Source organism: Amylibacter sp. SFDW26 (assembly GCF_009184395.1).
Taxonomy (GTDB): domain Bacteria; phylum Pseudomonadota; class Alphaproteobacteria; order Rhodobacterales; family Rhodobacteraceae; genus Amylibacter.
The window spans coordinates 226,616-284,286 of sequence record NZ_WEIC01000005.1 but is presented as its reverse complement, the minus strand read 5'-3'; the positions used below and the strand labels follow the sequence as shown (position 1 = coordinate 284,286).

The 57,671-nt window shown below is 44.5% G+C and carries 53 protein-coding genes (2 of these 53 running past the window's edge); 33 read left to right on the top strand and 20 right to left on the bottom strand.

Features of this window, described 5'->3' with window-relative positions; genetic code table 11:
* Nucleotides 1-470 carry the 3' end of a porin gene (locus F9L33_RS14530; RefSeq protein WP_193222062.1) on the top strand. The gene continues 700 nt to the left of window position 1, outside the view, so 470 of the gene's 1,170 nt are visible here — the last part of the coding sequence; the start codon falls outside the window, past its left edge; its stop codon occupies nt 468-470.
* Between the two features lie 53 nt (nt 471-523).
* Here F9L33_RS14530 and F9L33_RS14525 read toward each other — a convergent pair whose 3' ends face one another.
* Nucleotides 524-1,900: a sensor histidine kinase gene (locus tag F9L33_RS14525; protein ID WP_152143523.1), complete on the bottom strand. Its 1,377-nt coding sequence runs from the start codon at nt 1,898-1,900 to the stop codon at nt 524-526.
* Nucleotides 1,897-2,565, bottom strand: coding sequence for a response regulator transcription factor (locus tag F9L33_RS14520; RefSeq protein WP_152143522.1), 669 nt, complete (start codon nt 2,563-2,565; stop codon nt 1,897-1,899). Before F9L33_RS14520 ends, F9L33_RS14525 begins: the two co-directional genes overlap by 4 nt.
* Nucleotides 2,566-2,688: 123 nt before the next feature.
* Here F9L33_RS14520 and F9L33_RS14515 point away from each other — a divergent pair, with 123 nt between their 5' ends.
* The 4 genes from F9L33_RS14515 (at nt 2,689) to F9L33_RS14500 (ending at nt 8,023) form a co-directional block, all read left to right on the top strand.
* On the top strand, nt 2,689-3,771 hold the full coding sequence (locus F9L33_RS14515) for a tricarboxylate transporter (protein ID WP_152143521.1): 1,083 nt from the start codon (nt 2,689-2,691) through the stop codon (nt 3,769-3,771).
* A gap of 67 nt (nt 3,772-3,838) precedes the next feature.
* Complete coding sequence (locus F9L33_RS14510) at nt 3,839-5,869, top strand: tripartite tricarboxylate transporter permease (protein ID WP_152143520.1); 2,031 nt, start codon at nt 3,839-3,841, stop codon at nt 5,867-5,869.
* 10 nt (nt 5,870-5,879) lie between these two features.
* Complete coding sequence (locus F9L33_RS14505; protein WP_152143519.1) at nt 5,880-6,941, top strand: isocitrate/isopropylmalate dehydrogenase family protein; 1,062 nt, start codon at nt 5,880-5,882, stop codon at nt 6,939-6,941.
* Nucleotides 6,911-8,023, top strand: coding sequence for a PrpF domain-containing protein (locus tag F9L33_RS14500; protein ID WP_370452139.1), 1,113 nt, complete (start codon nt 6,911-6,913; stop codon nt 8,021-8,023). The genes F9L33_RS14505 and F9L33_RS14500 overlap by 31 nt, the downstream gene beginning before the upstream one ends.
* A 50-nt stretch (nt 8,024-8,073) precedes the next feature.
* On the opposite strand, the gene F9L33_RS14495 is transcribed toward F9L33_RS14500, so the two are convergent.
* Together F9L33_RS14495 and F9L33_RS14490 are read right to left on the bottom strand one after the other, a co-directional pair.
* Nucleotides 8,074-9,108 carry an AbrB family transcriptional regulator gene (locus F9L33_RS14495; RefSeq protein ID WP_152143517.1) on the bottom strand — a complete coding sequence of 345 codons (1,035 nt, stop codon included), beginning with the start codon at nt 9,106-9,108 and terminating at the stop codon, nt 8,074-8,076.
* Nucleotides 9,105-9,737, bottom strand: a complete 633-nt coding sequence (locus F9L33_RS14490; RefSeq protein WP_152143516.1) for a GntR family transcriptional regulator — start codon at nt 9,735-9,737, stop codon at nt 9,105-9,107. The genes F9L33_RS14495 and F9L33_RS14490 overlap by 4 nt, the downstream gene beginning before the upstream one ends.
* 73 nt (nt 9,738-9,810) lie before the next feature.
* Between F9L33_RS14490 and tcuA the strand changes: the two genes are divergently transcribed.
* The 14 genes from tcuA to F9L33_RS14420 all read left to right on the top strand — a co-directional run bounded on the left by tcuA (nt 9,811) and on the right by F9L33_RS14420 (nt 27,903).
* Nucleotides 9,811-11,298, top strand: coding sequence for an FAD-dependent tricarballylate dehydrogenase TcuA (gene tcuA / locus F9L33_RS14485; protein ID WP_152143515.1), 1,488 nt, complete (start codon nt 9,811-9,813; stop codon nt 11,296-11,298).
* A 144-nt stretch (nt 11,299-11,442) separates the two neighbouring features.
* On the top strand, nt 11,443-12,390 hold the full coding sequence (locus F9L33_RS14480) for a helix-turn-helix transcriptional regulator (protein WP_152143514.1): 948 nt from the start codon (nt 11,443-11,445) through the stop codon (nt 12,388-12,390).
* Between the two features lie 358 nt (nt 12,391-12,748).
* Nucleotides 12,749-13,222, top strand: coding sequence for a hypothetical protein (locus tag F9L33_RS14475; RefSeq protein WP_152143513.1), 474 nt, complete (start codon nt 12,749-12,751; stop codon nt 13,220-13,222).
* A gap of 17 nt (nt 13,223-13,239) precedes the next feature.
* Nucleotides 13,240-13,935, top strand: coding sequence for an OmpA family protein (locus F9L33_RS14470; protein WP_193222061.1), 696 nt, complete (start codon nt 13,240-13,242; stop codon nt 13,933-13,935).
* 12 nt (nt 13,936-13,947) lie between these two features.
* Nucleotides 13,948-14,784 carry a hypothetical protein gene (locus tag F9L33_RS14465; protein ID WP_226804147.1) on the top strand — a complete coding sequence of 279 codons (837 nt, stop codon included), beginning with the start codon at nt 13,948-13,950 and terminating at the stop codon, nt 14,782-14,784.
* A gap of 19 nt (nt 14,785-14,803) precedes the next feature.
* Nucleotides 14,804-15,250: a hypothetical protein gene (locus F9L33_RS14460; protein WP_152143510.1), complete on the top strand. Its 447-nt coding sequence runs from the start codon at nt 14,804-14,806 to the stop codon at nt 15,248-15,250.
* A 3-nt stretch (nt 15,251-15,253) separates the two neighbouring features.
* Nucleotides 15,254-15,910 (top strand): OmpA family protein, encoded by a 657-nt coding sequence (locus tag F9L33_RS14455; protein ID WP_152143509.1) that lies wholly within the window; start codon nt 15,254-15,256, stop codon nt 15,908-15,910.
* Between the two features lie 74 nt (nt 15,911-15,984).
* The gene (locus F9L33_RS14450) at nt 15,985-16,710 is read left to right on the top strand and encodes a hypothetical protein (RefSeq protein WP_152143508.1); all 726 of its coding nucleotides are present in this window, start codon (nt 15,985-15,987) and stop codon (nt 16,708-16,710) included.
* A gap of 514 nt (nt 16,711-17,224) precedes the next feature.
* Complete coding sequence (locus F9L33_RS14445) at nt 17,225-18,160, top strand: LysR family transcriptional regulator (RefSeq protein ID WP_152143507.1); 936 nt, start codon at nt 17,225-17,227, stop codon at nt 18,158-18,160.
* Between the two features lie 313 nt (nt 18,161-18,473).
* Nucleotides 18,474-22,187, top strand: coding sequence for an S-layer family protein (locus tag F9L33_RS14440; RefSeq protein WP_152143506.1), 3,714 nt, complete (start codon nt 18,474-18,476; stop codon nt 22,185-22,187).
* Nucleotides 22,188-22,248: 61 nt separating this feature from the next.
* Nucleotides 22,249-23,997: a type I secretion system permease/ATPase gene (locus tag F9L33_RS14435; RefSeq protein ID WP_193222060.1), complete on the top strand. Its 1,749-nt coding sequence runs from the start codon at nt 22,249-22,251 to the stop codon at nt 23,995-23,997.
* Nucleotides 23,994-25,364, top strand: coding sequence for an HlyD family type I secretion periplasmic adaptor subunit (locus tag F9L33_RS14430; RefSeq protein ID WP_152143504.1), 1,371 nt, complete (start codon nt 23,994-23,996; stop codon nt 25,362-25,364). Before F9L33_RS14435 ends, F9L33_RS14430 begins: the two co-directional genes overlap by 4 nt.
* A gap of 476 nt (nt 25,365-25,840) precedes the next feature.
* The gene (locus F9L33_RS14425) at nt 25,841-26,506 is read left to right on the top strand and encodes a hypothetical protein (RefSeq protein ID WP_152143503.1); all 666 of its coding nucleotides are present in this window, start codon (nt 25,841-25,843) and stop codon (nt 26,504-26,506) included.
* A 41-nt stretch (nt 26,507-26,547) separates the two neighbouring features.
* Nucleotides 26,548-27,903: an MATE family efflux transporter gene (locus F9L33_RS14420; RefSeq protein ID WP_152143502.1), complete on the top strand. Its 1,356-nt coding sequence runs from the start codon at nt 26,548-26,550 to the stop codon at nt 27,901-27,903.
* Between the two features lie 14 nt (nt 27,904-27,917).
* On the opposite strand, the gene F9L33_RS14415 is transcribed toward F9L33_RS14420, so the two are convergent.
* The 4 genes from F9L33_RS14415 to truA all read right to left on the bottom strand — a co-directional run bounded on the left by F9L33_RS14415 (nt 27,918) and on the right by truA (nt 31,325).
* On the bottom strand, nt 27,918-28,793 hold the full coding sequence (locus tag F9L33_RS14415) for an MBL fold metallo-hydrolase (RefSeq protein ID WP_152143501.1): 876 nt from the start codon (nt 28,791-28,793) through the stop codon (nt 27,918-27,920).
* 86 nt (nt 28,794-28,879) lie between these two features.
* Nucleotides 28,880-29,590 (bottom strand): HAD family hydrolase, encoded by a 711-nt coding sequence (locus F9L33_RS14410; protein WP_152143500.1) that lies wholly within the window; start codon nt 29,588-29,590, stop codon nt 28,880-28,882.
* Entirely contained in the window at nt 29,587-30,498 is a 912-nt protein-coding gene (locus F9L33_RS14405) for an aminotransferase class IV (RefSeq protein WP_152143499.1), read from the bottom strand. The genes F9L33_RS14410 and F9L33_RS14405 overlap by 4 nt, the downstream gene beginning before the upstream one ends.
* Nucleotides 30,499-30,557: 59 nt before the next feature.
* Nucleotides 30,558-31,325: a tRNA pseudouridine(38-40) synthase TruA gene (truA, locus tag F9L33_RS14400; RefSeq protein WP_152143498.1), complete on the bottom strand. Its 768-nt coding sequence runs from the start codon at nt 31,323-31,325 to the stop codon at nt 30,558-30,560.
* A gap of 98 nt (nt 31,326-31,423) precedes the next feature.
* Here truA and F9L33_RS14395 point away from each other — a divergent pair, with 98 nt between their 5' ends.
* Both F9L33_RS14395 and F9L33_RS14390 read left to right on the top strand, forming a co-directional pair.
* Nucleotides 31,424-32,842 carry a YcjX family protein gene (locus F9L33_RS14395; RefSeq protein WP_152143497.1) on the top strand — a complete coding sequence of 473 codons (1,419 nt, stop codon included), beginning with the start codon at nt 31,424-31,426 and terminating at the stop codon, nt 32,840-32,842.
* Nucleotides 32,839-33,837: a YcjF family protein gene (locus F9L33_RS14390; RefSeq protein ID WP_152143496.1), complete on the top strand. Its 999-nt coding sequence runs from the start codon at nt 32,839-32,841 to the stop codon at nt 33,835-33,837. The genes F9L33_RS14395 and F9L33_RS14390 overlap by 4 nt, the downstream gene beginning before the upstream one ends.
* On the opposite strand, the gene F9L33_RS14385 is transcribed toward F9L33_RS14390, so the two are convergent.
* Nucleotides 33,834-34,256, bottom strand: a complete 423-nt coding sequence (locus tag F9L33_RS14385) for a group III truncated hemoglobin (protein WP_152143495.1) — start codon at nt 34,254-34,256, stop codon at nt 33,834-33,836. The two genes, F9L33_RS14390 and F9L33_RS14385, sit on opposite strands and share 4 nt — an antisense overlap.
* A complete protein-coding gene (locus F9L33_RS15840; RefSeq protein WP_193222059.1) occupies nt 34,249-34,407 on the bottom strand; it encodes a hypothetical protein in 159 nt (52 codons plus the stop codon). The genes F9L33_RS14385 and F9L33_RS15840 overlap by 8 nt, the downstream gene beginning before the upstream one ends.
* A gap of 78 nt (nt 34,408-34,485) precedes the next feature.
* Between F9L33_RS15840 and F9L33_RS14380 the strand changes: the two genes are divergently transcribed.
* Nucleotides 34,486-34,926: an Rrf2 family transcriptional regulator gene (locus F9L33_RS14380; protein WP_152143494.1), complete on the top strand. Its 441-nt coding sequence runs from the start codon at nt 34,486-34,488 to the stop codon at nt 34,924-34,926.
* Here F9L33_RS14380 and F9L33_RS14375 read toward each other — a convergent pair.
* Complete coding sequence (locus tag F9L33_RS14375) at nt 34,923-36,101, bottom strand: NAD(P)/FAD-dependent oxidoreductase (protein ID WP_152143493.1); 1,179 nt, start codon at nt 36,099-36,101, stop codon at nt 34,923-34,925. The genes F9L33_RS14380 and F9L33_RS14375 overlap by 4 nt on opposite strands.
* Before the next feature lie 252 nt (nt 36,102-36,353).
* Here F9L33_RS14375 and ileS point away from each other — a divergent pair, with 252 nt between their 5' ends.
* From ileS to F9L33_RS14360, 3 genes are all read left to right on the top strand, one after another.
* Nucleotides 36,354-39,275 (top strand): isoleucine--tRNA ligase, encoded by a 2,922-nt coding sequence (gene ileS / locus F9L33_RS14370; protein ID WP_152143492.1) that lies wholly within the window; start codon nt 36,354-36,356, stop codon nt 39,273-39,275.
* Nucleotides 39,276-39,377: 102 nt separating this feature from the next.
* Nucleotides 39,378-39,863 carry a methylated-DNA--[protein]-cysteine S-methyltransferase gene (locus F9L33_RS14365; protein WP_152143491.1) on the top strand — a complete coding sequence of 162 codons (486 nt, stop codon included), beginning with the start codon at nt 39,378-39,380 and terminating at the stop codon, nt 39,861-39,863.
* Nucleotides 39,860-40,285: a hypothetical protein gene (locus F9L33_RS14360; protein ID WP_152143490.1), complete on the top strand. Its 426-nt coding sequence runs from the start codon at nt 39,860-39,862 to the stop codon at nt 40,283-40,285. The genes F9L33_RS14365 and F9L33_RS14360 overlap by 4 nt, the downstream gene beginning before the upstream one ends.
* On the opposite strand, the gene F9L33_RS14355 is transcribed toward F9L33_RS14360, so the two are convergent.
* The 4 genes from F9L33_RS14355 to fsa are packed head-to-tail and all read right to left on the bottom strand — an operon-like array spanning nt 40,286 to nt 43,322.
* Nucleotides 40,286-40,981: a phosphatidylcholine/phosphatidylserine synthase gene (locus F9L33_RS14355; RefSeq protein WP_152143489.1), complete on the bottom strand. Its 696-nt coding sequence runs from the start codon at nt 40,979-40,981 to the stop codon at nt 40,286-40,288.
* 38 nt (nt 40,982-41,019) lie between these two features.
* The gene (locus tag F9L33_RS14350) at nt 41,020-41,940 is read right to left on the bottom strand and encodes a tyrosine recombinase XerC (protein ID WP_152143488.1); all 921 of its coding nucleotides are present in this window, start codon (nt 41,938-41,940) and stop codon (nt 41,020-41,022) included.
* Nucleotides 41,941-42,657: a DUF484 family protein gene (locus F9L33_RS14345; protein ID WP_152143487.1), complete on the bottom strand. Its 717-nt coding sequence runs from the start codon at nt 42,655-42,657 to the stop codon at nt 41,941-41,943.
* An 11-nt stretch (nt 42,658-42,668) separates the two neighbouring features.
* Nucleotides 42,669-43,322, bottom strand: coding sequence for a fructose-6-phosphate aldolase (gene fsa, locus F9L33_RS14340; protein ID WP_152143486.1), 654 nt, complete (start codon nt 43,320-43,322; stop codon nt 42,669-42,671).
* Between the two features lie 103 nt (nt 43,323-43,425).
* Here fsa and F9L33_RS14335 point away from each other — a divergent pair, with 103 nt between their 5' ends.
* The 5 genes from F9L33_RS14335 (at nt 43,426) to F9L33_RS14315 (ending at nt 49,950) form a co-directional block, all read left to right on the top strand.
* Nucleotides 43,426-45,630, top strand: coding sequence for a primosomal protein N' (locus F9L33_RS14335; RefSeq protein WP_152143485.1), 2,205 nt, complete (start codon nt 43,426-43,428; stop codon nt 45,628-45,630).
* Nucleotides 45,631-45,974: 344 nt separating this feature from the next.
* Nucleotides 45,975-46,592 (top strand): LysE family translocator, encoded by a 618-nt coding sequence (locus tag F9L33_RS14330; RefSeq protein ID WP_152143484.1) that lies wholly within the window; start codon nt 45,975-45,977, stop codon nt 46,590-46,592.
* Nucleotides 46,593-46,970: 378 nt separating this feature from the next.
* Nucleotides 46,971-48,053 (top strand): histidinol-phosphate transaminase, encoded by a 1,083-nt coding sequence (gene hisC / locus F9L33_RS14325; protein ID WP_152143483.1) that lies wholly within the window; start codon nt 46,971-46,973, stop codon nt 48,051-48,053.
* Nucleotides 48,053-48,976, top strand: a complete 924-nt coding sequence (locus F9L33_RS14320) for a prephenate/arogenate dehydrogenase family protein (protein WP_152143482.1) — start codon at nt 48,053-48,055, stop codon at nt 48,974-48,976. Before hisC ends, F9L33_RS14320 begins: the two co-directional genes overlap by 1 nt.
* Before the next feature lie 5 nt (nt 48,977-48,981).
* Nucleotides 48,982-49,950, top strand: coding sequence for an extensin family protein (locus F9L33_RS14315; RefSeq protein WP_152143481.1), 969 nt, complete (start codon nt 48,982-48,984; stop codon nt 49,948-49,950).
* Here F9L33_RS14315 and F9L33_RS14310 read toward each other — a convergent pair.
* A complete protein-coding gene (locus tag F9L33_RS14310) occupies nt 49,947-50,948 on the bottom strand; it encodes a DUF2125 domain-containing protein (RefSeq protein ID WP_152143480.1) in 1,002 nt (333 codons plus the stop codon). The two genes, F9L33_RS14315 and F9L33_RS14310, sit on opposite strands and share 4 nt — an antisense overlap.
* A 64-nt stretch (nt 50,949-51,012) precedes the next feature.
* Here F9L33_RS14310 and F9L33_RS14305 point away from each other — a divergent pair, with 64 nt between their 5' ends.
* Complete coding sequence (locus F9L33_RS14305) at nt 51,013-51,552, top strand: gamma-glutamylcyclotransferase (protein ID WP_152143479.1); 540 nt, start codon at nt 51,013-51,015, stop codon at nt 51,550-51,552.
* Nucleotides 51,553-51,579: 27 nt separating this feature from the next.
* Here F9L33_RS14305 and F9L33_RS14300 read toward each other — a convergent pair whose 3' ends face one another.
* Both F9L33_RS14300 and F9L33_RS14295 read right to left on the bottom strand, forming a co-directional pair.
* Nucleotides 51,580-52,047: an NfeD family protein gene (locus F9L33_RS14300; protein WP_152143478.1), complete on the bottom strand. Its 468-nt coding sequence runs from the start codon at nt 52,045-52,047 to the stop codon at nt 51,580-51,582.
* A gap of 14 nt (nt 52,048-52,061) precedes the next feature.
* Nucleotides 52,062-53,006: an SPFH domain-containing protein gene (locus tag F9L33_RS14295; RefSeq protein ID WP_152143477.1), complete on the bottom strand. Its 945-nt coding sequence runs from the start codon at nt 53,004-53,006 to the stop codon at nt 52,062-52,064.
* Nucleotides 53,007-53,168: 162 nt separating this feature from the next.
* On the opposite strand from F9L33_RS14295, the gene F9L33_RS14290 reads away from it, so the two are divergent.
* A complete protein-coding gene (locus F9L33_RS14290; RefSeq protein WP_152143476.1) occupies nt 53,169-54,335 on the top strand; it encodes a biopolymer transporter ExbB in 1,167 nt (388 codons plus the stop codon).
* A 3-nt stretch (nt 54,336-54,338) separates the two neighbouring features.
* Nucleotides 54,339-55,961 (top strand): peptidoglycan -binding protein, encoded by a 1,623-nt coding sequence (locus F9L33_RS14285; RefSeq protein ID WP_152143475.1) that lies wholly within the window; start codon nt 54,339-54,341, stop codon nt 55,959-55,961.
* A 3-nt stretch (nt 55,962-55,964) separates the two neighbouring features.
* Here the strand turns inward: F9L33_RS14285 and F9L33_RS14280 are convergent, their stop codons facing one another.
* Nucleotides 55,965-57,230, bottom strand: a complete 1,266-nt coding sequence (locus F9L33_RS14280; RefSeq protein WP_152143474.1) for an adenylate/guanylate cyclase domain-containing protein — start codon at nt 57,228-57,230, stop codon at nt 55,965-55,967.
* 77 nt (nt 57,231-57,307) lie between these two features.
* A protein-coding gene (gene clpA, locus F9L33_RS14275) for an ATP-dependent Clp protease ATP-binding subunit ClpA (protein ID WP_152143473.1) crosses the window boundary here: on the bottom strand, nt 57,308-57,671 show its 3' end. The gene runs 1,958 nt beyond the window's last position; only the last 364 of its 2,322 coding nucleotides appear in the window; the start codon falls outside the window, past its right edge — the gene reads right to left on this strand; it ends in the stop codon at nt 57,308-57,310.

Below are 57,671 nucleotides of genomic sequence, written 5' to 3'. Positions count from 1 at the left end.
CTTGGGATGTAGCACTTCGTTATAAAGAGACGTTAGGGGATTTTAAGGTTCAAGGGGCAGTTTTTTACGCGGACCGTGAAGCCGCAGTTGGCGCAACGAACCAAAGAACACGCGTTGGTTTTTCGGCTGCAACTTTACATAAGCCAACGGGTTATAATTTTAGGATTGCCGCGGGGCAGGAAGATAATGAATCAAGAACTGAAAAGGGTGATTTCGTTCATGTGAAAGCAGGTGTGATTAAGAACTTCTTTAAATCAGGTCCCACAGCGATCGCTGTTGATTACTATACGAGCAATGCATTAGCTGATGAAGGTTCGCAAGGCAATTCATGGGGGTTATCGGTTGTACATAACTTCAAAAAACCAAAAATTGAATTATATGCGGCATTGCGAAATTACTCTCTTGATGAACCAGGCAATGATTTCGAAGATGTTAGTGCTCTTCTGACGGGTATTCGTTGGAAATTTTAATAATGAGTTCACTTATTGAACGATTTAAGGGCCATCCATTGTGATGGCCCTTTTTAGAGAACACTTGGAGCTTTGGGTAAGCTAATTTTGAAACATGTATTGGAGGTGCTCGTTAGGCTGACTTCACCTGAGTGTATTTTAGTGATCTCGGATACAATTGATAAGCCTAAGCCTGTTCCAGTTTTACCAGTAATTTGAGCAAAGCGTTCGAAGATTTTTACAGACATATTCTTTGGGATTTCTTCCCCGTCATTACAAACGGAAATGATAGCATTGTTTTTCTGAATACCTACTGACACGCAAATATTCGTTAATTCATTGCCACCGTGCATGACTGCATTATCGATCAAGTTTTCGATTGCTTCGGATAATAGGAGGTCATTTGCGTCTATATAAATTTCACACTTTGAAGCCTCAAATATAAAATCTATTTCCTCTGATAATGCGCGGGCTGCATTTTTTCTACAAACTTTTTCTACGAGTGTGTTTAATTCGATCTTTCTAAATTCAACTTCAGTATTTGTATCTTTTAGTCGCTCATAAGATAAGAGTTGCTTGGTTAATCTACTTGCATATCTCGTGGCCTCAACAAGTTCGCCAGCACGTTTTTTACTTTCTGAAAATGTTTTCACATCCATCACAGCCTGCGCCATCGAGTGTATACTTGCGATTGGGTTGCGCAATTGATGAGCTGCATTAGATATAAAACGATCTTTGATTTCTAAACTTTCTGAGAGTTGATCAAAAAGGTTGTTCAATGTTGTTACAATTCCTACGGCTTCATCTGGAATTGCTCGTTGGATCTTTCTTAAATCATTTGGGGATCTTTTAGCGATAGCACCTTCTAAATCTGTTAAAGGTTTAAGACCTAAGCTAATGCCAAACCAAACTAGCCCTGCAACAGTGATAGATAAGAAAGCTGTAATCAGTGCAGCTTGTGTCGCTAAAGCTTTTGTAAAGGCATTACGTGTCTTGTTCGTCTGCCAAATGGTAATCGTTGATTTTCCTTTTACACCATCAATTGAAACTTCTTCATATAACTGTGCTGCTCTTACAGGTGTGTTTCTTATCGAAGACGAAAATAACGTTGGGCGGTTCTCAACGATTAACACATCCTTGGGGCGTTGAGGGGGATATGCATACCCTGTGATGAAAGAGCCATCTGGGCCGTTCACGTGGTAAAAGACTTCTCCACCAATGGTTTGTCGCATCATATCTGATGTTGCGGGGGACAGGCTGTCTCCATCTGAAATAACAATATCTCGAAACACGGCAAGGGTTAGTGCCGAAAGCGTTCGGTCAAAAATCTCTTCGGTGGTTTGTTTCGCAGTATTATAGCGCCAGGCAACAGCAATGGTGGATGCAACAAGCAGGGGGAGCATTATTAAGACAAGGAGACGAAGCCTTAACGAAGCATTATAGGTTTTCACGAGGTAGCTTTCATCATATATCCCAAGCCGCGAGCAGCTTTGATTTCAATACCAGACGAGATTAATTTTTTACGCAATCGCGAAACATACACTTCTATGACTTTCTCCTCTATCTCGGAACCGACGCCATAAAGATGGTTGGCCAATGTGGCTTTGGAAACCAGTTGTTCCTTCCTGTCTAAAAGACATTCGAACACGGCGACTTCTCTACGGGGTAAATCAATAGGATTGCCATCAAGAGAAATACTTCTGGCGCCACGATCGAAAGTTACGTTTGAGATTTTTTCTAAAACTGGAGTGTCAGCTAGTTTGCGGCGCAACAAAGCACGGATGCGTGCGCTTAATTCATCCATTTCAAATGGCTTGACCAGATAATCATCTGCTCCTGCATCTAACCCGCCTACACGATCTTTGGTTTCAGAATTGGCCGTTAACAAAAGAACAGGGGTATTATCCTTCGATAAACGTAATGATTTCAACACCTCAATACCTGACATTGAAGGTAAGTTTATATCTAAAATAATTAAGTCACTGCTTTCAGATTGTAGATATTCCAACGCTTGTGTCCCGTCGTGGATAAGGTCAACAGCATGCCCTTCATCCCGCATTTTATGCGCAATGCCTTTGGCTAGTGTGACATTATCCTCAATAATTGTGATTAACATTTTTTGTCCCAATGAAAGCTTCATGCAAGTTTGATGTAACATTTTTATTAAATCAACAGGGAATCATTTACCTGTTAAATTGATTTAACCAACACGGGAGGTGTTGGTTTTGGGAGGATTAGAATGAATACTTACATACGCCGTGTTGCTGCGATTATTGCTGCATCTGCATCATTTACTTTGCCTGCTTTTGCGGATGTTGACATGTCAGGTAAAACAATTGAATGGACTATTCCATTTTCAGAAAAAGGTGGCTCAGCAAAATGGGCAAACTTTTTTGCGCCCTTGTTGTCAGAAGCCTTGCCTGGAAATCCAACTGTCGTAGTAAAGTTTATGCCTGGTGCGGGATCCACCAAAGGTGCGAACTGGTTTCAAAAACAAAAGAATGGTGATGGTACTGTTCTATTTGGCACATCAGGTTCGACACAATTTCCGTATTTGTTAGACGACCCGCGTGTACGCTATGAGTATAAAGATTGGGAGCCAGTTATGGCATCTGGAACAGGCGGCGTTGCATATCTAAATGCCGATGCAGGTGCAAAGTTTGATGGTTCTGCCAATGGGCTGAAAGACATCAACTTCATTTATGGATCGCAAGGCGCGACGCGTCTTGACTTGGTGCCATTGCTTGCGTGGCAGATGTTGGGCATGAACGTTGAACCTGTGTTTGGTATTAAAGGCCGTGGTGATGGTCGACTGATGTTTGAACGTGGTGAGGCAACGATTGATTTTCAAACATCCTCTGGTTATCTGAAAGGATCCGCTGAGTTGGTGGCGGAAGGTAGAGCTGTGCCAATGATGACATGGGGATCTTTGAATGCCGAGGGTGATATTGTGCGCGATCCAACATTCCCAGATATGCCAACATTCAAGGAAGTATGTGAAGCAACAGATGGTTGTGAAACATCGGGTGAGACGTGGGATGCTTGGAAGGCATTTTTTGTAGCAGGTTTCCCATCTCAGAAAATCGCTTTTTTACCGGCTGGAACATCGCAAGAGATCATTGATACTTTCGCAAATGCATTTAAAAAAGTCAAAGCGCGCCCTGATTTTGCAGATATTTCTAAGAAACGCATCGGCAAATACCCAATGTATACTGGTGCAGATGCACAAGCTGCATTGGGACAGGCGACAACAGTTTCCACAAAAGCAAAAGATTTTGTGGTGAGCTGGTTGAAAGACGCATACGGCGTTGAATTGAAGTGATTTACTTTTGGAGCGCCCCGATTGTTGGGGCGTTTTACTAAGTAAATACTTCTAAGGTCTCTTCTTCATGGACATATTATTGCAAGCGCTACCTGCGCTGTTTGATGCATTTGAGCTTATCCTTCAACCAGTGGTTTTGGGTTATTTAATTATGGGCGTGATTATGGGATTAGCTGTCGGCGTATTCCCTGGTCTTGGCGGTATCGCTGGATTATCGCTACTTTTGCCTTTTATGTTTGGAATGGACCCTGTCTTGGGGCTTGCCCTTATGGTCGGTATGGTTGCTGTTGTCCCAACCTCTGATACGTTTGCGTCCGTTTTAATGGGGATACCCGGTTCTTCTGCCTCACAAGCGACTGTGCTTGATGGGTTTCCATTAGCTAAAAAAGGCGAAGCGGCCCGTGCATTATCAGCGGCTTTTGCATCTTCTTTATTTGGTGGTTTGGTCGGTGCAGTATTCCTGACATTTTTCATCTTAATTGCGCGTCCGATTGTTTTGAAATTTGGCACACCAGAAATGCTTATGATTACAATCTTTGGATTGTCTATGGTGGCGATTTTGGCAGGTCGTGTTGCAATTAAGGGCGTGGTTGCTGCTGGCCTTGGTATGTTGGTTGGTACGATTGGTGAAGGAGATTCTGCAGGTGCTTTACGAATGGCATCTTATGATTTCCCGTACCTTACCGATGGTTTGAAGTTGGTGATTGTTGGTTTGGGCATTTTTGCGATCCCAGAGATTATTGCGTTGCTGCGCCAAGATCGTTCTATTTCGGAAAACGCAAAGCTTGGTGGTGGCTGGTTTGATGGCGTAAGGGATTGGTGGACGAATAAGTGGTTATCTATTCGGTGTTCTATTATCGGGGTTATTGTCGGTGTTATTCCTGGGCTTGGCGGATCAGTCGTGGATTGGATTGCATATGGTCACGCCGTTCAAACCACCCAAGACAAGTCGCAATTTGGTAAAGGAGAAATTCGGGGTATCGTAGGCCCAGAAAGTTCCAACAACGCTAAAGAGGGCGGCGGCCTAGTTCCCACATTGTTATTTGGTATCCCTGGCTCTGGGTCCATGGCCATTTTTATCGGTGCAATCGCTTTATTAGGGTCCGGCGATATTGAGGTCGGGCCTTCGATGCTAAAGAGCAATTTAGATATTACATATTCAATCGTCTGGATGTTGGCATTTGCAAATGTGGTAGGTACGCTGCTGTGTATTGCTGCTTCTGGTGGTATTGCGAGACTGACGACAATTCGGTTTACATTAATCGCACCATTCCTGTTCATGCTCATTTCATTTGCGGCTTTTCAATCGGGACAAAATTTGATGGACTTGGTCGCTTTATTTGCACTGGGTTTACTTGGCATTATGTTGCGTCGCTTTGATTGGTCACGTCCTGCATTTTTGATTGGGTTCGTGCTGTCTGACCCTGCCGAAACATTTGCAAACCAAGCGGTTCAAATCGCCAACTTTAGGTTTCGTGAAAGTATGGAAGCAGGCTTACAGTATATCTTTAGCCCAATTGTAATTGTTCTTGTGATTGTCACGATCTTGTCGATTGTTCTTGGAATACGGCAAGCCAAAAACATTATGGCTGAAGGGAATGTAAAGTCGGGTTCAAAGCGTGCACCCCTTATATTTCTTATTGTTATCTTTGCATATATAATTGCGGCTTATTGGAATGCGGCTTTAATACCAGACCATTCCTCTGCTGATAGAATTTTCCCCCTATTCGTAGGAGGAGTATCTATCCTTGGTTGTATCATTTTGATTATTCAAATGATCCGCGTTGATGAAACCAATACAATTTTTGCAGATCGTGAAGCAAACGGTGATGATGAAAATGCTACTTACGGCTTATGGCCAACACTTGCTTGGTTCGGCTTCTTATTGGTTTTATGTGCGGTTATAGGGTTTATATTAGCCTTGGCCATATTTTTGGTAAGCTTTTTGCGAGTGCGTGCTGGGTTAAGCTGGACGCATTCTATTCTCTATATGATCGCTGGTATTACTTTTATGTGCTTTATGGCTTGGGTTCTTGGACGTGACTTCCCTCCTGGCATATTACAGGCAACTTTCAATTTACCTTGGCCATTAAAATAGGAGCATGGGCATGTCTTTTTCAATTTTATTTTTACCTGGTGACGGCATAGGTCCAGAGATCGTAGAGGCCACGCGTAAAGTTGCATCTTCAGCCGCGCAGAAATACAATTTGCATATCGATTGGTCCTCTGCGGATATAGGCTTTGCGTCTCTTGCGACTGTGGGCACCACTATTGATCAAACGGTGATTGCTTCTGCCAAATCTGCAGATGGTGTGGTATTAGGTCCTGTATCCCATAATGAATATCCACCTGCGGATCAGGGGGGAGTGAATCCATCAGGAATATTGCGTAAAGAGCTGGATCTTTATGCAAATATCCGTCCTGCTGTCAGTTATACTGACTTGGAAGCTCCTATACAGAAACCTGTAGATATGGTTTTCTTTAGAGAAAATCTCGAGGGGTTTTATGCGGATCGCAACATGCACGAAGGCGGCGGAGAGTTTATGCCTGTGCCTGGTGTCGCGCTTGCTATGCGCAAGATAACGGCCTTTGCTAGTGAACGCATTGCACGCGCAGCTTTTGCCCATGCCCAGACGCGCCCCGCTAAACGTGTGGCATCAGTACACAAAGCAAATGTGATGCGCACATCAGATGGTTTGTTTTTGGGTGAAGTGCGTAAAGTTGCCAAAGAATATCCTGAGATTGAATATGAAGAGGTCTTGGTGGATGCCGCTGCCGCATTGTTGGTGCGTGACCCCAGCCGTTTTGATGTCATTGTGACGACAAACATGTTTGGCGATATTTTATCTGACCTTGCCTCTGAATTGTCTGGGGGACTTGGCTTGGCCCCTTCATTAAATCTTGGCCCAGATTTTGCTGTGGCTCAAGCACAGCATGGATCAGCGCCTGATATTGCTGGACAGGATAAAGCCAACCCTACATCACTCATTGCATCTTGTGCGATGCTTTTGGAACATTTGGGTGCAGGCGATGCTGCAAACTCTATCTTTCGTGCCTTGAAAACGTCTTTGGCTTCCAAAGAGACACGTACGAAAGATATTGGAGGTGTGCTTGGTACGGCTGCTTTTACAGATCATCTGTGTCATCTGATAGAAATGGAGGGCATTTGACGCAAACGGCCATCCCTTTCTTTTTAATGCGCGGAGGCACCTCGCGGGGTGTTTTTATGAACATTGTAGATGTTCCAAAAGATTTGAAGCTTTTGGAACGTGTTTTGATTGCAGCCATAGGGTCAGGGGATCCGTTGAATATTGATGGTATCGGGGGCGGTGCTGCGGTCACGACAAAGGTAGCTATACTGTCAAAGTCTGAGGACGAATGGGCTGATATCGATTATTTTTTTGCACAAGTTGGCGTTGAAGAACAGAGCGTTGATTTTAAGCCAACTTGTGGAAATATAATGTCCGCTGTTGGTCCTGCCGCAATTGAAATGGGGCTCTATTCAATTACACAGGGTGTGAACAAGATCAAAATACGTGCTGTTAATACAGGGGCGCGTGTTATCGCCAAAGTTAAAACGGATGGCACAGATGTTGTTTATGAAGGTAAGACCAAAATTGATGGTGTCCTTGGTACCTCTGCACGCATAGAGTTGCATTTTGCCGATGTAACTGGATCGTATACTGGTGCTTTTCTACCCACAGGGCATTTGCGCGATACGATTGATGGCGTTGACGTGACATGTATGGATGTTGCTGTGCCAATGGTCATTGCACGTGCGAGAGATGTAGGGATAACGGGCTATGAAACGCGCAAGCAGTTAGATGCCAATGATGCATTATTCGAAAGGCTTGAATCTATACGCATGAAAGCTGGGTTCGCGATGGGAATGGGAGATTGTTCAAAATCAGTCACACCCAAAGTTGGGTTGCTTGCAGTCCCCCAAAAGGACGGCAACATTGCCGTGCGATACTTTATGCCATGGGCAGCACATCCAAGTGTTGCTGTTACAGGTTCACAATGCTTAGCAGCTTGTGCTTTGACGCCTGGAACGGTTTCGGACGGCTTGCTTCAGCGCCCAGATGGCAATTCTGTACAAGTAATTTTGGAGCATCCAATGGGTGTTATGGATGTCTTTGTTGATTGCGATCAGAGTGATGGGTTTTCATTGAATTCAGCAGGCATTATACGCACCGCACGAAAGCTTGCATGTGGCACTTTTTTCATTCCCAAAGCGGTTTGGGAAGGGTGAGGTTTTAAGCTACACATCCCTTGGGTTTGTATTATAGGTTGCTTTCAGGGTTATCTTTGGCCTTCTTTGTTGAATATTTTATCAAAAATTGGCGCACCCAAAATGACGATAGACATTCGTAAAACGTGATGTGCTACAACAAAGGCCATGTCTGCCCCGACGATAAGAGCAAGAACTGTTAATTCTGCTTGGCCGCCTGGTGCAAAGGATAAGATTGTTTCCAGCGGTGGAGCAAGTTCTAGGACGTAGATGAATTCAGAAAATATTAACGTAAAGAGTATTAAGATCACGCAAAACCCTAATCCAGCTGTGATATCCTTTCGAATTTCTTGCACAGTAATGCCTGCATATTTAACGCCCACAGTCATCCCAATGAAAAATTGCGCTAACCAAACAGCTTCAGCAGGAGGGCGCTGATGCAGAAATCCTGCTAGGCTGACGCTGGCGGTTAAAATGAGTGGCCCAAGAATAGATGCGCCAAGCATGTTGAAATGTTTGGCAACGCGCCATCCTATAATGGCACAGACTAGCATTAAAATGATTTGGTCTATGGGTAGGCTTGATGCAGGAACTCCTGGCGGGTTGTTCAACGCGGCCCCCCAATACCCTTGCAAGATAAAAGGTAGGGTAACAACAATCACCAATACGCGGGTTGCGTGAATAAGAGATAAAGTACGTATGTTGCCGCCAGCTTCTTCTCCAAAAACCAGTATGTCTTGTAGGCCACCTGGCATGGCGCAATAATAACTTGTAACCCAATCATAGCCGCATACTTTTTGAAAATAAGGCACGCCGATAAACCCAATGCACAGCACCATTATGGGAATGAGCAGTAATGTTTGCCACATTCCACCCATGCTGAATAACAGAGCAGGGGTGAAAGTGGCACCAACGGCAACACCTAATATCGTGCGCATCCCTTCGTTTACTACGGTTACGCCTTTCATTGGAATGCCAATCAATGCAGCGCTTAGACAGGCTGTGATTGGCCCTAGTAGCCAAGGTAGGGGAATGCCAAGTGTTAAAAAGATAAGAGCGCCCGATAAACCGATTGAAAATGCAAATATTATGGGCCGTACTATCATTGTCGCATGGCTTTCAATCTGTGGCGTAGGGATGTTTCAATATGTATCGCTGCCGCATCACCAGCCTCTGCCGCATCGCCTGCAGAAAGGGCATCTGTAATAGCCTTATGCTGTTCACAAACGGATTTCACACGCGCTGGACTATCTAATGTTGTTGGGCCTAAGACTAATAAAGCGTTCGAAAGTGTTTGGGCGGAAGACCATAAAAAACGATTGCGTGCTGACATGAAAATACATTTGTGAAACTGGATGTTGATGTTTGCAACAATGATTGGATCATTGGCATTTTCGGCCATTTCACTGGTGAGCTCGCGCATTTCATCAATTTCTGCATCTGATGCATGTTTTGCTGCCATCTCTGCGGCTGTTCGTTCTAAGACAACGCGCATCTCGTAAAGTTCTACTAGCTCCTGATGGCTCAAGGATTTCACAACAGCACCGACACGGGGTCTGTGTTCAATGATTCCATCTGATTCTAACTTTCTGATTGCCTCTCTAACAGGTGTACGACTTGCACCTACAAGTTCCGCAACCTCTGCCTCTCTTATGCGAGCGGAAGGTTTTAAATCACCAGAACGTATTAAATCTAATAGCTTTTCATATGCAATTTGTGCGTTTGAAATACTCATATTTTTTCCAGTCTTGATATTGTATTTTAATATTGTATACACTTGGATACAATTTAATCGGAAAGTGTTTATTATGCAAGAGAAATGGGATGTTTTAATAGTTGGCTCTGGAAATGCGGCTTTGTGTGCTGGTATTTCTGCTTGTGAAAACGGTGCTAAAACATTGGTCATAGAAAAAGCAGATCAGGACATGTCTGGCGGTAATACAAAATACACTGCTGGCGCTATGCGGTTTGTTTATAATGGGAATGAAGACTTGTACCCTTTATTGGAAAACCCAAATGACCCTCGCATTAAGGATACTGAGTTTGGCCGTTACACAGCCGATAAATTTAGGACCGACTTGTTAAACTTTAATGATGGGCGTGCATTGAGTAGTGAACAGAATGCTTTGATTGATGAAAGCTATGCTGCAATGAAGTGGCTTGCAGGGCATGGTGTAAAATATGATCCTATTTATGAGCGCCAAAGCTTTATGAAAGATGGTAAATATGTCTTTTGGGGTGGCTTAACGCTTGCTGCTTGTAACGAGGGTGTTGGCTTGTTTGATATGGAACTTGCTGCATATCAGCGTCTTGGCGGTACTATTATATATAATACCGCTATGACCTCTCTTATTGTCGAAGATGGCTGTGTTTGTGGGGTGAATGCAATTAATGAGAAAGGCGAGAGCATTGCTATAAAAGCAAGTTCTGTAATACTTGCCTGTGGTGGTTTTGAAGCAAATTCCATGATGCGACAGAAGTATATTGGCCCTGATTGGGATGTCGCAAAAGTTCGCGGAACGCCACATAACACAGGCGACGGTTTATCTGCGGCATTTGAGTTGGACGCTAAAGAATACGGGTTAATGTCTGGCTGCCACGCTACGCCGATGGATTTACATATGGCAGACTATGGGAACTTAAATATTCCTCATAACGATCGTAAGAACTACCGCAAAATTTGTTACTTTTTAGGTGTTATGCTGAATGCAAATGGGGAAAGATTTGTGGATGAAGGTAAAGATTTCAGAAATTACACCTATGCGCAATTTGGCAAAGCCGTTTTAGAACAACCTGGGCATTTCGCATGGCAAATCTTTGACAGTAAAATCTTTGACCTATTTTATGGGGAGTATCGTTTCCATGATGCGCATTATATAGAAGCAAAAACTTTAGAAGAATTGATCAAACAACTTGATGGTGTGGATCAAGCCCAAGCAGAAAAGACGCTTATAGCGTATAACCAAGCAATTGGTGATGGTGATTTCGATCCAACTATTAAGGATGGTAAATCTACAATTGGTCTTGAATTGCCGAAATCAAACTGGGCACAGAAAATAGATAAAGGCCCATTTCGCGCCTATCCTGTAACAGGAGGTATTACCTTTACGTATGGTGGCTTGAAGGTTTCTGAGACAGGGTGTGTTCAGAATACGAAAGATCAAGATATTCAGGGTTTATATGCTTGTGGTGAACTGGTTGGCGGTGTGTTTTATAATGGTTACCCAGGTGGTTCAGGGTTGACATCAGGTCTCGTTTTTGGGCGACGAGCTGGTCATCATGCGAGTGCAAACTAGCTGATCTAAAACGTTTGAAGTGGCAATTGTATTGCCACTATATACACTTGCCTTAGGGTAAAGTACCTCATAGAGAGTAATCTATGCATGATCTGAAATATTTAAAACAATGGGTTGGTTCGATATCGGATCGTAGAAAGAAAAATGTTGGACGAAAATAAGGGTTCTGTTTCCGTTGATGATTTTTGTGCGGCTACCGCAACATTTGGTTTAAAAAGTTCGATGCTACAATGTGGCGAACAGCAGGCCAAAATGCAAAAGCCCAGCTTTTCAGGTTCGGTTGGTGTGCGGCAATTAGAAAGCGGTATTCAATTCAGCCAAACAGATTTGTTAAGTCATGGTAATGTCAATTACGATATCATCATGCCGCGTTCTATATGCCTGCTTATCTCTATTGATGGCCAAACTTCTGAAATTAATCAAACTCGTAATCAACAATTCTCGTTAAAGACAGGTCAAGCTGCCTTCTTAAATTTTTCGGACGAAGCGGAGGTTATAGGGGCATTACGGGATAGACAGCATACAAAGTCTGTTTTGATACAGCTGCGTGAAGATGTTGTGCGTGATAAAGAGTTGCAAGAACTCATTCATAAAGAAACCCATTCAAGTTGTATTCGTAATTTAGGATTACAACCACAAATTTTACAGCTTGGGAAATCGCTTATTGCACCAAATAGCTGTGGTGTCGTTGGTAAGATGATGTCGGAAAGTCACGCACATGAAGCTATCGCACGCTCACTTAAACTTGTAGAAGATAGGCCTAAAGAGAACTGTTCTCGATCAGATATTTTAAAGATGAACATCATTAAAGAAAAGTTACATGCACATCCTGAAATGGATTATTCGCTCGCAGATTTAGCACATGAAGCTGGGCTTAGTATTACAAGTCTAAAGACAAAATTTCGCGCAATTTATGGTAAACCTGTATTTGAATATTTACGTGACATTCGGATGGAACGCGCAAGACAAGGTATTGTTGATCATGGATGGTCTGTTAAGCATGCTGCCTTTTTTACGGGGTATAAGTATGCTTCGAATTTTTCTGCGGCGTTTCAAAAAAAGTTTGGATACCGTCCAAGCCGATATCGTTAAATTAATGAGCAGATAGTATTCCTGAAGTGCGTTTTTAATGAAATGTACAACACAGCAAAACTCGCGGTAGTTGCGGGCCATAAAACTGAATGGCCTATTCACGTAACTTCAAGATTACATTCCTATCGTCGGATAAAGCTGTAAATGTAGTGTTATTGCCCTTTGCAATTGAGGATAGGTAGCCCGCCAAAACGTGAGTGCCTGTTTTATAATTTGTCTTTTTGAATGGATTTTTTGCCCTTTGCAATACTCTCATTGCATTTAGTTATGTGTATTTTTCTATAATTATAGTTATGAATTCTTGAGCTAATCTAGAGCTAATTAAACATGGTGATTTTAATTAACCTAAGGAAAATAAATGAAAAATATTATTCTTGCTGCTGCAATTACACTTGCTAGCCCAGCCTTCTCTGCAGATTATCTGGACACACAATATGGCCCAGACGGGCTTGAAGCACATCTTTTGAAAACGAGTGTATCAAATGACATTTTGACAGTTGCGTTCATGATCGAAAACAGTACTGCAGAAAAAGTAAAATTTGTGTCAATGGCGGTAGACAATGTATTATACACGACAAAAGATAAAAAGTACCCAGTTTTAAAAGATGCCGAAAACAAATATCTTGCCTCAACAATTGTTTACGGAAATATATCACAAAGGGGTTTTTTATTCGCAACCGTACCTGATGCGAGTTACAGAAGTATCACTATGGAGGCCGGCTCTAAAAAAGTTGGTTGGGTTAAATTTGAAGCACCAGCAGGTTCTGATTGGCCAATCGAGGTTTCCTTACCTGGGATCACTCCTTTCACAATAGACAAGCCAGAGTCATAAGGCCAATGGCAAACCTTATGAAATTTGCATCTCTATTACCATTCTGTTTAACGGCTTTTGCAGGGAATTCCTCTCTTGCACAAACCGTATCCGCCGACCCACTTGCTAGCATATTATATGAAAACCCTGACCCGTTTTTGAGACAAGATTTATCAAAGGTTGTATCCAATTACGGTACCAATGGCAGTGGCGTAAAATTGGCTTTGGGAGGTATCTCTCTTATAATAACAGAGAACTCCCTTGTTAGCGGAGCCTCGACTATAGACGGTGCCACAAACATTTTTAGTGATCCAAATGGCTTTGGCTTTACAGTCGGATTATCTGGGGACTATTTGTTTGATTTTGATAAAGCTGCGCTAAAACCAGAGGCTGAAACGGCCTTGCAAAAAGTCATGGCTTTGTATGCAGAATACGGTGGTGAAAATATCACTATCGAAGGTCACACTGATTCAAAAGGATCAGATGCATATAACCAGAAGCTATCAGTAAAGCGTGCTCAAAGTGTTGAGAAATGGTTGGCAAAAAATGGTATCGAAACCTCAAGTTTAACCTCTGTCGGTTTAGGGGAAACAAAACCTGTTGCTCCTAACAGTATTGGGGGGCGAGACAACCCAGATGGACGTGCGTTAAATCGACGTGTCGATATTAAAGTTACGACAACAAAAAAAGTTAACCACCTTCCAACAATATCAAACAGTTCTGGTTACAATTAGGAAGAATATTTCATGCACCCTTTATCGTCTTCATTCTTTACGGTTTTATGCATTTGCGGTACTTCCGCATTCTCGGCTGAATTCGGGCAAGCACGTTTAAAATCCCTGACAATAACATCGGAATTAATGGACAGCCCAGTCATCAATAGCATCAGTTATAATGAGCAAGGACTTCCTTCACGCTATGATATTGCTCCAGTCGATCCAGATGTAGATTATGCCAAAACTACATTTGAATTTGAATACCGAGATGATGGTCAACTCATACGCAGGATTTCATACGCGCAAGTGCCCAATGGTTCCCCTAAATGGACACATGAATTTGCATATAATTCACAAACTCCCCCCTTACTTATACGTGTTGATGGAACGAGTTCATTCGGTGAAAAAGATCAGCGCACATATACATATGATGCACAAAACCGCCCAATGAGTGTAGCGCAAATACATACCACACATACTGGGGAGAACATAAAATCCAGCACTTCTTTCACCTATGGCTCAGATGGCAATATTTTGAGCGGCACCATTACAAACAGTACGAGTGCAGACACTGGGAAATTCCAAATTCAATATGATGAAAACGGTCTTGAGGTTGGGTCAGTGCACACAGTGCCAAATGAAGGCAGCATTGAGGCCAAGATTACAAGATCTGATAACAATAAGACTGAAGTCCAAACGTTTACAGGTCCAAACAATACAGTAAGCGCACAAAAAATCGTTTCGCAATACGAGGTCAGTTCATGTCGGATTCCAAAATTGACAGATGGCTTTGTCGTTATGGCGTTATTTGATCATCCAACTGGATTTAATCCAAGTGACGCCTGCAAAAAAGTAGTCACCAATTAATATAAAAAGGAAGATAACTATGAAAAAACTACTACTGGCATTAACAATGCTTTCAACGCCAGCGTTTGCAGCAGATTATATCGATAGCCAAACTGGTTTCGATGGGGCCGAAATCCATATAAAGCAAATCCAACAGCGCGATGATAAACTTACATTGGTTTTAGAATATGAAAACACCAGTGATGATGTTATTGAGGTTAAGGGTGTCGAATTTGATGATGTTTACTATATCACTGGCGATAAAAAATACCCTATCTTACGAGATACAAATGGGAATTACGTAGCAGCACCTCAGAGCAGTTACAGTTGTTGTTTATTTACTCGAAATACCCGTAGCATCGAAATCAAAGCAAAGTCCAAGAAAGTGGCTTGGTTTAAATTCGAACAGCCAGGAGACAACGACTGGCCAATCGAATTTGTATTACCAGGCGCAATTCCCTTTGTATTAGAAAAACCTGCGAATTAAAGTATGCAGTTTTTTTCTGGTAACTTTTCAACGTTTGGCTGCATTCTGATTTTGCTTGCTAACCCTGCATACAGTCAAACAGATGCGCCTGACCCGTTGGATCCGTTTGATCCTAAATGGGATGAAAACCTTGCGCCATTTGAACGACTTGAAATCGTTTCAAATGTTCTGGGATTAACGTCTGGCGGTCAAGCGCTGGTCAATAAGGCAACTACCTTTGAAGGCGCGACTGCAATCTTTGCAGATCCAACTGGGTTTGGATTTACTGTAGGGCTTTCTGGTGACTATTTGTTTGATTTTGACAAAGCATCATTAAAACCCGAAGCAAAAAAAGCTTTGGAAGAGGTTTTAGAGATGTATGCCGATTATGGGGGTACGAATGTAACCGTTGAAGGGCACACGGATTCCAAAGGTTCTAATGCTTACAACCAAAAGCTATCTGTACGTCGTGCTAGTACAGTTGAAAATTGGTTTGTTGAGAACGGTATTGAGAAAAGATTGCTGCGTTCGCGTGGTTTAGGGGAAACAACACCTGTTGCTAAAAACAGCATCAATGGTCGGGATAACCCTGAAGGGCGTGCATTGAATAGGCGTGTCGAAATCAAGGTGAAAACGACGAAAAAAGTCAACCACTTGCCGATCGCATCAGGCGCAGAGTAACTGAGTTGAGTAACGAGTATAGGGGCTTCGAATTGTTAGAAGCCCCTATAGTTTATCTATAAAAAGAGATTAATATGATGAATGTTTTGGTACGAAAGTTGGTGGCGCACCTCGTTCTTTTACTTACGGTTCTTACAATCAGCACACCAGCTTTTGCATCTGTTAATAGTTGTCCTGAAGATTTGGAATATGTGTACTTTGGCACCGATGGAATTGAGCAACCGATATTCAAAGTTCGCGTGAAAATTCGTGATGGAAATGTAAGTTATATCGTAAGAGAGGAGCTAAACTGTATTTGGTCACCTGAAATGCCAATGTATACTGATGCCAGTGGCAAACAGATAATACCTGCCGCAGCAATCCACTTTCGTCCCGAACTTATCTCTGAGGCACTTACGCATGTTTATTTATATGACGCTATGGGACAAAAAGATGCTGATCGTTATGTTAACAGACATGTCGGGCATCATGACTATGTGGGTAACAGTCCACGTGACCCTAATTATCCGACCACTAAAACAATATCTGGGAATAACTTTCATTGCTATGTCGGCACGCCCCCAGGTGACTTAACTTGTGAAATTCTGTCACTTTCAACAAAATCGGCCAGAGTGATTGTAATGTGCAATGGGCCTGGTGGTCGTAAGTGCCATACGAAACTCACAATGGGGTATGGTATTGTTGTCGTAGTGAATTGGCAGTCTGCAGTTATGGAGCCAACCGAGCGGATAATCGAAGCTTTTGATATTACAATGGGTGTTGATGCATTCGTTCGCGACAAAATCGTGCCCGAAAAATAGGAATTTATTACCTGACATGCAGGGAGTATTTGAATGAATACATTGCCTAACGTCAACGCCTAGGCTCGATATTGGTGTGTATTCTGATTTTATAGCGCAAGGTGATTTAGCAGTCACGGCCTTAGCCTACTATATACTTTGGAATTTTAACGTAATCTGATTAGATTAGTTGGTTTTGTTGACGCCTGTTTAGCCGCCATTCGCCAATGTCTGCTTTGTCCCCCTAAGGTGTCATCCATAAATGTCCGTTATGAGCCAAAAAAAGACATTAAATAACGTAGTATTATTAGGACTTAAGATCCATGAAAACCAAGATCACTGTTATTAATGTTTAACGTATTTCCATATGACCCAGTCAATTTTATAATAGTTCCTTTATTGGTGCAGAAATGGGAACTCTCATTGTTAAATCAGAAACATCAGTATTATTGACAGTGGTGACGGAATATCAGTAAGTGAATAACTATATGCATATTCTGATATTTTATTGAGATACACGTTAGGAATATAAAACATGAACCTGCGGGATTTTCTCTATGTTATAGCTGTGGCTGAACACAGAAATTTCACGCGCGCCGCTAAGGTTGCGAATGTCAGCCAACCTGCTTTATCAAACCAGATTAAGAAACTTGAGATGGAGCTGGGTTTTGAAATTTTTGAACGTGGCAACAATGAAGTTGTTTTAACCGGGTTTGGTGCCGATTTTTTGGACGTTGCACATAAGATAAATGGGCTTGTTGACAGCATTGATGATCTTACTCAGAAACATAATAAAATTGAGGCTACGCCTTTGAGGCTTGGCATTACGCCAACGTTGGCGGCTTATCTCTCAAAGTATTTTAGGGAACTTTTCTCAAAACTTTACCCTGACATGCGTCTTATTATTGTGGAAGAGTATCCAAAGATGCTTGCAAAGATGATTGATGAAAAAACGGTGGATATCGCATTTATAGCGCGTAAGAGTTATAATAATCTTGCTGAACCGAACCAGCATTCGATGGATTTTTCGCCACTTTGGATGGAGCCGCTTTTTTTGGGTGTTCGCAAGGGACACCCGCTTACTCAAAAAACAAGCATCCATGCTTATGAGGTGCCAGCAAACTTATTGATCCGTTTTGAGACATCTTTCGGATATGATCTTGAAAATGATTTGCCCGCGCAACCAGATAATATATCGGACTTAGTTGGTATTGATGTCCGCTCTGCGCGCTTTGAAACAGTATGTCGCTATGTTGCACAAAGCGATGCTTGTACAATGGTTAATGCTATTGCTGCAAAGCAACTTAAAAACGATAGTTTTGGTCTGGATTTTATTCCCTTTGATGGTGAGGGTAATATGAGAGAATTGGGTGCACTGACGCGTGTAGAATATCCACATCCAGAAATGGTTGAGGCGATATGCGCTCATATTAGAGGTGCTCCACCGCTTGGTACGCTGTCATCAGATTAGTTTTCGATAAACTAACGAGTGCGAAAAATTACTTAGAAGCAGGTGTATTTTATCACTATAGCATCAAAGCCGCACACCTTTTCGTGTTTAGGTGTTAGTGAATACCACAAGCTTTTGTGGGAGAGACGCATAACTTTTTGATATAAAACAATTTTGATTGTTTCAACCTCACGGTAATTGTGAGTATTTCAAATACTTATAACCTCTATTCGGAAAATGAATTTCCGTAAAAAAGAGGGTTCTCCATATTGATTAGGACACAGACGACATCCCCCGATGTCTGCTGCCCCTAAAACAAAAATGGAGCTACCCAATGTTATCAGAATTACTCTCAAGCTTGCGTGCACGTCTATTGACGTCATCTACGCTTGCACAAGAAACGGCCCGTGATGGCCAAACCTTAACAAACGGTTTTTTCCAAAGTACAGTGGTCGACAACACACCAGCTTTCGTGCTGGATAATGATTTTGCGCGCCTTTTGAATTTTGGTCAAATCGAAACAAATAATGCAGCTGCAGCTGTTGAAGTATCTGGTGAAGACGCACAAGTCTTTAACTTCCGCACAGGCACAATCGATGCGAATTCTGGCCCTGATGCTTTGGCAACAGGTATCCAAGTATCTGGCAGTGCAAGTATCCGCAATTTTGGTGACATCGCTGGTGATTTCAATGGTGTACAATTTGCAGGTGCCGAGAGCTCTGGCCAACTTGACAACTTCCGTGGTGGCGTAATTTCGTCTGACAGTCGCGCAGTTGATATCCAAGGTGAAGGCGTAAGCGTTCGTAACTTTGGTGATATTGTTGGTACGGGTGATCAACGCAACGGTACTATTTATACAAACAGCACTGCTGAAGATACATCAATTAGCAACTTCTCTGGCGCAACAATCGATGCGGGCGAAGGCAACAACGGCGCAGGTATCTCGTTGCAGGTTGGTGATGAGGCTGGTGATGTAGTATCAAACACAATTTTCAATGGCTTTGGTGGAACAATCCAAGGTCGTGGTCAAGAAGCGTCTAATACACCTAGCGCAGGCGATGGTATTCGTATCAATAATGGCGCAGAAGGCACAGTATCAGATACAGACATCGTCAATAGCGGTTTGATCTCATCAGAAAGCAATCAAGGTACTGCTGGCGGTATTCGTGTAGCAGATGGTGTTGCGGCTGACGGCCGTATTCTGAACACTTCAACAGGTACTATCGAGGGTGCGCGTAACGGTCTTTATATCGGTAATGCAGAACATGACCTTGATGTTTTAAACTTTGGTACAATCCAATCTGGCAGCCGTGCTGTGAATATTGATGGTTCTGGTGTTGATATTATCAACGGTGGAAATATTCTTGGTACTGGTGATCAGCGTAATGGCACAATCTATGCTGATGACACTGCGAGTGATTTTTCAATCAACAACCTTGCAAATGGCGTCGTTGATGCGGGTGAAGGTAATGATGGTGCTGGTATTTCACTTTCATTGGCTGAAGACGGCAATGGTGAAGTTGAGATCACAAACTCTGGCCAAATCTCTGGTCGTGGACAAGCGTCTGCTGCTGCAGGGACTGCTGGTGATGGCATCCGTCTTGAAGGCGTACGTGGCGAAGCTGGTTTCGCAGCTGCATTATTCACAGGCTCAATTACCAATGCTGGTACAGTAACATCAGATAGTGCGCAGGGTACAACTGGTGCGTTCCGTGCCGTTAATGGTGTGAACTTCCAAGGTGAACTGGTCAACGAAGAAGGCGGCACATTTGCAGGTGTTCAAAACGGTGTTTACTTTGGTACTGGCGATCACTCTGGCGGTTCTTTTGTTAACCGTGGCACAGTTTCATCTGATAGCCGTGCACTGAACATTGATGGTGAAGGTCTAGCTGTAACTAACGAAGGCACAATTATCGGTACTGGCAACCAACGTAACGGTACAGTTTATGCAGATGGTACTGCTGATAACTATACATTCACCAACACTGAAACAGGCATCGTAGATGCAGGTGAAGGTAACAATGGTTCTGGTGTATCACTGCAAACTGGTGATGCTGATGGCGATATCGTTTCAGCAGCTGTTTTCAATGAAGGTACGATCCAAGGTCGCGGTGATGCAACCGAAGGCAACCAAGTTGGTGATGGTCTGCGTTTATTCAGCAATTTTGATGATGCTGGTTTTGCTGGCTTAGTCGAAAATGACGGTTTGATTGCAGGTTCTGAAGACAGTGATGCAGCAGCAGGTATCCGCATCGATGGTGGTTTGAATCTATTGGGCGCAATCGTCAACGAAGGTGAAATTCGCGGTAATGTAAATGCTATTGATGCTACAGAGGCTGGTACAGTTACTTTCGTCAATGATGATGACGGCGTTGTGAATGGTAATGTATTACTAGGTGACGCTGATGATATCGTTGTTGACCTTGGTGAAATTAACGGTGTTCTTGACGGCGGTGCAGGCGACGATGTTTTGATCGCAGGCGAAGGCGACAATATAATTGTTGGTGGTCTTGGTAATGACTTTATCGAAGGCGGCGAAGGTGTTGATACAGCAGATTTCTCTGATCTTGATGTGGCTGTTACAGTTAATCTTGGTCCAAATGGAAATGGCACTGCAACACGTGACACTGGTTTCACTGTTAGTGTGACAGATCAAGTTGTGTCTAATCCGGCTCAGTTTGGCTCAAACATCCAAGACGGTGCTGACTTTGTAGAAGAAGCCGTTGCTGGCAATCTTTACTTCAATATCCACACGTCTGATTTTATCGGTGGTGAGATACGAGGACAGCTGGAAGTTGTAAGCGATACTGGCGCAGGTCATAGCCGTGTTATCGAATTGGCTGGATCACTTGATGCTGCTCAGGAGCCTGGCCCAACATCTGATAGTGATGCAACAGGCGAAGCAACTGTAACCATTTCTTTCAATGAAGCGGGTGAAGTACTTTATTCATCTGAATTGACAGTTGTTGGTCTGAACGAAGCTGACCTACAATCACCAATCCCTGGTGTTGTATCACCGATCCACCTTCACAACGCGCCAGCAGGCCAAAATGGCCCAGTAGTTCAGGATGTTGTTGTTGATGCGGGTACTGGATTGGATGTCATCGATGAGTTCACTCTTGGTAGCCAATCTGGCTTCGAAGTTAATGTGAATAATCAAGTTGTTGATACACCTGATCAGTTTGGATCACAGATAGAAGATGGTGCTGGCTTTGTAGAAGAAGCTGTTGCTGGCAACCTTTACTTCAATATCCATACGGCTGAATTCCCTGGCGGTGAAATCCGTGGGCAGTTGCTTTTGGAAAGCGATGTGACAGAAGATGGTATCCGCACAATTGAATTGAGTGGCGGTCTTGATGCAAGCCAAGAGCCTGGTCCAACATCTGATAGTGATGCAACGGGTGAAGGTTCTCTAACAATCACACAAAACATCTATACAGGTGAAGTGTCATATTCGAGTGAACTGAGTGTTCTGGGTATTGATGAAGGTGACCTGCTAACACCAATTCCTGGTGTTGTGTCTGCAATCCATTTGCACAATGCGCCTGCTGGTCAAAATGGCCCAGTTGTTCAGGATACTTTGGTTGATGCTGGTGGCACATTGGACGTTGAAGCACCAATCTCTAACACAGGCCTTGTTAATGAAGATGTGTTCGAAAATGCAATCGAAACTGACGTACTAAGCTCAATCGAGAATGTGATTGGCTCTGACGATGGTGATGTAATCATCGGTAGTGATTTCGAAAACTTCCTTGCAGGCGCTGAAGGTGATGACCTTATCGACGGTGCAGGTGGTGATGACATCCTATCTGGTGGTGAAGGCATTGATACATTCAGGTTCTCTTCTGAAAACGGCAATGACGTTGTCACAGACTTTGAATTGGGTGTGGATCTTATTCAACTGTCTGATTTCGGACCAGACTTCGATCTATCGGATAGTATTTCACAAGATGGACAAGACGCAGTTCTATCCTTCTCTGGTGACAACTCTGTGCGCCTTGAAGGTATCGAAGCATCGCAAATCACTGAAGACGATTTCGTTGCATAAAACTGACCCTTGGGGTGGCGAAACAATTCGCCATCCCATTCTTTAGATGAGAGATAGATCAATGTTACATAGACCTTCACCTGTAAAACTAGCTTGGGGCACATTGCGCAAAGGCTTTGGCGCAGTTGCTTTTTTTAGTCTTTTTTTAAACCTTCTTATGCTTGCTGGTCCACTTTACATGCTGCAGGTTTATGATCGGGTTTTGACAAGCCAGAACATAGATACATTGATTGCATTTACATTACTTTTAGGCGGTGTTTTTGTTGTAACTGGCTTACTAGATTTGATGCGCACACGTATTTTAAATAGGCTTGGTGCGAAATTTGAAATCTCAGTTGGTGAACCAATTCTGCGTTCCGCAATGAGACGCAATGTTCAGGGGAAATCTACTGCTGGCGAAAATCCAGTTGATGATATTAATGGTTTCCGTGACTTTGTATCAGGTAGCGCTTTAATTGCATTTTTTGATGCTCCTTGGATCCCCGTTTATCTTTTTGTTCTATACGCATTGCACCCATACCTTGGTTTTTTGGGGTTAGCAGGCGCAATATTCTTAACGATCTTAGCTCTTATAAATAACGCTAGATCGCACAACTTGATGCAACAAGCATCCGAAGCACGCGGCCGATCTGACGCTTTATTTCGGACAAGTGAACGTAACGCGGAACTTGCCCATGCTATGGGGATGAAATCTGATCTGGCTAGACGTTGGAATGCTTTGCAAAACCAAGCTCACGTTTATAAAACACAAGTCAGCGATCGTATTGCTACTTTCACAGTTCTATCCAAAACAATCCGCATGGCGCTTCAATCCGCAATGTTGGGACTTGGTGCTGCATTGGCGATTTCTGGTGAAACGACCGCAGGCGTCATGATTGCAGCGACCATCGTACTTGCACGAGCATTAGCACCTATTGACCAATTGATCGGGCAATGGCGTACCTTTCTTGCCGCCCGCGGTTCTTATAAAAAAATCTATGCTTTATCTATGGAATTTCCAGAAGATGAACAGACAATCACATTGCCAAAACCTTCGGTTTCTCTGAAAGCGAGTATCCTTCAAGCAGGCCCACCTCTTGCACAGAATGCAACTCTTTCTGGAATCGATTTCTCATTAAACGCAGGCGACGTCGTCGCTGTTATTGGGCCAAGTGGTTCTGGCAAATCAACCTTAGCCAAAATGATTGCAGGCATTTGGACACCTCAACGTGGCGATGTGAAACTTGATGGCAATCCAATGTCAAAATGGAATGCCGATGAACTTGGCCAAATGATTGGTTATTTGCCGCAAGATGTAGAGCTTTTCGATGGTACAATTCGGGAAAACATTGCGCGTTTTTCAACGGAAATTGACGATGCAAAAGTGATTAAAGCAGCATTAGCGGCTGATGTGCATGAAATGATCAGTAATTTGAATGATGGCTATGAAACTAAAATCGGTAATGGTTTCCATCTTTCTGGCGGGCAACGCCAAAGGCTTGCATTGGCTCGTGCGCTTTATAATGACCCATTCGTATTGGTATTAGATGAACCTAATTCTGATCTGGATACGACGGGCGAGTTAGCTTTGCGCAATGCTATTCAAACAGCAAAAGCGCAAGGAACGATTGTGATCGTGATGACGCATCGGCCAAGTACATTACAAGCCGTTGATAAAGTTCTTATCGTGAACAATGGCAAGCAAACTGGTTTTGGCGATAAAGATGAAATTTTGCGTTCAAGCAAGCGCAATGTTTTGCAAAATAACAATAAGCAAAAGCTTACCTCACAAAATACAAAGCAAACGAATGCTAAAGGAGTAGCGCAGTGACACATCTAGTTCCTAACCGTAGTAATAATGAAATTCTAAATTTGGATACATTACATACAATTCCGCACCAATCATCAGAGCCTAGTATTAGATCTTACATTATCTTTGGATTGCTCATTCTTAGCTTTTTCTTTGGTGGTGCTTTCTACTGGGCCACATCATCAAAACTTGATGGTGCAGTCGTCGCTCCTGCTTCTTTCGTAGTGGAGGGTAACCGTAAGACTGTTGAACATCTAGAAGGTGGAATCGTCAGCACTATCCTTGTTTCAGAAGGCGATTATGTAGAAGCAGGGCAAACCCTTATAGAGCTTGATAGCAGCGAAATTGATGTCGATCTGAATGTATTAGAGAGTCAATTGATTGATTTGGCTATTCGGCATGCACGTCTTCAAGCCCAAATTAATGGGCAGGACACGTTTTATGCTGATGATGCAATAGCAGTTTTAACGAAATCTATCGAGGGTTCTGATTGGGGGCCTGCTTATGGCACACAAAAGCACTTGTTTGATACAGAGGCACGCGCCCGCAAAGCCGAAGTCGACATTATGCAAGCACGGATCGCAAACCTTAATGCGCAAATTTTAGGGATCACTGATCAATTAAACGCTAATCAACGGCAGCTGGAAATTACACAAACGGAGTTAGGCAATCTTGATACGCTTCTTGAAAAAGGTCTTGTGGCAGTGTCACGCGTAAACACACGTAGAATTGAAATTGAACGTTTGAATGCAGCAAGATCCCTTCTTGAGACTCAGAAAATCCAAGCGAAGAACCAAATTGATGAACTAAAACTAACGGCATTAAGTCAAGCTAATCTAAGGGAAGAGGCATTGGCCATAGAGATAGCAAATGTTAAGCTGCAATTGGCTTCTGTGGAGCCACAGTTCAATGGTGTCAGAGAGAGACAAAAGCGCATTAAAGTATCAGCACCTGCAAGTGGACGTGTTGTTGGTATGACTGTCTTTACAACTGGTGGTGTTGTTCGCCCAGGCGCCCCGATATTAGACATTGTTCCAAACGACGAAACCTTGATAGTTGAGGCACGGATTAATACGGCAGATATTGAAAAGTTACGTATTGGCCAAGCGACACGTGTACGACTATCTGCATTTGACCAAGGGGATGTTCCAGAAGCCAATGGCAAAATCTTTGATATTTCTGCTGACAGCCTTGAGGATGCCCGTTCTGGTGAAGAATATTATGTAGCACGTGTGAAGTTGGATGCTGATCAATCAGAGACGGTTTATGGGTTGAAGCTCTTGCCTGGTATGCCTGCCGATCTTTTTGTAAATACGGGTGAGCGGACTGCAATTAGCTATTTAACGAAACCGCTAAGTGAGCGCCTCGTTCGTACCTTTATCGAATAATGGAATATCATTTATTTTGAATAATGTCTGCTTTGTTCCCCATAGCAGACATTGAAATCGCTAGCATCGAATATTTCTTAATGTTCAATGGCAAAGCAATTTAACCAAAATGGCAATGGGTTTCTTCGCCGATGGGGAAGATTATACAACCAAAGCGAAAGTGTGTAAGAATGCCTATGGTGAACTCGTTGAAGAATATTAAATTCAATTCATAGATGGTGATGATTTAGATTATGAACTATTCGCCGCTCTTGGTGTAAACCAAACAAACCTCTTACCTTTTATCGCAAAACTGGACATCTGGGACGATCACCAAAAGAAACACCTCATTGTTGCCGTTGGCGAGTGTGGTTACAGTTTTGATATAGAAAACGGCTTGCGGCTGATACATTTAGGAAATACTTGATTTGCGAATGTATCTAATTTGCGAGAAGATGCGTATAAACAATATAATCTATTTATTGGGTGAGGTTTTTATGAAGAAATTTGCACTTATTGCTGGCGTCTTTATTGTGCTTTTGGGTGGGTTTATCACAAGCGTTATCATGACTGGTCCTCAAGATAAAACGTTGGCGCAAGAACATATAGCATATGTTATGATCAGTTGGAATGATACGCCACTGAATGGTGGATTTCTCCCGACAGCAATTAAAGAGGTGATCGTGGCAGCTGCACACGCGCAATATTCCAAAGATGAATTGGGTAATTTGGCTGGAATGCAATTGCATGCGACCCATGTGCGCCATGCAATTGATCCAGCATTAGAGGAACGTGGTCCAGGTTTAGGTTATGGTATGTTGAAGGCATCAGAAAGTGTTGTGAAGCACATCACTTTGGCGAGTCAGATGCATGATGCGTCCGACGATGTGAAAGCGCATACAATGCATGTTGTGAAAGCGACTGAAACTGCGATGGCACGTGCAAAAGAAGCCTTACGTGCTGCTGATGCCATTCTGGCGGCGGTGACTGCAGAAGAAGCGAACCCACATGCTGTGAATATGGCTGCCTTAACCGAAGCGGCGCATTTGGGACTCGATGTGAATGGTGATGGTCAGATCACTTGGGATAATGACGAAGGTGGTTTGAAAATTGCGGATCAACACATGGGGTTCATGTTAGAAGCCGAAGGTTTGAAACGCTAACATCTATTGCGGCTTAGGGTGCTTTGCCCTAAGCCGATTAAATGACCCAATCTATGACATATAATGGCCATGCTAAGGCTATTCTAACACTTGGTTTACCAATCATTGGCAGCCATGTCGCGCAGATTGCGATTACTACAACTGATACTGTGATGATGGGGTGGTATGGGGTTGAAGAATTGGCTGGGCTGGTTCTGGCTGGCTCTATGTTTTTCGTTATATTTTTGGTGGGCGCTGGGTTTTCGTTTGCCGTATTGCCAATGGTTGCGAATGCATCTGAGGTCGGGGATGATGTTAAAGTGCGCCACATCACCCGTATGGGGCTTTGGGCATCTGCATTATATGCATTGTTATTGGTCCCTTTTATGTGGTGGTCAAAACCTTGGCTTTTGGCATTGGGACAAGAAGATGTAACCGCGCAATTTGCCCAAGATTACTTACGCATTGCGGGTTTTGGCTTATTCCCCGGGTTGTTTGTGATGGTGATGAAGAACTATTTGGCTGCTTTAGAGCGGACGCAGTTCGTGCTTTGGTTGACTGTTTTAAGTGCTGTTTTAAATGGTTTTTTGAACTATGCTTTGGTTTTCGGGAATTGGGGTGCGCCTGAACTAGGTGTGCGTGGAGCTGCGATTGCATCTGTTGCGATTGTTTCGCTGAGTTTCCCAATCCTAGTGCTTTACGCAATTAGGGTGGTTCCAGAGCACGTATTATTCCAACGTATTTGGGCGATTGATACGGATGCTTTGATGCATGTGTTCAAATTGGGTTGGCCGATTGGATTAACGAATTTAGCTGAAACGGGGTTGTTTACGGCTACGGCAATCATGGTTGGTTGGGTTGGTACGCATGAATTGGCAGCACATGGTATTGCGCTACAATGGGCGGGCCTTACGTTTATGGTTCATTTGGGATTGTCCAATGCAGCGACAGTGCGTGTTGGTCGGGCTATTGGGCGTGGCGATATGATTGGATTGAAGCGTGGCGGTGTGATGGTCACGGCGATGTCTTTAGGGTTTGCTTTTATGATCGTTGCAATCTTTGTCACGTGGCCTGAAGTTTTGATCGGTGTGTTTATCGATCACACAGATGACGCGCGGGATCAGATCATCATTGTCGGTGTTGGACTGCTGGCAATGGCAGCCCTTTTCCAGATTGCGGATGGTGTGCAAGTTATTGGGCTTGGATTGCTTCGCGGGGCGCAAGATACACGTGTGCCGATGATTTATGCAGGCATAAGCTATTGGGTGATAGGTATCCCTGCAGGCTATGTGATTGGTTTTATCTGGGGATATGGTGCCGTTGGCATTTGGATGGGCTTGGTGTTTGGATTGTCCGTTGCTGCGATATTGCTAAGCGTTCGGTTTTGGACGCGCTTGAAACGGAATGAGTTCCACTGACGCGTCCAAATTTTTTAGATTGATGGGTATAACAGGCCAATCCATTGATCTGTTTCAAAGAGCTTTCCACCCCAAGTGGCATCAAAATCTGCAAGGGGCTTTGCCGCAACCACTTCTTTTTTAGTTTTCCCTGCTTTCTTCATATCCAACATACTGGCATGCGCAATGCTGAGCATATCTTGATAGGCTTGTAGGTCGACACGTGTGGCCAATGGGCCGTGACCAGGGATGATTTTTACATCATCATTTGTGGCATCTAATATGGCTTGCACTGCTGACATAACGCCTGCCAAGCTGCCGCCATTTGCAGTGTCGATGAAAGGGTATAGGCCGTTAAAGAAAATATCGCCTGTGTGTACAACATTGGCTTCTTTGAAAAACACTACACTGTCACCATCTGTATGTGCATTCGGGTAATGGTTTGCCAAAACTGTTTGACCGTTTAGATGAAAGTGCATTTCATCCGAGAAGGTAACAACGGGTAGTGCTGCATATGGGGCAGGTGGTGTTGTTGCGCCAAAAGCTGGAATTGTCGTGCCATCTTTCAGACGCTTACGCACATTATCATGACTGAAAATAGCAGCACCTGTGTCTACAATCGCTTCATTTCCGCCCGCATGGTCAAAATGGTAATGTGTGTTCAATAAAAACCGCGGGGCACTGGCGTCTAGCTCTTTGATAGCGTTTAGAATTTTAGGAACTTCTGTAGCCATTTGGTCATCGATTACGAATGTTCCATCTGCGCCTGTTAAAACGCCAACATTACCACCGTTTCCAGACAGCATATGGATGTTGTCAGTGATTTTGATTGTTTGCATGGCTTGATCTTGGGCCAATGCTAATGCGGGTAGTGTTGTTGCTATTAAAAATGCAGGTAAAAGCGGTTTCATTTTGAAGTCTCCCGAAACGAACAATTATGTATTAGGGTATCTGCCAACTGTAGGATGTAAAGTGTGCTGTGTTAACAGTTCTGTGTTTACGCTGGTTTTAGTGCGAGTTTTGCAAGGGTTTCGTAATGTGGTAAAGCCTGTTTGCAAGTTTCAGCATTTTGTCCTGATAGCTTCGGTAAAGGCCCCTCGGCAGCTGCAAAACCTGTGCTATTATGGACAGCCCCGTACCAGTGGGATGCCCATACTCCGTCGTCTTTATGAGGGCCATTTGGCCAGTTTAGCATCGTGTGTTCATAAGGTATGCCTATAGCATGACAGAGGGCTTTGATCATTGCTTCTGGGTGTTTGCGGATGTCTGCACTATCTAGAATGATACCGCCGCCAAGTTTATCAAACAGCATGGATTGTTGGGTGAAACCGATATCGTTTAATGTTGGCGCTTCGCGTTTTGCAGCATAGCTGGCAATCACGCGTGCGGGATGTCGTATGAGAAAGATATTTGTAGCGCTTTTTGCCCAATCTAACGGAAACCCATCGATCATATGTTGGCACATGTGTTTTTGGTACCAGATAGGCATAGCGTCTGGAGAGGAACTTTGGCAGGTGTTTGCAACTTGGGCTGGATCTGTGGGTTGAGATGCTAAAATTTGGTCATTCATAGGATGCTTTATGCCCGTTTTATGTAAGTAGGCCGCGTAAAATGGCTCATCAATTACAGCACAATCAGATCGAGCGCCAAAGCTGTACATCATGGCAGTGGACAGGTTACGTGGCCCTGACCACATGTTGATCCTCATTGCTTTGCTTCCTGTTCAATCAACGCCTTGTAAAGTTCGCGAATACGTAGGGTTATTGGGCCGAACTCGCCTGTGCCTATTTGCCGGCAATCAATGGTGCCAACAGGAGTTTGTGCGCCGAATGTACCTGTTAAAAAGGCTTCATCAGCGCCATATGTATCAACCAAAGAATAGTTGCGCTCATATATGGGGATATCATTAGTTTGGCATAGCTCAATTACTTTACGTCTTGTAATGCCGTTCATGCAATAATCGCCCGTTGATGTCCAAACAGCACCTTTGCGGACGATGAAAAAATTACAAGCGTTGGTGGTGTTTACGAAGCCATTTACATCCAACATGAGGCCTTCATCTGCGCCTGCTTTTTCAGCTGCAATGCATGCGAGAACACAATTAAGTTTGGAATGTGAATTCAGCTTAGGGTCTTGCGTCATTGGCAAGCCACGTAGATGAGGAACTGTTGCGAGGTTTATGGGGCGTGGGATTTTAGGTTTGGAGTGTTCTACTATGATCACAATCGTTGGGCCAGATTGGCTAAGTGAGGGATGCTGAAATGGGCGTTTTTTCACGCCGCGGGTGATCATCAGGCGAGCGTGTGCGTCTGTGATCATATTATTGGCATTGCGTGTATCTTCTAAGGCTTGGATAAGTGATGTTCGATCCATGCCAATATCTAGATCAATCGCCATAGCGGCCTCATATAAGCGGTCCATATGCTCGTCTAGAAACGCCCATGTGCCATTATATAAGCGTAAACCCTCCCAAATGCCGTCACCTAACATGAAACCGCTGTCATAGACGCTGATACGGGCCTCATTTTTTGGAACAATCTCGCCGTTTACATAGATAGAGATCGCATTGTTGCGTGTGTCTTCTTCGGCTTGGTGAGTTGTGACGTGGTTATTCATGGTATTCCGCCTTTTTAGTGATACGGAATGTTAGTCACAATGGATGTCGTTTGGCAATCTTATGCGAAAGGGTCGTTTGTATAGGTGACATGTGCAAGATACAGCCCATGTGGTGGGCAAACTGTTCCACAGGCGCTACGGTCCACGGCTTCTAGCGCGTGCTTTACGTCGATTGGTCTCCAACTGCCAGAGCCAACGCGTTCTAATGTGCCGACAAAGCTGCGCACTTGGTTGTGTAGGAAACTGCGGGCACGAATGGTGAAACGGTATTCTGTTCCGTAATTCACGGGAATTTCTTCTATATCTAACACATCAAGTGTTTTGACGGGTGATTGGGCTTGGCAAATCGTTGATCGGAAGGTTGTGAAGTCATGTTGGCCTAATAGGTGCGCTGCTCCTTCGCGCATGGCTTCGATATTTAATGGGTTATTGATTTGCCAAACAAGGCCAGCCTCATGTGATGATGGGGCGCGTCTGGCCAAAAGGCGGAATGTATACTCACGTTCTATGGCGCCGAAACGAGCGTGAAAGTCATCATCAACGCGGGCAGCTTGCAGGATTGATATAGGATGAGGTCGCAGATGGTAGTTTAGAGCTTCGGACAGGCGAAATTCATCCCAATCTTTATCTAGATCAACATGTGCGACTTGCCCATAAGCATGCACACCTGCGTCTGTTCGCCCAGCACCTTGGATGCCTTCGCAGTTTTTTTCCAGCTTTAACAAAGCGTCTTCTATCGTTTGCTGAACAGACGAGACATCTCGCTGCCTTTGCCAACCAGAAAATGGTTTGCCATGGTATTCGATTTTTAAAGCATATCTGGGCATAAGTGATGCGTTAACGTGTGAAAGAGAATTTGCCAAGACCCCCTGTAAATATCTATCATTCATGCTTAACTCTGAAAGAACGGTAAAAAAGGTGCGATTTGGTGCTTGGTAATATAATTGATGGTATTGCGCGTAATGCAGAGCGGGCAGCAGATGGCGTTTCAGAAGCATTGTTTGAGCCTGTCGTTCGTTTGGGTGTGACGGGCCTGTCACGCTCGGGTAAAACGGTTTTTATTACCTCTTTGGTTGCTAATTTAATGGATCGTGGCCGAATGCCACAGCTTATTGCAGCACAACAAGGACGTATTGTGTCGGCATTTTTGCAACCGCAGCCAGACGACACTGTCCCAAGATTTGAATATGAAGCGCATTTGGCTGCCATGACAGGTGCAAAGCCCTGTTGGCCACAATCGACGCGTTCCATTAGCCAATTACGATTGTCATTTCGGGTGCAGCCCAGCGGGATTATTGCAGGTGTACGGGGCGCGCGCACAGTGCATTTGGATATTGTAGATTATCCAGGTGAATGGTTGTTAGATTTACCACTTTTGAATTTAAGCTATGAAGATTGGTCTAAAAAAGCTTTGGCATTGGCCGAAAAACGTGTGCCACAATCGGATGCATTCTTTGAACTGTTAAGCAATGTTGACCCTGCGAAGCCGTTAGATGAATTACCTGCACAATGGTTGGCAAAAAGTTTTACCGAATATTTGGCTGTTAGCCGTGAAACGGGTTTTTCTGGCTGTGCACCAGGACGTTTTTTAATGCCAGGAGATTTAGAGGGCTCACCTGTTTTGACATTTTGTCCATTACCAAAGACAGCAGCAAAGCGTGGTACGCTTTATCGTGAATTTCAACGGCGGTATGAGGCGTATAAGACTAAGGTTGTTAAACCGTTTTTCAAGGACCATTTTTCGCGTATTGATCGACAAATTGTTTTGGTCGATGCGCTGGGAGCTGTGCATCACGGTCCACAAGCTGTTGGAGATTTGCACGGAGCTTTGGTGGAGGTTTTGCAGGCGTTTAAGCCTGGTCGTAAATCATGGTTAGCGTCTATTTTAGGCAAACGCCGTGTCGAGAAAATTTTGTTTGCTGCAACCAAGGCAGATCACTTGCACCACAGCCAGCATCCGCAGTTGGCTGCTTTGATGCAAGCTTTGGTGCGAGATGCGAAAGATCGCGCCGATTTTTCAGGTGCTCAAACGGATAGTATTGCGCTCGCTAGTTTGCGAACAACGGTGGAAGAAACACATGACCATTATGGGACAGCTTTGGAATGTGTGCGTGGAACTCTGCTTGAGACTGGGAAACAAGCTGCAATGTATGCAGGTCATTTACCTGAGAACCCTGTAAATATTTTGAATGTTGCACAATCTGGGGCAACCGAGTGGCTTGATGCAGATTATGCTGTGATGAACTTTTTACCCGCAAAAATATCTCTAAAACAAGGAGATGGCCCACCTCATATTCGCTTGGATAGAGCGGCAGAATTTTTATTGGGGGATAAACTGTCATGAAGCAGAAACCTGTTGTGATTGATCTGGAACCTAAAAAAGAGAAAAAAAAGAAACTGAGCCCAGCGGATGCGCCACCTGTTCCAGAGCTAGATATAGTTGCAGCACCTCCTGCGGCAATGGAGGCGGTCGCACGTTTGGCGGCGCGAAAACCATCACGGATTACGCGTCTGTTTTTGTGGTCTGTAATTACTTTATTGGGCTTCGTGGTATCTGTCGCATTTTGGGACTTTGTGACGGATTTGATGATGCGTAACATTTGGGTGGGACGTGCAGCTTTTGTCTTGATTGGATTTGTTGTGCTGTGCCTGTTGATGTTCGCATTCCGAGAATTGGCAGCTTTTGCACGGTTAAAGCGCATGGATGGATTGCGTGCTGCTTCATTGGAAGTTTCTGATTTAAAACAGGCACGTGGCTTTTCTGATCGTTTAAAACAACTTTATAAGGGACGTCGAGATTTACGTTGGGCATTTACAAATTTGGCAGATCGTTCAAGCGATGTGCTCGATCCAGACGCGTATATGGCATTGGTGGAAACTACTGTTATAGAGCCGTTAGATGCGATTGCGATGAAAGAGATTGAAGCCGCTAGTAGGCAAGTGGCAACTGCAACCGCTATTATCCCATTGGCCTTGGCCGATGTCGTTGTGGCTTTGACTGCTAATGTGCGTATGATCCGGCATATTGCTGAGATATATGGCGGGCGCTCTGGCACATTTGGATCATGGCGTTTGATGAAAACTGTTGCTGGGCATCTGGTGGCCACAGGTGCTGTTGCAATTGGGGACGATATGATCAGTTCTATTGCAGGTGGCAGTGTCCTATCGAAACTGTCGCGTCGTTTCGGTGAGGGGGTCATCAACGGTGCCTTAACCGCGCGTGTGGGAGTTGCTGCGATGGATGTATGTAGGCCAATGACATTTAAAAATGTAAAACGTCCGTCAGTTGCAGCAATGATGAAGAATGCTTTGATTGGGTTTGCGAGCCGTAGCTCTTAACGTAATTTTGGCGGTTGATCACTTGGGGTGTCACGGTAGGTTAATCCCATTTGCAATCCCCGCCCTATACGACGTGCAAAAGCATTAAAACTATCTGCTTGATATGGTTCCAAGGTTTCGCGAAGGCTGAATTCAAAAAGATCTAACCAAATTGGGAAGTGCTCTTCATGCACGTGCGGCGTGGCCATGTGCATGGCCATTGGATTTCCATCGTATTCTTTTTCATGCAAGATTGCATTTGCCCAGAACCGTGCAATCTTAGCCTCATGTTCAGGCCAAGCTACGGCTTGCTTTGGTATGCTTTTGGCGAAAATTGGACCTAAGGTAGGATGTTTGCGCACGTGATCATAAAAGAATGCGACAACATTTTCGATATCTGCCCGTGATACATCAAACCTTGGTGGTAAAGTATTAGGCAAAAGCAACCGCCACTAACAATCCTATTGGAAGCCAAATTAGGAAGTTAAAGAATGATCGCATCAACCCCATGTCTGATTTTGGATCAACACCATATTTTATACAAAGGTAGGTTCCTGGCCATAAAATAACATCTGCAATTTTTTCCATCATATGATTCCTTTAATTGCGTATTTAATTTACCGAATATATAGGGTTTTAATTCCGCATTGTAAATGCTAAATAAATTAGATGCAGTTAAGTAAGTTCACAGATTATGGTTTGCGGGTGCTTATGCACCTAGTAGCCGTGTCCCCCGACAAAGTTTCAGTTAATAGAATTTCTGAGGTTTTTGACATATCAGAACATCATGTCGCTAAGGTTGCATCTCAGCTTGTTAAAGGTGGGTTTGTATCGTCTGGACGTGGGCGTGCAGGTGGATTGACGTTGGCACAAGATCCTAAGTTGATTTCCATCGGTGCAGTTGTGCGCCATTTGTCTGGTGATGTGCCTGTTGCCGAATGTTTTAATACTGCTGGATGTGACTGCCGCGTTTTTGAACAATGCGGGTTACGGGGGCCATTATATGAAGCGCAAAAGGCGTTCTTTGCAGTTTTAGATAAGTACACTTTGGAGACTGTTGTTAAAGAGCGATCGTTGTTGCGTGAATTACTGGAACCCAATTGCAGCTAAATATCGATGCCACGATGCGGGGAAACCATTGTACCTTTGACAAGACTTGTAAGAATTTTAGGAGCAGGTGGAACCGTACTGGATGGTGCTAATAGCCAATCGCGTAGGATCGGTAGGATGCGGCTGTCTGATTGGTACATGGGAGTAAACATCCAACTCATGGCTTGGTATATTTTAACATGCCTTTTGCGAGATTTATGATATTCTGCTAATGCTTGCTCCAATGCATAGTGTTTAAGACAATGAGCTAAGGCATAAGCATCTAACAATGCCATATTGGCTCCTTGGCCCAATTGAGGGCTTGCGCGATGCGCCGCATCACCAATGTGTACCAATCCTTGAGAATATGGTTTGCGTAACGTGCCATGTGAATAGCGGGCGTGTGTCATTTGGGAATGAGATTGGATTTGTTCAACAAAAGGAGCCAGCTCAGACCATAGGCCGATAGCTCCTTTGCGCCACTCATCTATCGGTGTATTTTCCCATAAAGTGAAATCGTTACGAGGCATTGACCAAAATAATGCAGCTTTTGGTGAGTTATCATTCGGTAATGTGCCAATTGGTAATATGCCAATCATGTTGCTTGCGCGGCGGTAGCGTTGTTGTAGGCGAGAATAACTCAGCGATGTAGTTTCAGGCCAATCTACAGTTCCCCATATGGCGCCGTAGGGAAGTGGTTTTGCTGTCATTGGGCTAAGGGGCGATTTTGCGCCTGATGCATCTATAACCAGATCAAAAGGACCTGCTGTTTTACCTGTTAAGTCAAGTGTGTGTTTTCTATTTAGTAAGGTTGTGCCAGTCACACGGCTTGCCGTGGTTATGCTAACACCTTTGCGTTGTGAAGCATTTAATAAGGCTTCGAATAAACTTGCGCGGTGGATACCCAGACCGAAACTGTTGCCACCGTTTGGACCATAAGAGACATCAAGAACTTTGCGGCCAGTATGTGATTCATGCCCCAGCATCTGATAACCAGCAGCACCATAAGCAAGGGCATCTTCTGCCGCCCCCATTTTCTCAAGAACGCGCAAACCTACGGGCTGAATGACCAGACCAGAACCGACGGGTGCAGGGGTGTCGAATTGATCGTATAGGGTGATTTCGTGGTCTGTATCAGCCAGTAAATTGGCAATGGCCAATCCGCCGATACCGCATCCTGTTATTGCAATCTTCATCTTAAATCCTTGAACGCATGATTTCAGCCTAATATGGCTATAAAAACCATAAAACCATGCGTTTGGTCGCACGCGCTGGGGTGGACGCGGCTGCGATACCAACCTATAAGCCGCTTATGGCTTACGTATTGAACATTATCATACGAATTACTGGCCCGGCGCTTTAAACCTAAAAGCGACCGGGAAAAGGCGTATGGACAGTCCACGCCGATCCAAACCTGCCAACAGAATTTACCAAAACTGGAAAAGAATATGTGCGCTGACACGCCTGAGTATAAAGATACATTGAACCTGCCTGTAACTGACTTCCCTATGCGGGCAGGTCTGCCAAACCGTGAACCAAACTGGTTGGAGCGTTGGGAAAAAATTGGCATTTATGACCGCTTGCGTGAAAAGACAGGTCGCGAAAGCTTTGTGCTGCATGATGGCCCTCCGTATGCGAACGGACATCTGCATATTGGACATGCGCTGAACAAAATCCTGAAGGATTTTATTGTGCGTTCGCAACAGATGATGGGCAAAGACAGCCGTTATGTTCCTGGTTGGGATTGTCATGGGTTGCCGATTGAGTGGAAGATCGAAGAACAATACCGCAAGAAAGGCCGTAACAAAGATGACGTTCCTGTTGTGGAGTTGCGACAAGAATGTCGCAAATTTGCGGAAGGTTGGATCGATATCCAACGTGATGAATTCAAACGTTTAGGCATCACGGGTAAGTGGGATAATCCGTATCTAACGATGAACTACCACGCGGAAGCTGTGATCGCAGATGAGTTTATGAAGTTTGTGACAAACGGCGCATTGTATCAAGGGTCTAAGCCTGTGATGTGGTCGCCTGTTGAAAAGACAGCTTTGGCTGAGGCTGAGGTGGAATATCACGACAAAGAAAGCTTTACGGTTTGGGTGAAGTTTAAAGTTGTTCCTTCGGATGCATCACCAGATACGGCCGCGGACTTGAAAGACGCGTTCGTTGTAATCTGGACGACGACACCATGGACAATGCCATCAAACAAAGCTGTGGTTTATGGCGAAGGTATTTCTTATGGGCTTTACGAGGTTACAGGTACGCCAGAGGAATCTTGGGCGAATGTCGGTGACCGTTTCGTATTGGCAGATAACCTTGCGTCTGATGTGATGACCAAAGCACGTTTGGAAGAGGGGCAATATCGTCGCGTGCGTGATGTACCAGCGTCTGACCTGAAAGGTTTGGGCTTATTGCATCCTTTGGCAGGTGCCGAAGGGGGGAATGGCGAATGGGATGATATCCGTGATTTCCGTGCGGCTGAGTTTGTAACCGATACAGAAGGTACGGGGTTCGTTCACTGTGCACCTAGCCATGGTATGGAAGAATTTGAATTGTACCGTGATCTTGGGATGTTAGAGCAAGTCATTACTTATAACGTGATGGATGATGGTGGCTTCCGCGCTGATTTGCCGTTCTTTGGTGGGAAATACATCTTGAACCGCAAAGGCGGTGAGGGTGATGCGAATAAAACAATTATTGATAAGCTTGTAGAAGTCGGTGGTTTGCTGGCGCGCGGTAAAATTAAACACAGCTATCCGCATTCATGGCGTTCAAAGGCTCCGATCATTTATCGTAATACACCGCAGTGGTTTACCGCGATTGATAAAGAAATTGGTGGCAATAACGAGCATGGTAAAACCATCCGTGAACGTGCACTGACTGAAATTGATAACGTGAAATGGACACCGCAAACGGGCCGTAACCGTTTGTATTCCATGATTGAAGCACGCCCTGATTGGGTGATGTCGCGCCAACGTGCGTGGGGTGTGCCACTGACATGCTTTACCAAGAAAGGTGCTTTGCCGACAGATGAGGATTACATCCTGCGCGATGATGCTGTGAATGCGCGGATTGTCGAAGCATTTGAAGCTGAAAGTGCGGATTGCTGGTTTGAAGAAGGTTCTAAAGAGCGCTTCTTGGGCAATGATTATAACCCGGATGAGTGGGATCAAGTGTACGATGTATTGGACGTTTGGTTTGATTCAGGCTCTACACATGCATTTGTGATGCGTGACCGTGAAGATGGTGCTGAAAATGGCATTGCTGATCTGTATCTGGAAGGAACTGATCAACACCGTGGGTGGTTCCATTCATCTATGTTGCAATCATGTGGTACGAATGGGCGTGCGCCGTATAAAGGCGTGTTGACGCATGGCTTTACCTTGGATGAAAAGGGCATGAAGATGTCCAAATCTGTGGGTAATACGATTGCGCCAGAACAGGTGATCAAGCAATATGGTGCAGATATTTTGCGTCTCTGGGTGGCTCAGGCTGATTATACGGCTGATCTACGTATTGGTCCTGAAATTTTGAAAGGCGTGGCGGATAGTTACCGCCGATTGCGTAACACAATGCGTTTTATGTTGGGGAACCTGAATGGATTCACGGATGCAGAACGTGTTGAAGCTAAAGATATGCCAGAGCTAGAGCAATGGGTGTTACACCGTATGGCTGAATTGGATGTGGCTGTGCGTGAAGGTTACGCTGCCTACAACTTCCAATCTGTATTCCAACAGTTGTTCCAATTCTGTACGATAGACTTGTCGTCTGTATATTTCGATATCCGCAAAGATGCGCTTTATTGTGATGGTGATAATAGCATTACACGCCGGGCTTCACGTACTGTTTTGGATTTGTTGTTTACACGTCTGACAACTTGGTTGGCGCCAATGTTGGCGTTTACGATGGAAGATGTTTGGCTGGAACGCAATGAAGGCGATGAAGCGTCTGTTCACTTGGAAGACTTCCCAGAAACACCATCTGATTGGTTGAATGCTGAACTGGCTGCAAAATGGGCGAGAATCCGTGATGTGCGCCGTGTTGTGACTGGTGCGATTGAGATTGAACGCCGTGAGAAAAATATCGGTGCATCTCTAGAAGCAGCTCCTGTAGTTTATGTGGCAGATGAATATGTCCGAGATATTCTGAACTCGATCGATTTTGCCGATGCCTGCATCACATCGACCATTGAGGTCTCTGGCGATGCAGCGCCAGAAGGCGCGTTCGCGCTTGAGGATGTGGACGGTGTTGCCGTTGTTTTTGCTAAAGCTGTGGGCAAAAAATGTGGCCGTTGCTGGAAAATCCTGCCTGATGTTGGCCAGCATTCACATGCTGGAACATGTAAGCGGTGTTCAGGGGCTCTTGGTTAAGATGTCATAATATGGGCCGTCTGACTTGCGGCCCATTAAACATGTTCACAATTGTGCGTGATACTCTTGATAAATGACCATGCGTAGGCAAAACTCTTTTGCATGAACTGTAAATCTTTTGAATCTCCATTAGGTAAGATCCGCCTCATTGAAGAAGGTGGAAAAATCACACGTTTGCGGTGGGGGCTTCAGCTTGTGCAAAGCGATGATGATGACGATGATCAAGATTATGGCCAAAGTGATGTTTTAGATGCGGCAGTCGAGCAGTTAAAGACTTACTTTATAGGTGATTTGACTGAATTTGATCTACCGATTTCTCCGAAAGGGAATGGGTTTCAGCAAGACGTTTGGCGGATTATGCAATCAATACCTTTGGGTGAAACATTGACCTATGGTGACGTAGCGAAAAAGCTGGGCGCTGCTGCACAACCCGTTGGCCAAGCATGTGGGAATAACCCCATTCCTATTATTATACCATGTCATCGTATTTTGGGTGCAAATAATCTGGGTGGGTTTTCTGCTGAAGGTGGCATCGAGGATAAAGTATGGCTGCTTAAACACGAAAAAGCTGCGGGACTTTTGATATGAAAATTATGGCTCCGTTTGAGGCTTTAGACCGTATTATGAAAAGCCAATTTGGTATTTTTTGCTTAAGTATGGTCTTTGTTATTTGGTTAATTATTCAATTTTACAACAGTCCTTATATCAAAGAAGATTCCTATTGGGTAAGTTTGGTTATTCCTGATGCCCTACAAGAGTTGGAACCTGTGTTACAATGTGGACCGCGGTATTACAAACGTGAGTTTGGAGATCGGGGGGATCTTAGTGGGAAATTTCTAACTTTGAGTTACGGAACAACCGCAAGCAAAGAACAAATCGAGAGTATGTATGATTTAGCTGCGATTAGTGAAGCAGTTGGAGCACAATATGTTGTCGTAACTGTAGAGGATCAGAGCAGTGAAGTTAGTAACTGTTTAACGGCTAACATCACGGCCTATATTGGCGCTTAATTACACAGATTTTTCTGGGATCATCTGTTGCACAATACCAACGAACATCAAGTATAGGCTTGTGATTGATAATGCTGTGATTGTGGGTACGCCAATATTGAAATCAACCCAAGCAGCGTAACCACTTAGAGCTGTCCATAAAATAGCGATGGGAAGGTTGATATTGCGCCAGCGTTCTGTACGCACTGGATGGATAAATTTTAACGGTGCAAATTGTGCGGCTGCAATCATGATTGTTAGGATTGTAATGATTTGCCAACTTGGTGTTGTTGCGAACATTACAAGGATGAACATATTCCAACATCCTGGATAGCCTGAAAAACTGTTATCCTTTGTTTTCATTCGAGAATCTGCAAAATATACCACTGCTGTAAATGTGATTATGATGATACAAACCCAACCTGTCCAACCATTCAACAAGCCGCTTTTAAACAGGGCAAATGCTGGGATAAAAACATAAGTCAGATAGTCGATGATCAAATCCATTAAGACACCGTCATATTCTGGAGCGTTTGTTTTGACATCGTAACGGCGAGCTAAAGGGCCATCGATACCATCGACGACAAAAGCGACGACTAACCATAGGAACATCAGGCTCCATTCCGCTTCAACAGCAGCTAACATTGCAAGCATGGCAAAGACTGCACCTGTTGCGGTGAAGAAATGAACGGAAAGGGCTTTTAGACGTAAACTCATCATACTTTCATACAATGATCAGATCAGAAGGCAAGGATTTAGCTGCCTTTTGGATGTGCCTTTTTATAGACTTCCATCAATCTGGCTTGATCAACAGCTGTATAAGCTTGGGTGGTTGAAAGAGATGCATGACCAAGCAATTCTTGGATTGCACGTAGATCACCGCCAGCCTCTAACAGATGTGTTGCAAATGAGTGGCGCAAGGCATGTGGGGTTGCTGATGATGGCAAACCTAATTGCATACGTACCTGTTCCATAACCTTTTGAATTTGGCGTGGATTAAGCTTTTTACCACGTACACCCAGAAAAAGCGGGGTGTCTGGCTCATGTGAATGGGGGCATAGGCGTAGATATGTATTAACGGCTTCGCGGGCTGCTGGAATTACAGGTACTATGCGTTCTTTGTTGCCTTTTCCTAGAATTTTTAAAACCTCAGGCAGTGGCACCTGACTGAATGTCATATTTAGAGCTTCAGATATGCGTAAACCGCAGCCGTAGAGGAGGGTTAAAACTGCCGTATCGCGCGCGCCGACCCAACCATCTTGTGATTGAAATTCTGCGGTTTCAATAAGGGATTTGGCATCTATTTTACCGACAGGACGTGGCAAACCTGCTTGGAATTTGGGTGCGCGAGTTGCTAGTACGGCAGTGACTTCCATGCCTTCGGTTTCTGACAGCCAGCGATAAAAGCTTTTTACTGCGGATAAAGAGCGTGCCAAAGACCGTGCCTTGACACCACGCCTGCGTTCAAAGGCCATCCATGATCGCATATCGGTGATTGTGACTTTGCCAAGGGCGGTTTTCCCTAAGTTCTCGCCGATGTGATTTGCAAGAAACCCCAGATATCCAGAAACATCACGCTGATAGGCTTCTATTGTTTTTTCGGATTGTCCGCGAATGGCTTTGACATGGGTCAGCCAGTGTAACATCAGGTTATGTGCACCTGAATTGGCTGCCATCTATGCCAACCAGCGGCGCATGATCCGCGCGAATATACCACCAAGAAATAGTAATAAATCACTACCTTGTGCTGGGGCAAATTGATCTACCTTTGAAGATCCTAAAACCAACATTCCAGGCAAGTTACCTTTGCCGAGATCAAGTTTTAACAGGGCTTCTGACCTTATCGGATCAGCTGTCTCTGGAAACAGTGATATTTGTTGTGGTTTCGTTGCGCGCATTGTTACTGGGCGGCTGTTCATGTTGCGTCCATGGGTGATGTAATCTTCAATTTCACCGATAGCCATGAATGTAACACCTGTTCCAAATTCTTTGGATAGGGATGGGCCTTGGCCTGCTGATACAGCTTGAGTTTCTAGACATAGGCATACAGCATCAATGCCCAGTGTATTGGCAAGATCATTTTCGATAAACTTTAGAAATCCTGTGAAGTCTTCAGGTTCCAAGACAGACAAAACCGCACGATGGATTTGGTTTGTGCTAGAAACATTGTCATACGCAGCGGCAATAACTGTGCGATGTGTGTCTTCTAATTTGTTCAGGCGATCTTCCATGCGATCCATTGCGATAGATCGTAAGTCAATCACGTTGCTGGCTTGTTGTGCGCGATCCGCTGCGATCAGCGCACGCATAATGTCATGATCTTCTAAGAAAGCTTTTGGGTTCGCAAGAATTTCGTCGCGAACCTCGTTAAACTTTTCTGTGGCTTCAGTCATTTTTATTGTCCTTACAGGATTTGTTGACCCGTCTTAGCCCAATCCTTCATGAATGCGTCCAAACCTTTGTCAGTCAGAACATGGTTCGCCATTTTCTTGATCACCTCTGGTGGCGCAGTCATCACATCGGCACCGATTTTTGCACATTCTGATGCGTGATTAACGGAACGGATAGAAGCGGCCAAAATTTGTGTATCAAACATATAGTTATCATAGATTGTGCGGATATCTTCGATCAGGTCTAAACCTTCAAGGTTAAGATCATCCAAACGGCCAATGAATGGCGAAATGAATGTGGCACCCGCTTTGGCAGCCAGCAATGCTTGGTTTGCAGAGAAACAAAGCGTCACGTTCACCATTGTACCTTCTGATGACAGTGTTTTACATGTTTTCAAACCAGCCCAGGTAAGTGGTACTTTCACAGCGATGTTGTCTGCGATTTTCGCTAACTTACGGCCTTCTTTGATCATCTCGTCGTATTCCATCGCTACAACTTCAGCACTGACTGGACCCTCCACCATTGCGGCGATTTCTTTAGTCACTTCCAAAATATCACGACCTGATTTCATAATCAGGGATGGGTTGGTTGTTACGCCGTCCACCATGCCTAGGTCGTTAAGTTCTGCGATTGCATCAACTTCTGCGGTATCTACGAAAAATTTCATGAAGGAACCCTTGTTGTCTTGTACGTTTGTTACTGTGCTTAAACGTGTATTACAGTATGCATGGCGAATACGAAACAAAAGAATGTAAAGAAGTCTGAACAAAGTGACACGAACAGGGGAAAAATCCTATTTTGAAGCGGGTACGTTGGTTGCGGTATTAACTGCAGAACCAATCAACCGTTTCTTGGATTATAAAGCGCCAGAGGGTGGTGTTTTTGTTGGATCGTTTGTTCAAGTGCCGCTTGGACCACGTAAGGTTTTAGGTGTTGTTTGGGGCGCTGGTGTTGGTGGCTTTGACTTGTCCAAAGCACGGCCTGTTTCGCAGGTATTGGATGTGGCACCAATGCGCGAAGAGATGATGGTGTTTTTGCAAAAAGTTGCAGATTACACGCTGACGCCTATGTCTGCGATGTTGCGATTGGCGACACGTGCACCTGGATTGGGCGATCCTATTTCGATGCGAAAGGTTTATGCATTAGGCGATGTTGAACCTGATCGCATAACCGATGCGCGGACGCGTGTATTGAATGTGCTGCGCGAGAACAAAGCGTCGCGGTTGACCAAAAAAGAATTGGCGGATTTGGCGGGTGTGACTGCATCCGTTGTGGATGGTTTGGTGAAGCTAAAAGCCGTGGCAGAAGTGGAAACACCGCGTGATACGGCCTATCCAAAACTTGACCCGATGATGGCTGGATTGGAATTAAGTGAGAGCCAGAAAACGGGCGGGGATGCTTTGCGGGCATCCATAGCAGAACAAACCTATTCTACAACGTTGCTGAAAGGTGTTACAGGTTCTGGTAAGACCGAAGTCTATATGGAAGCAGTTGCGGAATGCTTGGCGCAGGGAAGGCAAGCTTTGGTATTGTTACCAGAAATTGCATTGACGGTTGAATTTTTAGACCGCGTTGAAAAACGCTTTGGTGCGCGGCCTGCGGAATGGCATTCGGGTGTGACAATGACAGAACGCCGCCGCTGTTGGCGTATGATCGGGGACGGTAAAGCGCAATTGGTCGTGGGGGCGCGATCAGCCCTATTCCTACCATACCAAAACCTTGGCCTGATCATTGTCGATGAAGAACATGATACCTCCTATAAACAAGAAGAAGGTGTGTTTTATTCTGCACGCGATATGGCTGTGATGCGCGCCTCTATTGTTGGGGCATCTGTTGTGTTGGCTTCTGCCACACCATCGCTGGAAACTTGGGCGAATGCGGATGCAGGCAAGTATAAACGGGTTGATTTAGAAGGGCGTTTTGGTACCGCTGAATTGCCCGATATGGAACCAATTGATTTGCGCATGGAAGAGATGGAAACCCAAAGTTGGATTTCCCCCGCTTTGCATGGCGAAGTTCAATCGCGGTTGGATAAAGGCGAGCAATCATTGCTGTTTTTAAACCGTCGCGGTTATGCGCCTGTGACTGTTTGCAGGGCATGTGGGCATCAGGTGGGGTGTGATGATTGCGATGCGCGCATGGTCGAGCATAAATATCATGGTCAGTTGATTTGTCACCAATGCGGGGAAACGAAGCCTGTCCCAACTAAATGCCCGAATTGCGATGTTGAGGGACGGATGGCAGCTGTTGGACCAGGCGTGGAACGGTTGGCAGAAGAGGCCGAGGTACGATTTCCTGATGCAAAGATTGAAGTGCTATCCTCTGACATGGCATTGTCAGCCCGCGCTTTAAAGGAACGTATCCATTCTATTGCTGCGGGTGAGGCGGATATCATCATCGGCACGCAAATGGTCGCGAAAGGGCATAACTTTCCATTATTGACCTGCGTGGGCGTGATTGATGCTGATCTTGGCTTGCAAGGGGGTGATCTGCGCGCGGCTGAACGAACGTTCCAATTGATCCGACAGGTTGCAGGACGGGCAGGGCGCGCTGAAAAGCGTGGTGTTGCGTTTATTCAAACTCACCAACCCGATCATCCTGTGATCCAAGCGATTATGAAGGGCGAGGAAGAAGAGTTTTGGCGGGCAGAAGCCGCGCAAAGACGCGAAGCGGGGGTGCCACCCTATGGACGTTTAGCTGGTATCGTCATTTCAGGGCCTGACTTAAAGGCTGTTTATGATGTGGCAACGGCTTTATCGCGCAATATAGAGGGCTTGCGCCAGATTGGGGCGGATGTGTTTGGGCCAGCCCCTGCACCAATTGCACGTGTGCGGGGCAATCACCGTGTGCGATTGCTGGTGAAGGCAGCAAAGACCACGCATATTCAACCAACCTTGGAACGTTGGCGAAATTCTATTAAAGCGCCGAATAATGTACGTATCAGCATCGATATTGATCCACAGAGTTTTTATTAAAACGTTTGAGTTATTATTGATCTCGGCATCGATGGTTGTGATTTTTACTATACATTTAGAAAATGTCCCAGTTGGGACATTATATTAAGGTGTTGAATTTAAATGTTTTTCCCAAAATAAAGCTTAAACATTTCAAAAATAAATCTATGCGATACTATACCAACCCGCTTTCAACACCCGCTTCTGGCTTGTGTTGCCATATGTCGGCTTTGAGCCCAAATTAAACATACGTGTACTAGGATAAAACCAAATATAGATTGTGTGATTATCTATTTCCACTCTAGTTCGATTTGGTTTAAATAAACTGTGTATGAAGCATTCAGCGTCGAACTAGGAGTATAAGCATGGAAACAACGACATACCTTACTTTCCTTGTAGTCGTGTTTGCAGTTTTGATAGCTCCGGGCCCTTCAGTTACGATTAGTATGGCGCATGGCGCAAAATTTGGAGCTGGTCGTGCTGCAATTACCGGACTTGGTGATATTTCAGCAAATCTGTTACAAATGATAGCAGCAGTGGCTGGACTTGGCGCTATTATATCTCAATCCGCCATTCTTTTTTCTTTTATCAAATGGGTAGGCGTCGCTTATTTACTCTATCTTGGAGCGATGATGATTTTACGCGCGGGGCGCGTTAAAAATCAAAATATATCAGTTCCAATCAATCCACCCTCATTGTTCTGGCATTATAGACAAGGCTTCATTGTTGCTGCCAGCAGTCCAAAAGCCATTTTGTTTTATGGAGCGCTTTTTCCGCAATTTATAACTCCAGCATACGACCTATTACCTCAATTCATATTGCTGGCTGCAACATGTGTTTTTCTTGATTGGTGTATAGTAATTAGTTATGGCGCATTAGCTGCAAGGGCTGCAAGAACGGCAAATGGTAGCCCTTGGATTGATCGTCTTGGTGGTGCCGCGCTGATTACTACAGCAGGCTTTTTGGCGAAAACAGAGCGATAGTACGTCCCTGCTTTTTGTATGGGTATCCAAACTCATAGCACCTAAAGAGTAAGTGGAAATGAGATTGGTTGGCCAAGAAATCGGGTTTTAGCTTAAATTTGTAAAAGGACGCTTTGTCCCCCATACCAGACAACACACCGAATTTGTCTAATGATGGCTTTAGCTTCTCAAAGCACATAGCTGAGCGTAAGATTGACCCGCTCTCCGATCTTTGCGTTTCCGAAATGCCTCATCCTGCTCATATGTTTTTGGGGATAGGAAACTGTCGTACCTCGTTTTGAAGCTTCATTTGTATCGGTTTCAGAAAAAATCAAAACGCTATAATCTCTAGCCTTTCTAAATCCACCCCGTTAGAAGGATTTTTGAAGGGACGATAAGATGACGACGAAGCTTAATATTCAACCAGGCATTATGGGTGTGAAACCCTATGTTGGTGGTGTCAGCAAAATCGAAGGCAATGCCAATGCGATCAAGCTGAGCTCGAATGAAAACCCACTTGGGCCAAGCCCAAAAGCGATTGCTGCCTATCAGGCAGAAGCGGGTCATTTGCATCGTTATCCATCCGAAAGTCACGCAGGTTTGCGCGAATTGATTGCCGCGACTTACAAATTGGATGTGGACCGCATTCTTATGGGGTGTGGCTCGGATGAAATCATCAGTTTCTTGTGCCGTGCTTTTGCGGGTGAAGGGGATGAGGTTCTTTATACGGAACATGGTTTTGGTATGTACCAGATTTCAGCGCGACTTTCTGGTGCAACACCTGTGTCTGTGCCAGAGAAAAACCGTGTGACAGATGTGGATGCGCTTTTGGGGGCATGTACAGAAAACACGCGTCTGATATTCTTGGCTAACCCGAATAATCCAACGGGCACTATGACGCCTGACGCTGAAATTGCACGGCTGGCAGATAATATGCCAGAGGGCTGTTTGTTGGTTTTAGACGGTGCTTATGCAGATTTTGTATACGGCTTTGATGGCGGTGCTGGATTTGTAGAAGCGCGCGATAATGTTGTGATGACACGCACATTTTCAAAAATCTTCGGCCTTGGCGGTTTGCGCATAGGTTGGGGGTATGGTCCCAAAGATGTGATGGAAGTACTTAGCCGTTTGCGTGGCCCGTTCAATGTCAGTTCGGCTGCGTTGGTTACTGCAAAGGCTGCTTTAGAAGATACCGAATACACAGAACATTGCCGCGCAGAAAATGAAAAGTGGCGTGGTTGGTTGGCTGCAGAACTGGAAAAGATTGGCCTGCCGTCTGATCCATCATTCGCGAACTTTATTCTTATCCGTTTTAAGGATGAAGAAGAGGCTTTGGCTGCCAATGCGCATATGAATGAAAATGGTTTGATTGTGCGTATGGTTGCGAACTACAATTTGCCACATGCGATGCGTATTACAATTGGTGATGAGCAATCATGCCGTCAGGTTGTTGCCGCGTTGACAGAGTTTAAGGCGGGGTAATGGCAGTTCTATACGAAAAAGTTGCTTTGATCGGTTTGGGTTTGATCGCTGGGTCATTGGCGCATGCGATACGTCGTGGTGGTTTGGCCAATACGATTTCTGGATATGCACGCTCTGCTGAAACGCGCGAAATAGCACGTGAAATCTCATTATGCGATGATGTTTGTGATAATGTTGCCGATACCGTTAAAGATGCAGATTTGGTTATTTTATGCGTACCCGTTGGTGTGATGGGTGTTGTTGCCGAAGAGATGAAACCGCACTTAAAAAGAGGTGCAATTGTAAGTGACGTTGGCTCTGTTAAGGCTGCAGTTATAGCGAGCGTTGCACCACATATCCCTGAAGACGTGCATTTCATTCCTGCACACCCACTGGCAGGTACAGAACATTCTGGACCTCACTCTGGGTTTGCTGAACTCTTTGATGACCGTTGGTGTATTCTTGTTCCTGTTGAAAATACGAATACGGATGTACTGACCCAGTATGTGAATTTTTGGAAAGCTGTTGGTTCTAATGTTGAGATCATGGATGCTGAACACCATGATTTGACATTGGCGGTTACATCGCATGTCCCGCATTTGATCGCTTATACTATGGTCGGTGTGGCGGATGATTTAGGGCGTGTGACAGACAAAGAAGTCATCAACTTTTCCGCAGCGGGTTTCAGAGACTTTACACGTATTGCGGCGTCTGATCCAACTATGTGGCGTGATGTGTTTTTGAACAATAAAGAAGCGACTTTAGATATTCTGGGGCGTTTTACCGAAGAATTATTTGACCTTCAAAAGGCCATTCGTGGTGGTGATGGCGACTATTTGCACAAATATTTTACTAGGACACGTGCGATACGCCGTGATATTCTGGATGCAGGGCAAGATACGGATGTGCCAAATTTCGGGCGCAATCTGACCAAGGAGAGCTGATCAATATGATCAAGAAGGCGACAGGTTTGGCTGTGTTGCTGGTGTTTGCAACGACAGCATACGCAAGTTTTGCACCTGACACCTCTCCTATTCCACGGCTGCGGGGTAGTGCTCCTGATACAACGGCTGTTGTTTTTAACGGGTTAAACCGATCCCCTATTCCACCGTTGCGTGGCGCTTTACAAAATAGCAAGTTTGAGAAGACCCGTGAAGAGATTGCGGCATTGGTTCAAATTGCAGAACATGAACGTCAAGAACGTTTGTTCAAAGAGTTGGCAAATAAATCGAAAAGTACGGGTCAAACGGTAGCTATCGGTTTGGATCATCTGAAAGCCTCTCCGGTCCCGCGTTTGCGCCCCAGCTATCTTGCGAAAGCGCGTAGCACTCAGCAGGTGGCGCGTATTGAACCTGTGAAGCCAAGAAAAAAACGTAAAGAAAAGACGCGTGTTTCGCGTAAAGGGTCTGTGTGTGGTGTGCCGAGTATTAAGGGTACAAATGGTGCGCGGATATTCGGCAAGGGTGGATGTGGGGTCGCAAACCCTGTGAGTGTGACCGAAGTGTCAGGTGTTGCGCTAACTCGCCCCTTGGTCGTGAACTGTACAACAGCGAAGCGGTTTAATTCATGGGTGTCTCGCTCGGCAAAGCCTGTTGTCGGACGTCAGGGCGGCGGTTTGCAGACTATTCAAATCATTGGTGGATATTCTTGCCGGACGCGCAACAGCAAACGAGGGGCAAAACTCTCGGAACATGCTTATGGCAATGCTGTTGATATTGCGGGTTTTAAACTGCGCGATGGTACAATTTATAGCGTTAAAAAGAACTGGCGGGGTCGAGGCAGTACAACACTAAGACGACTACACAAAACAGCGTGCGGGCCGTTTGGAACCGTACTTGGCCCCAATGCCAACCGCGCACATGCGGATCATTTCCATTTTGATATCGCAAAACATCGCGGTGGGGCATACTGCCGTTAATTGCGTTTTAAACGGGGGGCTTTGCCGATTGGAATTGGACCAATACTCATAACGCGGTTTGCAAAGCTTAGGGGCACATCCAATGTGTCTTTGTTCCCAGATAACATTGCCACCAACCCCAAGCCTGTTTCCAAGGATTTGCCTGTGTTTGCATCTAATGTACCACTTGAAACGGCCAATTGGATCATGTCTTTCCAGTTTTTAGCACGCAAAGACAGCTTACCTGTTGGGTATCCTAAACCGTCCACATCTAGGGTGCCTTTGGCCTGAATTTGCATCTCGCCCCATTTGGCGTCGAATGTATCAACGCCCAAATATGTTAGGTTCGGTGCAGAGCCTTCTACCGCTATGCGATCCCATGGGGCGTCAAAGCCAGCGGTGGTTTTAATAACCAATGTTTCGAATGCGCTTGGTAATATAGATTTTGGATCTAGCCATTTTTTGATTGCAGCAGAGGGTACAAAGTTATTCGCATCAAAAGCGATGTCATGTGCAAAATCTTTAGTCTCTGATTGGCGGCTGGCCAATACTGCAGATTCGATTGAACTGGATTGTTTGTCACTTGTGCTGACCATTATGTCCTTCAATGTGATCGTAGAACGGTCTAGTTCCAAGCTGCTATTTGCCTCAAATACTAAACTGCCGCGCATATCGCTGCTTGTGATTGTGAATTTTTGATGTGGCGTAGATACCGTTTGTTCATTTGGCCAAACAGCGATGAAATGATTTGGTTTATAGCTTAAGGATAAAACTTGGAAAAATGGTGCTTTCCATGCCCACCCAGAGCGGGGGTTAACCAATTCCATGTCAGATATGGTTGTATCAAAACGATTTGGGAAACCTTCGACAGTTAAAGCGGTATAATCAGCAACCCAACCTTTGCTACGGCGTTCCTCTAGCCATAAGGTTGCTGCTTTTTCATGTGCTGTTGATCCGATGAACCAATATCCAAACCAGCCGAGTGCTGCTAAAAAAAGAACGCTGATAATCGTACGCATGATTTTATCCTGTTTTCACAAATTCCTTCGGGTTATAGCATCTATAATTAAAGGAGCCAGTAGAATGGTTGAAAACGGTTTTTGGGTATTCGGGTACGGATCATTGATCTGGCAGCCAGAGTTTATTTATGCCAAAAAACATATTGCAACATTGCAAGGATATGCACGCAGTTTTTGTATGCTATCTATTCATCATCGAGGCAGTGAAGAAAGCCCAGGTTTGGTATTGGCTTTAGATGAGAATGATCAAGCGACTTGTGAAGGTGTTGCATTTTTCATTGAAGCAGAACATGCAACTAAAGCGATCAAAGATTTGCGAGAGCGAGAACTCGTTTCATCAGCTTATATTGAAGTTACTTTACCTGTTAAACTACAGACAGGCGAAGAGGTCAAAGCTGTAAGTTATGTTATTAACCGCGATAATGTGCAATATTGTGGCGGCATGCCGCTGGAAGAACAAGCACAGATCATTGCGCGTGCTGTTGGCGGACGAGGCCCTAATACAGAATACTTGTATAATACTTGCGACTGTTTGAATGGGTTGGGTTTAGATGATGCAGATCTCGCCTTCTTAGAAAGTCGTGTAAAGGCTTTGACGGCATAAAAAAGCTCCTGAAGAGGAGCCTTTAGTTTATTTTACATTTTCAACATAGACCATCATCGGGTCTGCTTTTGTAACGCGTACGCTTGCACCAGCTTTTGCTGTCTGGCCATCCGCCCATCGGGCTTGCCAACGTGTGCCTTCGATTTCTACTGCGCCATCCCCTGCATCAAACTCAAGTACTTTGGCAGAGCGACCAATCAATAAAGATGATCGATTGTTCAACGTTGTATCTGCTGTACCACCGCCGTCGCCATATTTGGCAACTAGGAAGCGGCCGGCAAATGTAAATACGATCGACATAACAGCATAAGTCGCGATTTGTGCTGGGCCAGACATATTTGGCGATATAACCAGTAACCCTGCCATTGCTAAGGCTGCAAGTCCTGGCCAAATCAGGAAGAATGACATTGTCGCCATTTCGATTGAGCCGAGTGCAAAGGCTAAAATAACCCACCACCATGGTGAAACGCCTTCAAGGAATTGGATGATTTCCATGAAATACCCCTTTCTTATTTTTTCTTATCGTCGCCCATGACCGCTTTTGCGATATCCGCAATACCGCCAACAGACCCGATCAAGCTGGATGCCTCTAATGGGATCATAACTGTCTTGGAAGATGGTGACGATGCCACATCACGCAAAGCTTCTGTGTATTTCTGGGCAACGAAATAATTGATTGCTTGAACATCACCTTTGGCAATTGCTTCGGATACCATTTGAGTCGCTTTAGCTTCGGCTTCTGCAGAACGTTCACGTGCTTCTGCATCCAAGAACGCTGCTTCTTTGCGGCCTTCGGCTTCACGGATTTGACTTTCACGTTCACCTTCGGCTTGAAGGATGGCAGATTGTTTCATACCTTCGGCTTGTAAGATTTCAGCACGTTTTGTACGTTCTGCTTTCATCTGACGTGCCATTGCTTCGTTAATATCTGATGGCGGTGCTAAGTCTTTGATCTCAACACGTGTAACTTTTACACCCCAAGGTTGGGCGGCACCATCAATAACGCTCAGAAGTTTAGCATTGATTACTTCGCGGTTGGACAAGCTTTCATCCAAGTCCATTGAGCCCACAACAGAACGAATGTTTGTTTGGCTTAAGTTAGAAAGCGCGCGGCGTAGATCAAGTACTTCATAGGCTGCTTTGGCTGCGTCAACGACTTGATAGAATGTAACTGCATCAGCCACGACCATTGCGTTGTCTTTGGTAATCACTTCTTGGCTGTCGATATCAAGAACGGTTTCCATCATGTTAATTTTTGCACCAACTTTGTCCATAACTGGGATCAAAAAGTGCAAACCTGGGCTCAATGTACGTGTATAACGACCAAAACGTTCAACGGTCCATTCGTCCCCTTGAGGAACAGATTTGACCATCATTAAGATTAAAATGATTGCAAAAACTAGTAAGAACAGTGCCGAGCCTGTGCTAGCGGCAATGCCGAAAATATCTGACATGTAGAAAACCTCTCGTTTAAAAATCTTAGTCTATACTTGGGGATTAATTCACTTTTTTCAATCTTTATACAACCAAAATGCTCGGAAAACTTTAGTTGGTTTTTTATGGGTCTCGGGCTAAGGTTTTTGCGAACTCACTAACGAATAGAGCAGGGCACAGTCATGTCACAAGGGCAGAAACAGACATCGCCGCAATTTACGCAACCCGTTAATCAGATCATTTTTATGATGATTGTAATGGGATTGGTTGGTTTTGGTGGTGTTGCGATATTGCCTGCTGTCGCACCGATATTCTTTGCATCACCATATCTGAACGGTTTTATCTTGCTTGTTTTTGTGGTCGGTGTGTTTTCTTGCCTTTGGCAAATGGGTGTGTTGGTAAAATCGGTCAGCTGGATTGAAAGTTTTGCGCTGGAACGAGATGTGAATGGGGAAGCTGTGGCGCCAAGATTATTGGCTTCATTAGCAGCATTACTGAAAAAACGCTCTGCTAGATTGATGCTGACGTCGACATCTACGCGGACAATCTTGGATTCTGTAGCAACGCGTTTGGATGAGGGGCGTGAAATCACGCGTTATATTATCAATCTTCTTATCTTTTTGGGGCTATTGGGTACATTTTATGGTTTGGCGACAACTGTACCTGCTGTTGTGGATACAATTCGATCTTTAGCGCCACAAGAAGGCCAAGATAGTATCAGTGTGTTCGACAATTTGATGACGGGTCTGGAAAGCCAACTTGGCGGTATGGGTACAGCCTTTGGATCTTCTTTGATAGGCCTAGCAGGATCATTGGTTGTAGGTTTGCTTGATTTATTTTCTAGCCGTGGCCAAAACCGTTTTTTCCGTGAGCTAGAAGAGTGGTTGTCTTCAATCACTCGATTGGGCGTTTCAGCAGGAAATGATGGGGATGAAGGTTCTCCGAATACGATGGTTGCAGAGTTGTTGGAACAAACGACGCTACAGATTGAAAACCAGCAGGATATTTTAAAACAGTTGCAGGAACGTCGTTCTGTGACGGATCAACGGATCGAAGCATTGGGTGATGCGGTTTCAAATATGGTGGATGCACAGGTTGCGTCGCATGCACATACGCAAAAGATTTTGGAACAGGTTTCCACAAGTCATGAGCATATTTCGGATGCTTTGGCGACACAGGCTTACAAAGAAGAGATCGCGATTTCAGAACGGATGTCTGATCACTTGGAGAACATTAGTGGTCAGATGGCAAAGTTGATTGATGAAACTCAGGCGGGACGTAGGGATACGATTGCAGAATTGCGGGGCGATTTGGCTGTTCTGGCAAAAGCCTTGCGCGGAAAGGGCTAATTCGTGGCCTTGTTACGGCGTAATAATGGACAGGTTTCTGGTAGCATTTGGCCAGGCTTTGTAGATGCGATGACAGCGCTTTTATTGGTGCTGATGTTTGTTTTAACAATCTTTATGGTCGTTCAATTCGTTTTGCGTGAAACAATCACAGGGCAAGACACTGAGCTGGATAGTCTATCTGCACAAATTGCAGGCTTAGCTGATGCATTGGGATTGGAACAAACACGTGCGAAAGGGTTAGAAGGTGAATTATCAGGTTTGCAGGATGAGTTGCAATCTGCGGAAACGGAAATTGCACAACAAGCCGCATTAATAGGGGCTCTAACTTCAGAAGCAGAAGGGCAGAAGGCCCGTATAGCGTCGTTTGAACAACAGATTGCAGGGTTGCTGGGAGAGCGAGATGATTTAGCGGGACGTCTTACACTAACTGAGTCTTCTTTAAAAGAATTAAAAGATGCTCAAGCCAAAACGCTTTCTGAAAAAGAAGCGGTTCAATTGGCTCTGGTTCAAGCGCGAAACGAGATCGATTTACAGGTTGAACAGGCTCGTTTAGCTGCTGCAAAGAGGGAAGCCTTGGAAGCGTTGGTTGCTGATCTGAAGGTTTCTATAGAAACGAAAGATACACAGATTTCTGAAACGCAAAATGCACTGAGCGAGCAAGAAAAGCAGCGTTTGTTAGACGCTGCCACCACGCAAGCACTGCGGGATCGTTTGAAGAATTCGCAAGACGAATTGACGGCTATGACACTCGCTTTGGATGCAAAACGCAAAGAGGCGGAAAATACGCTTACATTATTATCCGCTGCAGAATTGGCTAAGACTGCTGCATCCGAGCAAGTAAAGAAACAACTCAGCGCAACAGAGAAAGAAGCAGCTTTACTAGCGCAAGCTAATAAACTTTTGTCTGATGAAAAAGCACTGTCTGCTGACAGTCAACGTAAGATTGCTTTGTTAAATCAACAAACGAACGCGCTCCGTACACAGTTAAGTACATTGCAAGGCTTATTAGATAGCGCAAATACTAAAGATAGCGAAGCACAAATACAGATCGAAAGTTTGGGTAAAAGCCTGAACAGTGCATTAGCCAAAGTTGCTGCTGAACAAAAACGTCGTGCTGAATTAGAAGCGAATGAGCGGGAGCGTTTAGAAGCAGAGGCAAAAGACCTAAAGAAGTTTAAATCGGAATTCTTTGGACGCCTACGAGATGTTTTAGGAGCACAGGAAGGTATCCGTATTGTGGGTGACCGTTTCGTGTTCTCATCGGAAGTATTATACACAGCAGGCTCTGCTGAATTGGGTGATCGAGGCAAGCAAGAAATAAGAAAAGTAGCGAGTCTTATCAAAGATGTTGCAGCGCAAATCCCATCTGAAATTGACTGGATACTGCGTGTCGACGGGCATACCGATAAAGTTCCGTTAAGTGGGGCGGGGCCTTATAGAGATAATTGGGAACTTAGTCAGGCACGGGCTTTATCTGTGGTCAGATATTTAGTCGAAGACCAAGGTATTCCTGCAAACCGATTAGCAGCGAATGGGTTTGGAGAATTCCAACCTGTCGTAGATGGGGAAAGCTCTGAAGCTTTAGCGTTGAACCGTCGGATTGAGTTGAAATTTACCGAAAAATAAGTGTTATGATTTACCAAGCAAGTGCCATGTTTCTAAACTAGATTTGCTTTTTAGTTCAACATGGCCACGTGATTTCAGGAGAAACTGATCATCGAGATGATCTTTGGTTGCAGATGAAATATGTATTTCACCCTGTGTCCCATATGTTTCAAGATGGGCTGCAGTATTCACAGTATCCCCCCAAACATCATAAAATGGTTTTTGCGACCCAATAACGCCAGCCACCGCAGGGCCAGTGTGGATACCAATTCGTAATTCAATAACTTCGCTGGACGCATTCGCTGAATGTTTTACGACTTCCATCATATCGAGCGCGAGGAGAGCGATACGCTTTGCATGGTCATCTTGTTTATTTGGCATACCACCCGCAACCATAATGGCATCCCCAATTGTCTTGATTTTTTCCAATTGGTGCTTGCGAACCAAAGTATCAAATTCCGTGAAAACAGTATTCAGGAACGATACTAGTTCTTTTGGATTGTGGTGTTCCGCTCGCTTCGTAAAGCCAACAATATCTGCAAAAAGAATTGTTACTTCGCTATGATTATCAGCAATAGTTTTGTTGGGATCGCGCTTTAGCTTTGATGCAATCACGGCAGGCAACATATTTGCCAATAAATCTTCAGAATATTTATATTCTCTTTCCAATGCGTCTTCTGCAATGTGGACTTGATAAAAAGCATAATAAACCATGCAAAATATAAAAGTCATTGAGAGCAAAATTGCAGCAATATTGAGCACCGTATAAAACCAAATTGGTAGATCAAGGTAACTTGCGGGCGGTATTATTGTGATATCAAAATAAACGAAAATGCTGATTTGAATGATGATTGATAGAATGGATAAAAGGTTTTGATAAACACCTAAAATTAGGATCGCACTTGCGGCCCCAGCCAAAAAGTAGAATTGAACATTACTTTCTGTTCCAAACGTTACAACATTCATGCACCCAAAAACCAACCATAATGTCAGGTTGTAAATTGAGCCGAGATAAGGGTTCTTAATGTTAAGATAAGGTGCTGCTAGCAAAGCCGTTGCAATGATAACGAGATAGCTTGTGGGGAAATAGAGCTGTTCAAAGTCGTAAAGAATAAAAAAAGCAGCATGAATGTAGGATAACAGAGCCGTTGATGAGACCATAACGTTTGTCAAAACGATCCGCTGTTTTTGGCGATTTGGTAAATCAGCAGTCCCTATTTGTAGCCATGCAGATACTGCATTCACTATGCTCTTTGTTGCGCCACCAGTCGATTTCTTTTCTTGCCCCATACCTATAGGCTTAGGGTTTCGTTCGAATGATGCAAGAAAAAACGCCCCAAAGTTATACTTTGAGGCGCTTGTGTTGTTTATTTTGCCGTTAGGAGTGGCGGTTTATTTTTCGTAATTCGAGGGTTTTCAGGTTCTTCTATCGAGAGTACGAGCTCTCCATCCTTGGTATCTACCTTGACCAAGCCACCTTTCGAAAGTTTGCCAAACAATAATTCTTCGGCCAAAGGCTTTTTAATATGTTCTTGAATTACTCGTGATAGTGGCCGGGCACCCATCTTACTGTCGTAGCCTTTTTCCGAAAGCCACTCCGCAGCACTGCGTGATAACTCTATGGACACATTACGATCCATTAATTGTGCTTCTAATTGTACTACGAACTTATCGACCACCTTGATGATCGTTTCAGGACCTAATGGTGCAAAGCTGATCGTTGCATCCAAA

Excerpts from the sequence above, each read along its gene's own strand:
- F9L33_RS14520 (WP_152143522.1), bottom strand. The coding sequence starts at position 2,565 with ATGTTAATCACAATTATTGAGGATAATGTCACACTAGCCAAAGGCATT.
- F9L33_RS14515 (WP_152143521.1), top strand. The coding sequence starts at position 2,689 with ATGAATACTTACATACGCCGTGTTGCTGCGATTATTGCTGCATCTGCA.
- F9L33_RS14510 (WP_152143520.1), top strand. The coding sequence starts at position 3,839 with ATGGACATATTATTGCAAGCGCTACCTGCGCTGTTTGATGCATTTGAG.
- F9L33_RS14505 (WP_152143519.1), top strand. The coding sequence starts at position 5,880 with ATGTCTTTTTCAATTTTATTTTTACCTGGTGACGGCATAGGTCCAGAG.
- F9L33_RS14495 (WP_152143517.1), bottom strand. The coding sequence starts at position 9,108 with ATGATAGTACGGCCCATAATATTTGCATTTTCAATCGGTTTATCGGGC.
- F9L33_RS14490 (WP_152143516.1), bottom strand. The coding sequence starts at position 9,737 with ATGAGTATTTCAAACGCACAAATTGCATATGAAAAGCTATTAGATTTA.
- tcuA (WP_152143515.1), top strand. The coding sequence starts at position 9,811 with ATGCAAGAGAAATGGGATGTTTTAATAGTTGGCTCTGGAAATGCGGCT.
- F9L33_RS14480 (WP_152143514.1), top strand. The coding sequence starts at position 11,443 with ATGTTGGACGAAAATAAGGGTTCTGTTTCCGTTGATGATTTTTGTGCG.
- F9L33_RS14475 (WP_152143513.1), top strand. The coding sequence starts at position 12,749 with ATGAAAAATATTATTCTTGCTGCTGCAATTACACTTGCTAGCCCAGCC.
- F9L33_RS14470 (WP_193222061.1), top strand. The coding sequence starts at position 13,240 with ATGAAATTTGCATCTCTATTACCATTCTGTTTAACGGCTTTTGCAGGG.
- F9L33_RS14465 (WP_226804147.1), top strand. The coding sequence starts at position 13,948 with ATGCACCCTTTATCGTCTTCATTCTTTACGGTTTTATGCATTTGCGGT.
- F9L33_RS14460 (WP_152143510.1), top strand. The coding sequence starts at position 14,804 with ATGAAAAAACTACTACTGGCATTAACAATGCTTTCAACGCCAGCGTTT.
- F9L33_RS14455 (WP_152143509.1), top strand. The coding sequence starts at position 15,254 with ATGCAGTTTTTTTCTGGTAACTTTTCAACGTTTGGCTGCATTCTGATT.
- F9L33_RS14450 (WP_152143508.1), top strand. The coding sequence starts at position 15,985 with ATGATGAATGTTTTGGTACGAAAGTTGGTGGCGCACCTCGTTCTTTTA.
- F9L33_RS14445 (WP_152143507.1), top strand. The coding sequence starts at position 17,225 with ATGAACCTGCGGGATTTTCTCTATGTTATAGCTGTGGCTGAACACAGA.
- F9L33_RS14440 (WP_152143506.1), top strand. The coding sequence starts at position 18,474 with ATGTTATCAGAATTACTCTCAAGCTTGCGTGCACGTCTATTGACGTCA.
- F9L33_RS14435 (WP_193222060.1), top strand. The coding sequence starts at position 22,249 with ATGTTACATAGACCTTCACCTGTAAAACTAGCTTGGGGCACATTGCGC.
- F9L33_RS14425 (WP_152143503.1), top strand. The coding sequence starts at position 25,841 with ATGAAGAAATTTGCACTTATTGCTGGCGTCTTTATTGTGCTTTTGGGT.
- F9L33_RS14420 (WP_152143502.1), top strand. The coding sequence starts at position 26,548 with ATGACCCAATCTATGACATATAATGGCCATGCTAAGGCTATTCTAACA.
- F9L33_RS14415 (WP_152143501.1), bottom strand. The coding sequence starts at position 28,793 with ATGAAACCGCTTTTACCTGCATTTTTAATAGCAACAACACTACCCGCA.
- F9L33_RS14410 (WP_152143500.1), bottom strand. The coding sequence starts at position 29,590 with ATGAGGATCAACATGTGGTCAGGGCCACGTAACCTGTCCACTGCCATG.
- F9L33_RS14405 (WP_152143499.1), bottom strand. The coding sequence starts at position 30,498 with ATGAATAACCACGTCACAACTCACCAAGCCGAAGAAGACACACGCAAC.
- truA (WP_152143498.1), bottom strand. The coding sequence starts at position 31,325 with ATGCCCAGATATGCTTTAAAAATCGAATACCATGGCAAACCATTTTCT.
- F9L33_RS14390 (WP_152143496.1), top strand. The coding sequence starts at position 32,839 with ATGAAGCAGAAACCTGTTGTGATTGATCTGGAACCTAAAAAAGAGAAA.
- F9L33_RS15840 (WP_193222059.1), bottom strand. The coding sequence starts at position 34,407 with ATGATGGAAAAAATTGCAGATGTTATTTTATGGCCAGGAACCTACCTT.
- F9L33_RS14380 (WP_152143494.1), top strand. The coding sequence starts at position 34,486 with ATGCAGTTAAGTAAGTTCACAGATTATGGTTTGCGGGTGCTTATGCAC.
- F9L33_RS14375 (WP_152143493.1), bottom strand. The coding sequence starts at position 36,101 with ATGAAGATTGCAATAACAGGATGCGGTATCGGCGGATTGGCCATTGCC.
- ileS (WP_152143492.1), top strand. The coding sequence starts at position 36,354 with ATGTGCGCTGACACGCCTGAGTATAAAGATACATTGAACCTGCCTGTA.
- F9L33_RS14365 (WP_152143491.1), top strand. The coding sequence starts at position 39,378 with ATGAACTGTAAATCTTTTGAATCTCCATTAGGTAAGATCCGCCTCATT.
- F9L33_RS14360 (WP_152143490.1), top strand. The coding sequence starts at position 39,860 with ATGAAAATTATGGCTCCGTTTGAGGCTTTAGACCGTATTATGAAAAGC.
- F9L33_RS14355 (WP_152143489.1), bottom strand. The coding sequence starts at position 40,981 with ATGAGTTTACGTCTAAAAGCCCTTTCCGTTCATTTCTTCACCGCAACA.
- F9L33_RS14350 (WP_152143488.1), bottom strand. The coding sequence starts at position 41,940 with ATGGCAGCCAATTCAGGTGCACATAACCTGATGTTACACTGGCTGACC.
- F9L33_RS14345 (WP_152143487.1), bottom strand. The coding sequence starts at position 42,657 with ATGACTGAAGCCACAGAAAAGTTTAACGAGGTTCGCGACGAAATTCTT.
- fsa (WP_152143486.1), bottom strand. The coding sequence starts at position 43,322 with ATGAAATTTTTCGTAGATACCGCAGAAGTTGATGCAATCGCAGAACTT.
- F9L33_RS14330 (WP_152143484.1), top strand. The coding sequence starts at position 45,975 with ATGGAAACAACGACATACCTTACTTTCCTTGTAGTCGTGTTTGCAGTT.
- hisC (WP_152143483.1), top strand. The coding sequence starts at position 46,971 with ATGACGACGAAGCTTAATATTCAACCAGGCATTATGGGTGTGAAACCC.
- F9L33_RS14320 (WP_152143482.1), top strand. The coding sequence starts at position 48,053 with ATGGCAGTTCTATACGAAAAAGTTGCTTTGATCGGTTTGGGTTTGATC.
- F9L33_RS14315 (WP_152143481.1), top strand. The coding sequence starts at position 48,982 with ATGATCAAGAAGGCGACAGGTTTGGCTGTGTTGCTGGTGTTTGCAACG.
- F9L33_RS14310 (WP_152143480.1), bottom strand. The coding sequence starts at position 50,948 with ATGCGTACGATTATCAGCGTTCTTTTTTTAGCAGCACTCGGCTGGTTT.
- F9L33_RS14305 (WP_152143479.1), top strand. The coding sequence starts at position 51,013 with ATGGTTGAAAACGGTTTTTGGGTATTCGGGTACGGATCATTGATCTGG.
- F9L33_RS14300 (WP_152143478.1), bottom strand. The coding sequence starts at position 52,047 with ATGGAAATCATCCAATTCCTTGAAGGCGTTTCACCATGGTGGTGGGTT.
- F9L33_RS14295 (WP_152143477.1), bottom strand. The coding sequence starts at position 53,006 with ATGTCAGATATTTTCGGCATTGCCGCTAGCACAGGCTCGGCACTGTTC.
- F9L33_RS14290 (WP_152143476.1), top strand. The coding sequence starts at position 53,169 with ATGTCACAAGGGCAGAAACAGACATCGCCGCAATTTACGCAACCCGTT.
- F9L33_RS14280 (WP_152143474.1), bottom strand. The coding sequence starts at position 57,230 with ATGGGGCAAGAAAAGAAATCGACTGGTGGCGCAACAAAGAGCATAGTG.